The sequence below is a fragment of the Pseudomonas sp. 30_B genome (assembly GCF_017491605.1).
Classification (GTDB): domain Bacteria; phylum Pseudomonadota; class Gammaproteobacteria; order Pseudomonadales; family Pseudomonadaceae; genus Pseudomonas.
Window position 1 is genome coordinate 338,575 of record NZ_JAFGYY010000001.1, and the last position, 56,950, is coordinate 395,524.

The window sequence follows — 56,950 nt, forward strand, 5'->3', positions numbered from 1 at the left end:
GTCACCGCCGAGGACCTGGACAAGGACGGTATCGTCTTCCCCGAAGCCCACGCTCCGGACCCGCTGCTGCCGCGCGGCAAGGTGCCGATGTTCATCGGCCATCCGGTGGCCATCCTGATCTGGAACGACTTCGAACGCTTCCGCAAGGCCAAGCTGAAGATGAAGTTCAACGACAAGGCGATCCGCTACGGCGCGCAGGCCCCGCTGTACCAGGGCGATCCCTACGGCAGCTTCCGCTACGTGCGCGTCGGCGGCGCGACCTCGGCCGATCCGGACGAGTTCTCCAGCCTCAAGGACTCGATCCTCTTCCCGATGATCCGCGAGCGCAAACCGGTGTGGAACCAGCAGCCCAACCAGCACGGCGACCTCACCGAGCAGGGCCTGTTCTACGCGCAGAAGATCAAGGAGCAGATCGACAACCCGCCGGAAAACTGGCTGGTCTTCGACGAACGCTACAAGACCCCGTCCATCGAGCCGGCCGCCATGGAGCCGGACAACGGCAACGGCTGGTACGACCCGGCCAGCAAGACCCTGCACTTCGTGGTCGCCACCCAGTGCCCGTTCGAGGCTGCCTACGAGACGGCGCACATGATCGCCCCGTCGCGCTTCGGCCTGGCCAAGCTGAACATGCACCCCGGCTACACCGTGGGTTACGGCTCCAAGGATCACAACATCTTCGTCTACTACGCGGCCCTGGCTGCGCTGTACGGCAACGGCGTGCCGGTACGCCTGGCCAATGACCGCTACGAGCAGTTCCAGAGCGGCATCAAGCGCCACCCGTTCGACATTCGCTACCAGCTGGCGGTGGACAAGAAGGACATGACCTTCAAGATCTTCCGCACCGAGATGAGCGTGGACGGCGGTGGCCGCATCAACTACAGCCCGTCCGTGGCCGCCGTGGGCGCCACCGCCGCGCAGTCGATCTACTACATGCCGCAGAATGACCTGCAGGTGACCGCCTACCATTCCCGCGCCGTCGAGGCCGGTTCCATGCGTGGCTACGGCACCCTGCAGAGCATGGCCGCCACCGAGATGATGGTGGACGAGATCGCCGGTCGGCTGGGCGTCGACGCCATCGAACTGCGCCGTGTCAACGCGCTGAAGTCGGGCATGAAGAACACCCAGGGCGCGATCCCCGCTGGCGCCCTGCGCCTGCACGAGATTCTCGACAAGGCCGCCGCCCACGAGTGGTGGAAGACCCGCGACGCACGCAAGAAGGAAATGGACGCCAAGGACCCGGACCACTGGTACGGCGTCGGCTTTGCCATCTGCCAGAAGGACTTCGGCACCGGCTCCGAAGCGCCCATGGCGAGCATCGAGTTCGATGCCCAGGGCAAGGTGCACATGCGCCACATCGGCATCGAGATCGGCACCGGCATGTCCACCTCCCAGGCGCTGGTAGTGGCCGACTTCCTCGGCAAACCGGCGGACGAGATGAAGACCGCCGAGACCGAGTGGCCGGAGCTGCAGCTGCTCAGCGGCGAAGACCCCTACACCATGAGCCAGCCCACCCAGGACGAGAAGCTGCGCAACCCGCGCTGGGTCGGCAAGTACGCCTCGGCGTCGTCGGCGACCAATTCGGCCTACTACTTCAGCCACGCCACCCGTGAAGCGGCGCGCGTGCTGTTCAACCACGGCCTGTGGCCGGCGGCCCTGGAAATCTGGCGTCGCGGCCCGTTCAACGGCGCGGCCAACCCGCTGGTAGTGCGCCGGGAAGACGCCCACTGGGTCGACGGCAAGCTCACCGCCAACGGCCTGGAGCCGCTGTCGTTCGCCGAGCTGGCCAAGGTCGCCCACGAGAAGGGCCTGGTCACCGGCGCCACCGTCCACGGCTTCAACCGCTGGAGCTGGGCGGAGTGCGACTTCGTCATCGACGGCGTGCGCGACCGCCTGCCGCTGGACGCCCTGGCCGTGAAATACGGCGACGGCGCCCCGGGCGTGAAGAAGGCACAGATGAACAGCGCCGGCTTCCACCTGCTGGATCGCCAGAACGTGGCCTATCCGCCGGTGCAGCTGAACAACGCCGCGGTGACCTACTACAGCCCGGTGGCGACCATCGTCGAGCTGAAGGTGAACAAGGGCAACGGCGAAGTCACCGTGCTCAATCACCACAGCTGGATCGAGTGTGGCCGCGTGCTGGTGCCTGAACTGGTGAAAGGCCAGATCGAAGGCGGCACCGCCATGGGCATCGGCCATGCGCTGCTGGAAGACATGCCGCTGTACGAGGGTGGCCCGGGCGAGGGCGACTGGAACTTCAACCGCTACCGTCTCCCGAAGGCGAAAGACGTGGCCGTCTGGCAGCAGAGCTCGGAAATCCTTCCGCCGCTCTCGCCCAGCGACCCGTCCAAGGGCATCGCCGAAGTGGTGATGATCCCGGTGGTCGGCGCCATCGGCAACGCCGTGGCCCACGCCATTGGCAAGCGCGTCCGCGACCTGCCCATCACCCCCGCTCGCATCAAGGAGGCCCTCAATGGCTAACCGTCCGCTCAACCTGACCCTGAATGGTCAAACCGTCGGTCCGGTCGAGGTTCCCGAGGACCTGCCGATGATCGACTACCTGCACGAATACCAGAACCTTACCGGCTCGCGCCTGGGCTGCGGCCAGGGCATCTGCCATGCCTGCGTGGTGATCGTCGACAACCCCGACGGCACCAGCGAGGAAGTGCGCACCTGCATCACCGGCGCGCACTACTTCGAAGGCAAGAAGGTGCGCACCATCGAGGGCCACGCCAAACGCGAGGCAGACGGTTCGGTGAAGGAACTGAATCCGATCCAGCAGAAGTTCGTCGACCGTTTCGCCTTCCAGTGCAGCTACTGCGCACCGGGCTTCGTCAACGCCGCCACCGTGCTGGTGGAGAAGGCCCAGCGCCAGCCGCTGAAGAAGAGCGAACTGGAATCGACCATCGAGGCCAGCCTTGGCCACCACATCTGTCGCTGCACAGGGTACGTGCGTTACTACGACGCCACCCGCGAAGTGCTGACCGATCTCGGCCTGGTCAAGGAGGGCTAAGCATGCAGCGCATTCTTTCCGGCCTCGCGCTGGCTGTCGGCCTCGGTCTGGCGGTGAGCGCCCAGGCGGCCGACCAGGAGCTGATCAAGCGCGGCGAGTACGTCTCCCGCGCCGCCGACTGCATGGCCTGCCACACCGCCGAGGGCGGTGCGCCGTTCGCCGGCGGCCTGCCGATCCACTCGCCGTTTGGCACCATCTACGGCAGCAACATCACCCCGGACAAGGACTTCGGCATCGGCAACTACAGCGCCGACGACTTCTTCGCCGCCCTCACCGAGGGCAAGCGCAAGGACGGCGCCAATCTATATCCGGCCATGCCCTACACCTCGTACCACCTCATCAAGCGCGAGGACAGCGATGCCCTCTATGCCTACCTGATGAGCCAGACACCGGTGCACCGCGCTGCGCCCCAGACCAGCCTGAGCTTCCCGTTCAATGTGCGCATGGGCCTGTCGGGCTGGAATATGCTCTACGGCAAGAGCGTCCAGCTGGATAACGCCGAGGGCAAGAGCGACGCCTACAAGCGCGGCCAGTACCTGGTGGAAGTGCTCGGCCACTGCGGCGAGTGCCACACCCCGCGTAACAGCATCGGCGCGTTGCAGCAGGACAAGCGCCTGACCGGCGGCCTGCTTAACGGCTACAGCGCCCCGAGCCTGCTGGCCCAGGACCTGGCCGAGCGTGGCTGGACCAGCGCCGATCTCACCGGCTTCCTCAAGCACGGCATGAGCCCCCAGGGCAGCATGTTCAACGAGATGTTCCCGGTCATGCACCTGAGCACCCAGCACCTGGGTGACGAGGACCTGGCCGCCATGTCCACCTACCTGCTCGGCGATCAGCCGCCGCAGGCCAAGGTGGTGCAGGCGGTGGCCGAGGACCAGCTCAGCGACAGCGCCAAGCGTGGCCGTCAGCAGTACCTCAATGTCTGCGCCGGCTGTCACGGCAACGAAGGCGAGGGCAAGCCGCACATCGCCGTGGCGATGCAGGGCAACACCACCCTGCGCCTGGCCGATTCGCGCAACCTGGCCAAGGTCATTGTCGAGGGCATCCGCGAGCAGCAGTTCACCGGTTTCGAGCGCATGCAGCCGATGCCGGGCTTCGCCGACAAGCTCAGTGACGAGCAGCTCGCCGACCTGATCAACTACCTGCGTCAGGCCTGGGGTGGCTTGCCGGGCGACATGGGCGTACAACAGGTCGCTCAACTCAAGGCGGAGTGAGTCGTGCAGCATCTCGATCTGCAAGTCGTTCGCCAGGCGCTCCAGTGGTCCACTGCCGGGCAACGCGTCTGGCTGTGCAGCGTGCTCTTCACCTACGGCTCGGCGCCTCGCGCGCCGGGCTCGCTGCTGGCGGTCAACGCCAGCGGCCAGTGGGTGGGTTCGCTGTCCGGCGGCTGTGTCGAGGACGACTTCCTCGAGCGCGTCGCCGAGGGTGAGTTCAATGAGCCGGTGGTCGTCGTCCGTTATGGCGACGGCACCGATACCCGCAGCAACATCCGCCTGCCCTGTGGCGGCATCCTCGACGTGCTGGTGGAGAACCTCGCGCCCGATTGCGACGTGCAGGCCCACCTGCGCGAGCTGGAATCGGCGCTGCTCGGCCAGCGCCGCCTGCTGCGCGAAGTGAACCTGCAGGATGGCAGCCGCCGCCTGAGCGACGACCACGAGCACGGCCCGCGCGTCGAGCGTGACGAAGCCCGCGTGCTGTTGCGCGTCGGGGCTGCCCAGCGCTTGCTGCTGGCCGGCTACTCCAGCGTCGCGCATTTCTGCGCGGAGTTCGGCAAGGGCCTGGGCTTCGAGGTGATCCTCTGTGATCCGCGCGAAGAAGCGCTGGAAGGCGTGGTGCTGGACGGCATCGAAATCCGCCGCGAACTGCCGTCGATCTTCATCGCCAACGGCGGCTGCCACGCGGACACCGCCGTGGTCGCCCTGACCCATGACCCGAAGATCGACGACCTGGCGATGCTCGAAGCGGTGCGCACCGAGGCCTTCTACATCGGCGTGATGGGCTCGCGCACCACCTCCGAGAAGCGCCGCGAACGCCTGCACCGTATCGGTGGCCTGAGTGAAGCCGAGCTGGCGCGCATCCATGCGCCGATCGGCCTGAACCTCGGCAGCAAGACCCCGGCGGAAATTGCCCTGGCCGTACTGGCCGACATCCTGCGCACCCGCAGCGGCATCGCCCGCGAGGCGCTGTGACGGTTGTGGCGCTGGTCCTGGCCGCCGGCCAGGGCTCGCGCTTCGGCGCGGACAAGCGCCGCGCGAGCTTGCCCGATGGGCGCAGTCTGCTGGCCCATAGCGTCGAGCGTGCGCTGGCGGTGTTCGATGAAGTGCGCGTGGTGTTGCGTGATGGCGAGCAGGCTGAGGATTTCGGTCTGCCTGCCGGCTGCCGGGTTATCCACAGCCCGGATGCGGCGCTCGGCATGGGCCATAGCCTCGCGGCCGGCGCGGCTTCCCTGGGCGACAGCGATGCCCGGGCCGTCGCCATCCTGCTCGGCGACATGCCGTGGATCGCCCCGGAAACGCTGCGCACGTTAGTCGATGCGGCCAGCGCTTCGACCATTCTCTTTCCGCTTCACGACGGCCAGCGCGGGCATCCCGTGATGTTCGGCCGAGAGTTCTGGCCGGTATTGACGCAGCTCACCGGCGATGAAGGTGCCCGGACGGTGGTGCAGGCGAACCGTGATCGTTGCGTGACCCTGACTGTCACCGATTCCGGCGTACTGCGCGACGTCGATACCCCGGCCGCCCTGAGTATCTGACGTAGGAGCGGACTCCGTCCGCGATAGGTCCGCATCGCGCCGGAAGCCAATCGCGGACAGAGTCCGCTCCTACGCGACGGGAAACGACGCAGTCAGCTTGCACGAACCTCGTAGGGCGGATAACGCGCCAGCGTTATCCGCCGCAAAGGCCAACGGCGGATAACCTGTTCCAGGTTATGCGCCCTACGCTGATCAATGCTGCGCCAGCCACTGAGTAATGCGCGGCCAGATTTCCAGGCTGGCATTGCGCGACAGCAGCAGCCGGTTATGGCTGTAATCCTCCCGCGCCCCCGTCGCCCGCCCGAACAGCTCCAGCTTCGCCTGCGTCCCGCCAAAGGCTTTCACCAGCGCTTCGCACCCCGCGAGCGGCGCGATGAACGTGTCGCCGCTGCCCGCGACGCCCAGTACCGGCAACTCGACGCTGCCCAGCCCGGCCAGATAGTCGAAACCGTCGAGCGAATCGAACCGCCGGCGGAAATTCCACTGGCACCACTGCCGCATCAGTCGCGCACTCTCCGCCTCGGGGCCGACGCTCTTCGCGCGGCTGGGCGCGATACGTCGCCAGCGTAGCATCCAGTCGAAGGCCTGGATCGCCAGCCAGTGCCGCAGGCTGGCACCGGCCGCCGTTGCCTGGGAGCCGATCAGGACCACCGAGCGCAGCCGCCGTCGAGCCAGTTCGGGATTGCGCGCCGCCCACATCGAAACGATCAACCCGCCGCCTGAGTGCCCGATCCAGTGCAGTGCCGTCTGCCCGGTGCGCTGGCTCACCGCGTCGAGAATCGCCGGCACGTCCTGCTCGGCGACGTCGTCGAAGCTGTGGAGGAAGTCGTTGCGTCCGCTGTCGCCATGTCCGCGCCAGTCGAACAGCCAGCAGGCGAAGCCCTGGCTGCCCAGGTAATTGGCCAGCCCGAGACAGCTGCGGTGGTTGGAGAAGGTGCCATGGGTCAGCACTACCGGCACGCCGTCCGCCGGGCCTACGCGGCGCAGGGCGAGATCGACGCCGTCGGCGGTGCGGATCAATTCAGGGAGGGCGGCTTCTTGTGCGGTCATGGCGCGCGTCCGGGGTGGGGGCGGTCCATGCTGCTACCGGAAGCGGTGCAAGGCAATCCGCTTCGATGGGTCAGTCGGCCCAGTCTTCCAGCATGAGGCCTTCGATACGCTCGAACTCGCGAGTGTTGTGCGTTACCAACGTTGCACCCAGAGCCAGGGCGTGACAGGCGATCCACAGGTCGTTGGCACCGATCGGCGTACCGGCCAGTTTCAGCCGCGTGAAGTGCGCGGCGTAGTGTTCGCAAAGGCTGGGAGTGCCGTCGTAGATCACCGGTACCTGGCGTGTCAGGCGGTCCAGCTGGCGCAGGACGTCGGCCTTGCGCGAACTGCGCTCGGCACCCTTGAGCAGCTCGGCATAGGTGAAGAACGACATATTCAGCGAAGCCTCGGCAGGAAGGGCGCTGACGCGCTGCGCGACTGACTCCGGCCGGTTCTTCAACAGATAGATCAGGATGTTGGTATCGAGCAGATACTTCACAGCTCGTCCCGGTCCTGGGCTGGCGGCTGGTCGCGCTGGTCTGCTTCCAGGGCTTCGATGAAGTCGTCATCGAAGCCCTGCAGCGCTTCCATCAGCGCGGCGCCGCGATCCTGCGCAATGGGGTGGATGACCAGGTCGCCGTTGTCCTTGCGGGTAATCTCCACGCTGCTGACATCCAGGCGGAATTCCTGGGGAATCCGCACTGCTTGGCTGTTGCCGTTCATGAACACGCGGGTGGTAAGGGTGGAAGTCGGCATGGGTACGCGCCTCCGCTGTGTGTACGTATGCGTGTGTATTCTGCCGCCTGCTCAAGATTTGAGCAAATGCCCCTGGCTATTTGGTCGCTTTCAACACCACGAATTTCGGATTCGCCGCCACCTGCTCGACACCGCGGAACAGCCGCTTGAGCTTGGCGTGGTAGCCCAGGTGGCGGTTGCCGACGATCCACAGCTCGCCGCCGGTGACCAGCGCAGCGCGGGCCTGCTGGAACATGCGCCAGGCGAGGAAGTCGCCGACCACCTGCTGCTGGTGGAAGGGCGGGTTGCACAGGATCAGGTCCAGGGAGTCGGCGGCCTGGCTGGCGAGGCCGTCGTCCGGGTGGATATCCACAGGGCGGTCGCCGAAGGCCGCTTGCCAGTTTTCCCGCGCGGACTGCACCGCCATGTACGACTCGTCCACCAGCGTCAGTTCGGCTTGCGGGTTCAGCAGGGCGAAGGCGATGCCCAGCACGCCGTTGCCGCAGCCCAGGTCCGCCGCGCGTACGGCGTGGTGCACTTGCGGCAGGTGCGGGAGGAAGGCGCGGGTACCGATGTCCAGGCCTTCGCGGCAGAACACGTTGGCGTGGTTCAGCAGCGTCAGCGCCGGTTTGTCCAGTCGGTAGCGGGTGGGGTAGGGCGACTTCGGCGCTGGGCGCTGCTCGGCGGTGGCCACGAGCAGGCGGGCCTTTTTCACCGCCAGCGAGGCCTGCATCGGGCCAATGTACTTTTCCAGCAGGTCGCCGGCGGCGCGCGGCAGGTGCTTGATCATGCCGGCGGCGACCACCTTCGCCCCCGGCGCGAGCTGGTCGTGCAGGCGGATCAACTGTTCCTCCAGCAGTGCCAGGGTCTTGGGCACGCGCACCAGTACGTGGTCGAACGGGCCTTGCGGGAGGTCGCTGGCGGGCACGAAGGTCAGCGGCGCTTCGGTGAGGCCGTTGCGTTCGAGGTTGCGCTGCAGGGCGATGAAGCCCAGGTGCGAGTCGCCGCTGCTGGTCAGGCGCACATGGGGCGCGAGACTGGCGGCGAGGGCGCCGAAGCTGTCGTTGAGCACCAGCACCCGGCTCTCCGCGCTGACATCCTGCTCGTGGAGATGGCTGAGCAGGTACTCATCGGCCGCATCGAAGGCCTGCAGCGGGTCTTCGCGCTGTTCGGGGTGACGGACCAGATCGAGCTGGGCGAAGGGGCTGGCGAGGACAGGCATGGGACTCTCGAACGGGCGTTTCGGGTGAATGGCTCCGACGACCGCCGTCGGTCGGCCGGAAAGCGCAAATTATCGCCTATCCACGTGGCTTTCGTCTGCGTTGTGCCCCGGCGAGCGATGACCACAAGCCTTGCGGGTGTTTCTTGCGCCGCCAATACGGGAAAATGGGCGGGTTCTTGAGAAAGGAGCGGACGATGACCGCCAGCGAAGAGAAGTTCACCCGCCAGACCCTGCTGGACGTGCAGACGCTCACCCCGAGCCTGTTCACCCTGCGCACCACCCGCGACAGTGGCTACCGCTTCCGCGCCGGGCAGTTCGCCCGCCTGGGCGTGTACAAGCCCAGCGGCAGCATCGTCTGGCGCGCCTACTCGATGGTTTCGGCGCCCCACGATGAATTCCTCGAATTCTTCTCCATTGTGGTGCCGGACGGGGAGTTCACCAGCGAACTCAGCCGCCTGAGTGTCGGCGAGCAGTTGCTGGTGGACCGCCAGGCCTTCGGCTTCCTCACCCTGGATCGCTTCCCCGACGGCCGCGATCTCTGGCTGCTGGCTACCGGCACCGGGCTGGCGCCGTTCCTGTCGATCCTGCAAGACTTCGAGGCGTGGGAGCGCTTCGAGACCATCAAGCTGGTCTACAGCGCCCGCGAGGAAAAGGAGCTGGCCTACCGCGAACTGATCGCCAGTTTCGCCGGGATGGAGCATCTGGCGGAGCACATCCACAAGCTGCAGTTCATCCCCGTGGTCACCCGCGAGAGCGTCCCCGGCTGCCTGAATGCGCGGATCACCACGCTGATCGAGAACGGCGAGCTGGAGCGTGCCGCCGGTCTGGAGCTCAGCCCGGAGCATTCGCGCGTGATGCTCTGCGGCAACCCGCAGATGATCGAGGACACCCGCGCCGTGCTGAAGGCGCGCGGCATGAGCCTGGCGCTGACGCGCAAGCCCGGGCAGATCGCCGTGGAGAATTACTGGTAGGAAGGATCGGGTTGCTCACCCCGCCGTCGCGACGGGGTGAGCCGGGCATATCAGGGGGCGCGGTTGCGCTGTTCCTTGAGCAGGTCGCGGATTTCGCTGAGCAGTTCCTGGTCCTTGGTCGGGGCTGCCGGTGCGGCTTCTTCCTCACGCTTGAAGCGGTTGATGGCCTTCACGCCCATGAAGATGGCGAAGGCGACGATCACGAAGTCCAGGCAGGTCTGGATGAACTTGCCGTAGGCCATCACGACCGCAGGCGTATTGCCTTCGGCGGCCTTGAGCGTGATCGCCAGGTCGGAGAAGTCCACGCCCCCGATCAGCAGGCCGATGGGCGGCATGATCACGTCGCCGACGAACGATGTGACGATCTTGCCGAAGGCGGCGCCGATGATGATACCGACGGCCATGTCGACCACGTTGCCCTTGACGGCGAAAGCCTTGAACTCGCTAAGCAGACTCATGCAGGAACTCCTTGTAACAGAGGGGGACAGGTGGGCAGTTTAGCGGCCCGCCGCGACCTGATCATCCCGAATCGTTGCATGACCGGCGGTGCTGGGCGCTTTTGCCGGGTGGTCTAGGCTTATCGGGCAACCCATCCATTTAAGGAGGTCCGCCATGCCGCTCGAGCATCATCCGTTGTCCCGCGAATTTCCCGACCAGAAGGCACTGATGACCCGGTTGCACGGGAAGGACGCCACCTTCACCCGCTTGGCTGCCAGCTACGAGGAGCTGGACAGGAAGATCTACGACATCGAGGACGGCCGCCAGGCGATGGACGACCTCGCTCTCAACTCCCTCAAACTGCAACGCGTGACACTGAAGGACGAAATCGCCGATCTGCTCAAGCGATCCAGTTGAGCTTGATCGGTATCAAGGGTGTGGGGCGGAGCGAGGCGTAGGCTCCTGTCATCCATTTCCAACCGGTGCCACCGCCATGCGCAAAGCCATTTCGTCCTCTGGCAAGTCCGTCACCAAATCCAATCAACGTAACGTCGAAGCCCTCCGCGCCCAGGAGCGCCTGGTTCGCCTGAAGCTGCAATATGAGCTGCTGGACCAGCGCATCGGTCGGGTGGAGGAGGGCGTCGAGCGCCCCGACGGTACCCTGGCCTCGCTGCTCATGCGCCGCGAAAGCCTCAAGTACGATATGGAGTGCCAGTATCGCCGCCTGGCGAGCTGAACCGCTCCGCCCGATTGGCTATGATGCGGGCTTTGTCTTCGACGGAGTCCGCTCATGGCCAAGGCCAAGCGCATGTACGGCTGCACCGAGTGCGGCGCCACCTACCCCAAATGGGCCGGGCAGTGTCCTGATTGCGGCGCCTGGAACACTCTGGTCGAGACCGTCGTCGACACCACGCCCACCGGCGGCTCCGGCGGCACTTCCGGTCGCGGCGGCTGGGCCGGCCAACAGGCCAACATCAAGACCCTCGCCGAAGTCAGCGTCGAAGAAATGCCGCGCTTCACCACCGCCTCGGCGGAACTGGATCGCGTGCTCGGCGGCGGCCTGGTCGACGGCTCGGTGGTGCTGATCGGCGGCGACCCCGGCATCGGCAAGTCCACCATCCTCCTGCAGACCCTCTGCAACATCGCCGCGCGCCTGCCGGCGCTCTATGTCACCGGTGAGGAATCCCAGCAGCAGGTTGCCATGCGCGCCCGGCGCCTGGGCCTTCCGGAGGACAAGCTCAAGGTCATGACCGAGACCTGCATCGAGAGCATCATTGCTACCGCGCGCCACGAGCAGCCCAAGGTGATGGTGATCGACTCGATCCAGACCATCTTCACGGAGCAACTGCAATCGGCCCCCGGTGGCGTCGCCCAGGTGCGCGAGAGCGCGGCGCTGCTGGTGCGCTTCGCCAAGCAGAGTGGCACGGCGATCTTCCTGGTTGGCCACGTCACCAAGGAAGGCGCACTGGCCGGTCCGCGCGTGCTGGAGCACATGGTCGATACCGTGCTGTATTTCGAGGGCGAGTCCGATGGCCGCCTGCGTCTGTTGCGGGCGGTGAAGAACCGCTTCGGTGCGATCAACGAACTGGGCGTGTTCGCCATGACCGATCGTGGTCTGAAGGAAGTTTCCAACCCCTCGGCGATCTTCCTGACCCGCGCCCAGGAGTCGGTGCCGGGCAGCGTGGTCATGGCCACCTGGGAAGGCTCGCGGCCGATGCTGGTGGAGGTTCAGGCGCTGGTGGACACCAGCCATCTGGCCAACCCGCGCCGCGTCACCCTGGGCCTCGACCAGAACCGCCTGGCCATGCTGCTGGCGGTGCTGCACCGCCACGGCGGTATCCCGACTTACGACCAGGACGTGTTCCTCAACGTGGTGGGCGGGGTGAAGGTGCTGGAAACCGCATCGGACCTGGCGCTGATGGCGGCGGTGATGTCCAGCCTGCGCAACCGGCCGCTGGATCACCAGTTGCTGGTGTTCGGCGAGGTCGGCCTGTCCGGCGAGGTACGTCCGGTGCCCAGCGGCCAGGAGCGTCTGAAGGAAGCGGCCAAGCACGGCTTCAAGCGCGCCATCGTGCCGAAGGGCAACGCGCCGAAAGAGGCGCCGGCAGGCTTGCAAGTGATCGCAGTAACGCGCCTGGAGCAGGCGCTGGATGCGTTGTTCGAGTAGGTCCGCTTCAGCGTTGGTGATGAGCAATCGCGGATGGAGTCCGCTCCTACGCCCAGGTTGGCATTTTCGTAGGAGCGGACTCCGTCCGCGATCGGGTGATGGCGGCTCGCGATCTCAATGCTCGCTGAGCAGCGTCAGTTCCCGCTCCAGCAGTGATTCGTCGCCCAGGTTGAGCTCCACCAGCCGCCGCAGGTGGCTGATGGATTCCAGGTCGATGTGCTTGCAGTTGAAGCCCAGCAGGCCCTCGCGCTCCCAGGCCAGGTCGGCTTCCATGTAGACGTTGACGTCGAAGCCCAGGTAGATGCGCACCTGCACCGGCTCGCCGGCTACCACTTCCCAGTGCTCGGGGCGTTCCACCAGCACACCCTGCAGCGACAGGTCGAGCAGGGTGACCTTCCAACGGTGGTCGCCCTGGCTGATTTCCGTGCCGGCATCGAAGGCGATGCGCTGGAAGCGCCGGCGCTCGGCGTGATCGTCAGTCATTGTCGTGGCTCTCCGGCCGTTTCTGCTTTGCCTCACTATAGACCTCCCCATAGAGAAAGCCTCGGTAATGCGTCGTACGCCATTTTCCGAGCTTTCGTCCGTCAGCCACGTCCGCTGCGGGTTTGACAGTCCGCGGTCACTCGCCAAAGCTCTTGGGGCGTCAATCCAATACCTATTGTGGAGTGCAGAACATGGATAAGAAGTTCGTATGCAAGGGGCTGATTCTCGGGGTGCTGAGCGCTGCCAGTCTGCTGGCGCATGCCGATGAGGCAGGGCAGAGCGGCCACGGCTGCGGCTGGGGCAACATGGTCTTCGAAGGTCAGCGCGGCCTGTTCCCGCACCTGCTGGCCACCACCACCAACGGCACCTCGGGCAATGCCACCTTCGGCCTGACCTCGGGCACCAACGGCTGCGATGCCAACCAGCGCATCGGCTACGGCGGTCGCTCGATCTTTGCCATGAACGGCATGCTCGACAACATCGCCGAGAACATGGCCCAGGGCCATGGTGATGCACTGGATGCCTATGCCGTACTGCTCGGCATCCCCACCCAGGACCGCGCGCACTTCGCCCAGGTCACCCAGCAGCACTTCGGTGAGATCTTCACTTCGCAGAACGCCACCGGCGAAGAGGTGTTGAACAACACCCTGGCGGTGATGAGTCGCGACCAGGTGCTGGCGCAGTACGCCAAGCAACCGGCCTGATCCTTTGGCTCGACCCGGAAGCCCGCCGCCTGGCGGGCTTTTCATTGGTGCGACGCGCCGCCGGACGGTATTTGACTTCGGGCAATAAGCGCGTAACCGCTCTAGACTAAGGTCGTATGAATAGGTCGCGGGAAAGGACTAGAATTTTTCTGCGAATTCTCGCCTTCAAACTGTCGGAAGCCTCGCTATGAACAATAACAACAGCCTGCTACGTCACCTCGCCTGGCTGGCGGTGGCGATAGTCGGTGCCTTTGCCTTGGGAGTCGTGGCACTGCGTCGCGGCGAAGCCATCAACGCACTGTGGATCGTCGTCGCGGCGGTCGCCATCTATCTGGTCGCCTACCGCTACTACAGCCTGTTCATCGCCACCAAGGTGATGCAGCTGGATCCCAATCGAGCGACCCCCGCGGTCCTCAACAACGACGGCCTGGACTACGTCCCGACCAACAAGCACATCCTCTTCGGTCACCACTTCGCCGCCATCGCCGGCGCCGGCCCGCTGGTCGGACCCGTGCTCGCCGCGCAGATGGGCTACCTGCCCGGTACGCTCTGGCTGATCGCCGGCGTGGTACTGGCCGGGGCCGTGCAGGACTTCATGATTCTGTTCATCTCCAGCCGCCGCAACGGCCGCTCGCTGGGTGAACTGGTGCGCGAGGAAATGGGGCAGGTGGCGGGGACCATCGCTCTGTTCGGCGCGTTCCTGATCATGATCATCATCCTCGCGGTGCTCGCGCTCATCGTGGTGAAGGCCCTGGCCGACAGCCCGTGGGGCATGTTCACCGTGCTGGCGACCATCCCGATCGCGATCTTCATGGGCGTGTACATGCGCTACATCCGCCCGGGCCGCATCGGCGAGATTTCCGTGGTCGGCGTGGCCCTGCTGCTGGGCTCCATCTGGATGGGCGGGCAGGTTGCCGCCAGCCCCGAATGGGCACCGGTCTTCACCTTCCACGGCGTGCAGATCGTCTGGATGCTGATCGCCTACGGCGCCATCGCCTCGGTGCTGCCGGTATGGCTGCTGCTGGCCCCGCGTGACTACCTGTCGACCTTCCTCAAGATCGGCACCATCGTCGCCCTGGCCATCGGCATCCTGATCGTCTCGCCGGATCTGAAAATGCCGGCCCTGACCCAGTTCACCGACGGCACCGGCCCGGTGTGGAAGGGCGGCCTGTTCCCGTTCCTGTTCATCACCATCGCCTGTGGCGCGGTGTCCGGCTTCCACGCGCTGATCTCCTCGGGCACCACGCCCAAGCTGCTCAACCGCGAGCCCGACGCCCGCTACATCGGCTACGGCGGCATGCTGATGGAGTCCTTCGTGGCCATCATGGCGATGGTCGCCGCCTCGGTGATCGAACCGGGCATCTACTTCGCCATGAACAGCCCGCCGGCCGTGGTCGGTGCCGACGTCAACGCGGTGGCCGCGACCGTCAGCAGCTGGGGCTTCGCCATCACGCCGGACGTGCTGGCGCAGACCGCCAAGGACATCGGCGAAACCACCATCCTGGCCCGTGCCGGTGGTGCGCCGACTCTCGCCGTGGGCATCGCGCACATCCTTCACCAGGTACTGCCGGGTGAGAACACCATGGCCTTCTGGTACCACTTCGCGATCCTCTTCGAGGCGCTGTTCATCCTCACCGCGGTGGACGCCGGTACCCGTGCCGGTCGCTTCATGCTGCAGGACCTGCTGGGCAACTTCGTCCCGGCCATGAAGAAGACCGACTCCTGGGGCGCCAACATCGTCGGTACCGGCGGTTGCGTCGCGCTGTGGGGCTGGCTGCTGTACCAGGGCGTGGTCGACCCGCTGGGCGGCATCAACACCCTGTGGCCGCTGTTCGGCATCTCCAACCAGATGCTTGCCGGTATCGCGCTGATGCTCGCCACCGTCGTGCTGATCAAGATGAAGCGCCAGCAGTACGTCTGGGTGACTGCCTTCCCGGCTGCCTGGCTGCTGATCTGCACCAGCACCGCCGGCCTGATCAAGCTGTTCGACAGCAATCCGGCCGTCGGCTTCATCGCCCTGGGCAAGAAGTACGCCGCGGGTCTGGACGCCGGGCAGATCATCGCCCCGGCCAAGGATATCGGCCAGATGCAGGCCGTGATGATGAACGCCTACATCAACGCCGGCCTCACCGTGCTGTTCCTGCTGGTGGTGCTCAGCGTGCTGGTGTACTCCATCAAGGTCGGCGCCAGCGCCTGGACCAAGAAGGAGCGCACCGACAAGGAAGCCCCCTTCCAGCCGATTCCGGACGCTTGATGGAGGTTCAGTATGTTCAATGACCTCAGCCGCATGGGTAAGTATCTCGGGCAGGCCGCGCGCATGCTGGTCGGCATGCCCGATTACGACACCTACGTTCAGCACATGCAGAACAAACACCCGGACAAGACTCCGATGACCTACGAGGAGTTCTTCCGCGAGCGCCAGGAAGCGCGCTACGGTGGCGGCAAGGGACGACCGATCCGCTGCTGTTGACGCAATGAAACTGGCTGCGTGGCCGATGCTGTGTTGCCAGCGGCCGGAAAAATGCTCATCTACTGCAGTAGACTCCGCTTTTTCCGACCGCTGGCGCCTTGCCTCGGCTGCCTCGCCGACGTTTCATTAATCGTTGGACGGGCCGCGAGCGATCGCGGCCCGTTTTCATTTCTGCCTGTTTTCAATTCTGATTGCCTGGATGTTCCCATGACCGATTCCGCAAGCACACCGCAGATTCCGGTGACCGTCCTCACCGGCTTCCTCGGGGCGGGCAAGACCACCCTGCTCAAGCACATTCTCAAGGCCGAGCATGGCCTGAAGATCGCCGTGATCGAGAACGAATTCAGCGACACGCCCATCGACGGCCAATTGCTGGGCGATGACGCGGTGCAGGTGATGACGCTGTCCAACGGCTGCGTCTGCTGCACCATCAATACGGACCTCGAGCGTGCGCTGTACGTGCTGCTGGAGCGCCGCGACAACGGCGAGCTGGACTTCGACCGCGTGGTGATCGAGTGCACCGGCCTGGCCGACCCTGCGCCGGTGGCGCAGACCTTCTTCGTTGACGAGACGCTACGCGAGCGCTACCTGCTCGACGGCATCATTACGCTGGTGGACGCGGCCAACGCCGATCGTCACCTGCAGGAGGCCATCGCCCAGGCCCAGGTCGGCTTCGGCGACCGCGTCCTGGTGAGCAAGGGCGACCTGGTGTCGCCGGAGCAGTACGACGCGCTGGTGGAGCGCCTGCAGCGCATCAACCGCCGCGCCGAGATCCATCCGGTGAAGCACGGCGCCATCCAGCTTGCGCGCCTGTTCGACGTTCGCGGTTTCAATCTCAATGCCGACGTCGGCCTGCGCCCGCTGCTGCGTCCGCTACGTCCGGCGGCGGACACCACCGACCGCATCACCACGCTGGTGCTGCGCAGCGAGCGTGCGCTGGACATCGAGCGCCTGAGCGCCTTCATGGACGATCTGCTGCAATGGCACGGCAACTCGCTGCTGCGCTACAAGGGCGTGCTGAACATCGCCGGCGAGGCGCGGCGCCTGGTGTTCCAGGGCGTGTTGCGGCTCTATGGCTTCGACTGGGATACCGAGTGGAAGAGCGACGAGACGCGCGAGAGCGTGATCGTCTTCATCGGTGACAACCTGCCGGAAGAGCAGATCCGCCAGGGCTTCGAAGCCATCACCGGCGGACCTGCCGCCTGAACGAAAACGCCCGGCCAGTGCCGGGCGTTTTTAAGCTCTTCGTAGGAGCGAGGGGGACGCCCAGTTCTTGCTCGCGAACAAGGGCTGTCCAACTGACGCTGAAGGTCAGAGTCGCCCCGGATAGCTCCCTCTCCCTTCAGGGGCAGGGGACTGTACGGAGCGGGCGCCCACGATGGCGTTAGCCGGGAGCTGCGGTTCGCGAGCAAGCTCGCTCCTACAGAAAATCTTCAGCCGCCGATCAGATGCTTGAGCGGGTGGTAATCCGCCTTCAGGTTCCCCGCCGCCTTGATGATCGCCTGCTCGATGGCATTCAGGTGCATGCAGGTCAATTCAATGGCCGCTGCCTGGTTGCCCGCCTCGATGAACTCGATCAGCCGAAGGTGCTCGTTGCCCCGGCAGGTCTCGTGGTGCCCATCGTCCAGGGTCGTGGCGTAGAGGGAGGCACGCTCGATCAGCTTGCGGAAGAAGTCGAGCAGCACCGGATTGCCCAGCGCCGCCGCCAGCTTCAAGTGGAACTCGCCGAGCAGGTGGACGAACTGCGCGTGGTCATGGTCGTGGGCCGCGTCTTCGAGCGCCACATGGTCGCGTAGGTCCTGGAAGATCGCGCTGTCGGCGCGCCGGCAGAGTTCGCTGACGATGCCGATCTCGATCAACCGCCGCGTTTCGAACAGCGAGCGGATCTCCTCGTCGCTGGGTAGCGATACCCATGCCCCCTTGTTGAGCGCGGTAGACACCAGTCCGTCCGCCTCCAGTTGCTTGAGCGCCGCGCGCACCGAAGTGCGGCTGACCTTGAACAATTCCGCCAGCGCCGCCTCGCCCAGCTTCATGCCGGGGCGCAGGCTGCGCTTGCTGATTGCCTCGTAAACCCCTTGGTAGACGCGTTCCACCGTGGACTCGGGGTGTTTCTCCGTCATGAGCGACTCCGCCTCTTGCTTGACCCTGGAAAGGATGCCGCAAAACCGTCCGTGCAAAACCAGTTGCAGAAGAAAAATACATCAGTTATTTCTAGGTTGCATTCAAATATTGCATACAAAAACAAGAGGAATGCACCAAAATGAATCACTCGTCTTCCGTTGAGGTGCGTCGGGTCAGCAAGCGCTATACCGACGATCCGAACGTCGCTCCCGCCCTCAACGAGGTCTCGGTCGACATCGCCCATAACGAGTTCTTCACCTTGCTGGGGCCGTCCGGCTGCGGCAAGACCACGCTGCTGCGCAGCATCGCCGGCTTCGAGAACGTCACCTCCGGCGACATCCTCGTCGGCGGCGAGCGGGTCAACGACCTGCCTCCGTACCGCCGCCGCATCAACACCGTCTTCCAGAGCTACGCGCTGTTCCCGCACATGTCGGTCAGCGAGAACATCGCCTTCGGCCTGGAAATGCAGGGCCTGTCCCGCGCTGAAATCCCGACGCGCGTGAAGGAAATGCTGGCCCTGGTGCAGATGGAGCACCTGGCGCGGCGCAAGCCGGCGGAGCTTTCCGGCGGCCAGCAGCAGCGTGTGGCCCTGGCCCGTGCGCTGGCGCCCAAGCCCTCGGTGCTGCTGCTGGACGAACCGCTTTCCGCGCTGGACCTCAAGCTGCGCAAGGAGATGCAGGTCGAGCTCAAGCGCGTGCAGGAAGAGGCGGGCATCACCTTCATCTTCGTCACTCACGACCAGGAAGAAGCGCTGACCCTGTCCGACCGCATCGCCGTGATGTCCCATGGCAACATCATGCAGATCGGTACGCCCAACGAGATCTACGAGCGTCCGCGCCATCGCTTCGTCGCGCAGTTCATCGGCGACATCAACTTCCTCCCCGGCCAGATGCGCCAGGGCGCCTTCCACCCCAACGCGATGCCGGCGGAAATCCCCTGCCAGGTGCCCGACGGGCTGGACCAGAACAGCGTGCAGCTGGCTTTCCGCCCGGAGCGCTCGAAGCTGGTCGATCCGTCGCAGCCGCACCACCTGCGCGCGGTGATCGAGACGGTGATGTATGTCGGCACCGCCACGCTGTACCGCTGCCGCCTGCCCGATGCCTCGCAGATCACCCTGCGCGAGAGCAACGAAGGCGGGCGTGCCCGTGATGTCGGCGAGGCCGTGGCGGTGCACCTGCCGCCCCAGGCCTGCCTGCTGATGGAGGCCTGAGCATGACGGAGTCGCCCACCACCCGCCGCCTGTTGCTGCTCAGCCCGGTGGCGCTGACCTTGCTCGGGCTGATCGCCATCCCGCTGGCGATCATGGGTTACATCAGCCTGCTGCCGCGCAACCTCTACGGCGGCGTCGACTGGCACGCGGACTGGCAGATCCAGAGCTACGTGCAACTGTTCTTCCAGGAGGACTTCGACGGCAACCTGGAGCTCAACTGGGTCTACGCCCAGGCGCTGCTGCGCTCGCTGTTCCAGGCAGGCGGCACCACGGTGCTGTGCTTCCTGTTCGGCTTCCCGGTGGCGCTGTGGATGACCAGCCTCAGCGAGCGTTCGCGCAACCTGATGGTGCTGCTGATCACCATTCCGTTCTGGACCAACCTGCTGATCCGCAACTACGCCTGGCTGATCATCCTGCGCGAGCACGGCTGGATCGCCCAGACACTCAACGCGCTGTTCCCCCAGGCCGGCGGCATCACCCTGCTGTACAACGACTTCGCTGTCTGTGTGGGCCTGGTGTACAGCTTCCTGCCGTTCATGATCCTGCCGATCTACTCGACCCTGGAGAAGCTCGACTGGCGCCTGGTCGAGGCCGCCTATGACCTCGGTGCGAATCGCTGGAAGGCCCTGCGCCGGGTGATCCTGCCGCTGTCCATGCCCGGTGTGATCGCCGGTGCCCTGCTGGTGTTCGTGCCGAGCCTGGGCGCCTTCATCACGCCCGCCATCCTCGGCGGCGGCAAGACGCTGATGATCGGCAACCTGATCCAGCAACAGTTCGGCACCGCGCGCAACTGGCCCCTGGGCGGCTCGCTGTCGTTCCTGCTGCTGGCGATCATGCTGCTCGCGCTGATTGCGTTCGCCCTGTATAGCCGCCGCGCCGCCAAGGCCGTCCACCTGGGAGGAGCCAACGCATGATCGCCCAGCACCTGAAGAAACTCCCCGGCACCCGCGAGACCAGCCTGTTGGTGCTGGCCTACCTGTACCTGCCGATCTTGGTGTTGATCGCCTACAGCTTCAACGCCAACCGCTCGGCCACGGTGTGGACCGAATTCTCCTTCGCCTGGTACGGCAGGATCGTCGCCAACCCGTCGATCCAGGCGGCCGCGTTCAACTCGCTGGTGGTGGCGGGCTTCGCTACCGTGCTGTCCACGGCGATCGCGCTGGCAGCGGCACTCGCCACCTCGCGGCCGTTCTACGGCCGGCGGCTGGTGGAAGGCGGCATCAACCTGCCGTTGATCCTGCCGGAGATCGTCATAGCCGTCGCCACGTTGCTGCTGTTCATGTCACTGGGGATCAAGCTGGGTCTGATGACGGTGATCGTCGCTCACGTCGGATTCTGCATTCCGTTCGCCTACCTGCCGATCCGCGCGCGCCTGAACGACCTGGACAAGAGCCTGCTGGAAGCCGCCGGCGACCTGTACGCCAGCCCTTATCAGGTATTCCGCCGGGTGACCCTGCCGCTGCTGTGGCCGGCGGTGCTGTCCGGTGCGGTGCTGGCGTTCGTGGTCAGCCTCGACGATTTCATCATGACCTTCTTCGTCGCCGGCCCCGGCTCGACGACGCTGCCGGTCTACATCTTCTCGGCCATCAAGGCCGGGGTAACGCCCGAGATCAATGCGATCTCGACCCTCATGCTGGTGATTTCCATCGTCCTCGTGGTGCTGTCGTACTGGCTCGGCCAGCGCGGCAAACCGGACGCCTGATCAAGACTGCCGACCTTTCGCTCTTTCTGGAGAAAACGATGAAGTTGAATGCCCTGCGTCACGGCCTTGCCGGTTTGTCCCTCGCTCTGCTGGCCACTGGCGTCGCCCAGGCCGAGGAGCCCAAGCAGCTGTTCTTCTACAACTGGACCGACTACTACCCGGTGGAGCTGCTGGCCAAGTTCGAGAAGGAGACCGGCATCAAGGTCACCATGGACGGCTACGACAGCAACGAAACGCTGCTGGCCAAGCTGCAGGCCGGCGGTGCGGCGTACGACGTGATCGTGCCGTCGCACTCGATCATGCAGACGCTGATCAAGCAGGACCTGCTGCTGGAAATCGACACGCCCAAGCTTCCCAACTTCCAGTACGTGAAGCCGGCCTTCCGCGACCCGGCCTTCGACCCGGGCCGCAAGTATTCGGCGCCCTACCTGTGGGGCAGCACCGGTTTCTCCTACGACAGCGCGCGGGTGCCGGGCGGCAAGCTGGATGATTCCTGGAAGGAATTCTTCGAGCCGCGTCCGGAGCTGCAAGGCCAGGTCGCCGCGCTGGATACCCCGAGCAGCCTGATCAACGCCGCCGCGCACTACCTGAACGTCGACGAGTGCACCGAGAGCCCGCAGGACGCCAAGAAGATTCTCGAACTGCTGCAGAAGCAGAAGCCCTTCCTGAAGATGTACAGCTCGGACAACACCGTGGACCGCATGGCCTCCGGCGAAGTGGTGCTGATGCAGAACTGGAACGGCTCCACCGCCCGCGCAACCTTGCAGAAGAGCACCATCAAGTACGTCTATCCGAAAGAGGGCGTGGCGTCCTTCCAGGACAACTTCGCCGTGCCCAAGAGCGCGCCGCACCCGGAGAACGCCAAGGTCTTCATCAACTGGATGATGAAGCCGGAGAACGCCGCCGCGGTGACCAACGCCATCGCCTACTCCAACGGCATCGAGACCGACAAGCTGCTCGACGCCAAGTGGAAGGTGATGGACGCCATCAACATGCCGCCGGAGTACGCCGAGCGCCTGCGCCTGGAAAAGGAATGCAGCAACAAGTCCCGCGAGCTGCAGGATCGCATCTGGTCCAAGCTCAAGGGCTGATACAGCGCTCTTTGTAGGATGGGTGGAGCGGAGCGATACCCATGCCGCTCGCGGATCGATGGGTATCGCAAGCTCCACCCATCCTACGGTTCGATCAGTGCCCCCGTCCGGGGCACCGCTTTTAATCCGCTTTCGAGGTCCCCATGACCGACAGCTACTGGCTGCGCAACATCCGTCCGCTGGGTAATGCAGCGGAAGACTTTCTCATTCGTGACGGCCACATCGCCGAGCGCCGCCCGGCCAGCAACACCGCGCCGCAGGCCGGCGATATCGACGGCGCCGGTCAACTGCTGCTGCCGCCGCTGGTGGAAAGCCACTGCCACCTGGACAAGACCCTCTGGGGCCAGCCCTGGCGTCCCAACAGCGCCGGCCCCACGCTCAAGGACTACATCGCCAACGAGCGTCGCGTGCTGCGCGAGATCGACGCGCCCATCGCCGCCCGCGCCGGTGCGCTGCTGGAGCAATGCATCGCCTGTGGTTCGCTGACCTTCCGCTGCCACGTCGACATCGACCCCGAGCTGGGCCTGCGCCATGTTGAAGCCATGGTGGCGCTGCGCGAACGCTATGCCGACCTGATCGACATGGAGTTCGTGGTCTTCCCGCAGACCGGCCTGGTCAGCCGCCCCGGCACCGCCGAGCTGATGCGCGACGCGTTGGAACTGGGCGTGGAGAACGTCGGCGGCCTCGATCCCTGCGGCATCGACGACGACCCCATCGCCCAGCTGGATATCGTCTTCGGCCTGGCCGTGGAGTTCGGCCGTGGCGTCGATATCCACCTGCACGACAAGGGCGAGCTAGGCCTCTGGCAGATCGCCCGCATCGCCGACTACACCGAGCGCCACGGCCTGCAGGGCAAGGTGATGATCAGCCACGCCTACTGCCTGGGCATGGCGCCCTGGGGGCAGGTCAAACCGCTGGCCGAGCGTCTGGCCAAACTGAAGATTTCGCTGATGAGCTCGGCACCGGCCGATACCCCGGTGCCGCCGTTCCTCGCCCTGCGCGATGCGGGCGTGAACCTGTGCCTGGGCAGCGACGGCATCCGCGATGCCTGGTCGCCCATGGGCAACGGCGACATGCTCGAACGCGCCATGTTCCTCGCCTTCCGCTTCGACCTGTGCAAGGACGATGACCTCGTTGCAGCCTTCGACGCCGCCAGCGCCAGTGGCGCCCGGGCACTGGGCCGCGAGCAGGCTCGCATCGACGTCGGCGCGGCGGCGGACTTCCTCCTGCTGCCGGCGCAGACCGTCGGCGAGGCCGTGGTCGCACGTCCGGCGCAGCGCCAGGTATTCAAGGCCGGCAAGCTGATCGCTGAAAATGGTCGCCTCGTGGAGTCGCGCCTGTGAGTACTCCGCGCATTGGCCTCAAAGCCAGCTTCGTCGTCGGCTTCGATGGCCGCCAGCACGTGCTCTGGCGCCACGGCGAAGTGGTGTTCGAGGGCGGGAAGATCCTCTTCGTCGGGCGCGGTTTCCCCGGCGAAGTCAGCCAGTGGATCGACTACGGCCATGCGCTGATCGGCCCCGGCTTCATTGACCTGGACGCCCTGGGCGATCTCGACTCCACCGTCCTCACCCTGGACAACAGCGCCGAGTGGAACATGGGCCGCGTCTGGTCCGAGGACTACCTGCGCGCCGGGCCCACCGAGTGCTACAGCCCGGACGAGGAACTGTTCAAGTACCGCTACGCCTTCACCCAGCTGATCCGCAACGGCATCACCACCGCCATGCCCATCACTTCCATGTACTACCGGCGCTGGGCCGAGCACTACGACGAATTCGCCGGGGTCGCCGCGCTGTCCGGCGAACTCGGCCTGCGCACCTATCTCGGCCCCTGCTACATGAGTGGCATGACCTACGCCCGCGCCGACGGCAGCCCCGCACAGTACTGGGACGAAGCCGCCGGCCTTGCCGGACTGAAGGAAGCCGAGCGCTTCTTCCATGACTTCGACGGCGCCCGCGACGGACTCGTACGTGGCGCATTGCTGCCGGACCGCATCGAAACCTGCACCCCGGCGCTGCTGGAGCGTACCGCCGCCGTTCAGCGCGAACTGAACGCACCGCTGCGTCTGCACTGCTGCCAGTCGCGCTACGAAGTGGAACTGGTGCGCCGCCTGCGCGACACCTCGTCGCTGCAGTGGCTCGACAGCTACGGCCTGCTCAACCCGCGCAGCGTGCTGCCCCACGGCATCCTGCACAGCGGCGAGCACGAGTTGCAGCGCCTTGCGGATACCGGCGCGAGCCTGGTGCATTGCCCGGTGGTGTTCGCCCGCGAAGGCGACGCGCTGGATTCCTTCGGCAGCTACCGCGCGCGCGGCATCAACCTGGCCATGGGCACCGACACCTTCCCGGCGGACATGCTCGACAACCTGCGCCAGGGCCTGAACATTGCGCGGGTGAAGGAGGGGGATCCGGAGCACACACGCATGCTCGACCTGTACAACGCCGCGACCCTCGGGGGCGCCCAGGCGCTGGGCCGCGATGACCTCGGCCGTCTCGCCCCCGGCGCCCGCGCGGACATCACCGTGTTCCGCCTCGGCGCCTTCCACCAGGGCCCGTTCTTCGACCCGCTGAAGAACCTGTTCACCGCCGGGCGTGGCGACGACTGCATCGCCAGCTTCATCGACGGCCGCAGCGTGATGCAGGACGGCCAGGTGATCGGAGTCGACCATGCCGACCTGCAGAGCCGCGCCGATGCGCTGTTCCAGAAGCAGATGCAGCACCATGCCGAGCGTGCCTTCGGTAATCCGCCGTGGCGCACGCTGTTCCAGTCCGCGATTCCCTTTGCCGATGCCTACAGCGCCGAGGCGCCGATGCTGGACGTTCGCTGAAGCAATGGACGCGGGAGAGCGCCACCGGGCTCAGCGCGAGGAACTGGCGTAACCGGCGTGCGCAAGACCCTGTAGGAGCGAGCTTGCTCGCGAACCACCCTGCGAAGTAGCCGGTGAGTCCGTTCGCGAGCAAGGGCTAGGCGTCCCCCTCGGTCCTGCAAGGAACTCCCCGCGCAAAAAGCAAAAACGCCCAGCAGAATGCCGGGCGTTTTCGTTTCCCTCGAACGTTTACTGCTGATGCAGTTTCCACGCATCCCCATGGGGAGCGGTGCCCTTGTCGTAGGGGCGGAACAGCGTCATGTAGACCAGGCCCAGCGCGATCACGATGCCACCCACCAGGATGATCCCGTAGTTCAGGTACCAGGGCGCATCCGGCGTGCGCGGCCAGGACATGTTGACGATCGCGAGGACACCATAGATCTGGGCGGCGATATTTACCGGCCAGCCCCATTTACCCAGGGTGAACGCGCCGCTCGGCTGCCAGCCACGGGCACGGGCGAACAGAGCGCCGGCGACGATCATCTGGAACGACAGATAGATACCGATGGCGGCGAAGCTCACCACCATGGCGATGGCGTTCTGCAGGTAGAAGCCGGCGCAGACGATCACGCTGGGAATCACGCCGCAGGCGATCAGCGCGGCGACCGGTACGTGGGTGTTGGGCGACAGGCGCTTGAGCAGGCCGCTGCCCATCACCATCTCGTCGCGGGCATAGGAGTACAGCAGGCGGCTGGCGGCGGCCTGCAGGCTGAGTACGCAGGAGACGAATGAGACGATGATCACCGCCATCACCAGGCGCGCGCCGGTCACACCGAAGGCGTTGTCGAGGATGGTGGTCATCGGGTCCTTATCCGCACCGGAGATCACCGCCTGCATGTCCGGCACCGCGAGAATCAGCGCCAGCGCGGCGAACATCGACGCGGCGCCGCCGATCCAGATGGTCATGCGCATGGCCTTGGGGATGCGCCGGCTGGGGTTCGGGGTTTCCTCGGCGACATCGCCGCAGGCTTCGAAGCCGTAGTAGAGGAACATGCCCGCCAGTGCGGCGGTGAGGAAGGCCGGCCAGTAGCTGCCGTCGATGCGGATGTCGAAGGTGTTGAACAGCACCGACAGCGGCTGGTGACGCTCGAAGACCAGCAGGTAGCCGCCGATCACCAGTGCGCCGATCAGCTCGCAGAGGAAGCCGAACATGGCCACGCGGGCCAGCAGCTTGGTGCCGGAGAGGTTGAGTACGGTGGCGATCAGGGTCAAAGCCAGCGCCACCAGGGTGTTGGTGACCGGGCTGGAATCGAAACCGAGCAGGGTGGCGATGTACGGACCGGCGCCCAGGGCCACGGCGGCGATGGTCACGCACAGCGAGATCGAATAGATCCAGCCGACCATCCAGGCCCAGCGCTTGCCCACCAGGCGTCGCGCCCAAGGGTAGACGCCGCCGGAAATCGGGAACTGCGAAACCACTTCGCAGAAGATCAGGCACACCAGCATCTGCCCGATGCCCACCAGCAGGTAGGACCAGAACATCGGCGGGCCGCCGGCGGCCAGGCACAGGCCGAACAGGGTGTACACGCCGACAACCGGCGAGAGGTAGGTGAAGCCCAGGGCGAAGTTCTGCCACAGGGTCATGCTGCGTTCGAAATTGGAGGTGTAGCCCAGCGCGCGGAGTTGTTCCGCGTCGCGGTCCAGGGGCTGGATCGAGCTGTTCATCGTGGGTTTCCTGTTTGAGGTTTTCGCGTCGGCAGCCAATCGGGTGCAACGGAAAGCGTTGTTGTTATTGTTCGGCGCGCGGATCTGGCCGCGCGCCGTCTTCCTTCAAACCTCAGGCTCTGGCCGGTTACAGCTTGATCCAGGTGGCTTTGAGCTCGGTGTACTTGTCGAAGGCGTGCAGCGACTTGTCGCGACCGTTGCCCGACTGCTTGAAGCCGCCGAAGGGCGCGGTCATGTCGCCGCCGTCGTACATGTTCACCCACACACTGCCAGCACGCAGGGCGCGGGCGGTGAGGTGGGCCTTGGAGATGTCGCTGGTCCAGACGGCCGCAGCCAGACCGTACGGAGTGTCGTTGGCGATGCGCACGGCCTCCTCCGCATCCTCGAATTCGATGACGGAGAGCACCGGGCCGAAGATTTCCTCGCGGGCGATCTTCATCGCGTTGCTCACGCCGTCGAACAGGGTCGGCTCGACGTAGGTGCCGCCGGTTTCTTCCAGCACGCGCTTGCCGCCAGTGAGAATCTTCGCGCCTTCGTCCTGGCCTGCCTGGATGTAGCCCAGCACCTGCTCCAGTTGGCGGCCGTCGACCAGGGCGCCGACGTTGGTTTCCGGGTCCAGCGGGTGGCCCGCCTTCCAGCCTTTGAGCGCCTCGACCACCAGCGGCACGAACTTCGCCTTGATCGACTTCTGTACCAGCAGGCGTGAGCCGGCGGTGCACACTTCGCCCTGGTTGAAGGCAATGGCAGCGGCAGCGGACTCGGCGGCGGCCTGCAGGTCCGGGGCATCCTCGAAGACGATATTCGGGCTCTTGCCGCCGGCTTCCAGCCAGACACGCTTCATGTTCGATTCGCCGGCGTAGACCATCAGCTGCTTGGCGATCTTGGTGGAGCCGGTGAATACCACGGTGTCCACATCCATGTGCAGCGACAGGGCCTTGCCGACGGTATGGCCATAACCCGGCAGCACGTTCAGCACGCCGGCCGGCAGGCCCGCGTCGATGGCCAGCTGGGCGATGCGGATGGCGGTCAGCGGCGAGCGCTCCGACGGCTTGAGAATCACCGAGTTGCCGGTGGCCAGCGCCGGGCCGAGTTTCCAGGCGGCCATCATCAGCGGGAAGTTCCACGGCACGATGGCGGCGACCACGCCGACCGGCTCGCGGGTGACCAGGCCGAGCTGGTCATGGGAGGTGGCGGCCACTTCGTCGTAGACCTTGTCGATGGCCTCGCCGCTCCAGCGGATGGAGTCGGCGGCGCCCGGCAGGTCGACATTCAGCGAGTCGCCGATGGGCTTGCCCATGTCCAGGGTTTCCAGCAGCGCCAGCTCCTCGGCGTGTTCCTCCAGCAGCGCGGCGAAGCGGATCATCACGGCCTTGCGCGCGGCCGGCGCTTGTCGCGACCAGACGCCGGAGTCGAAGGTGGCGCGGGCGCTCTGCACAGCGCGTTCGGCGTCGGCGGCGTCGCAGCTGGCGACCTTGGCCAGCAGGCGGCCGTCTACCGGGCTGATGCAATCGAAGGTGTCGCCGGAGGCGGCGGCAAGGTACTCACCCTGGATGAAGGCGCGGCCTTCGATCTTCAGGGCCTTGGCGCGGGCTTCCCATTCGGCGCGGGTTGGCTGGCTCATCTGTATCGCTCCTCGTACTTGCTGTTGTTGGCGGGGACGGTTTGCAGACCGTCTCTGGCTAATACATTTAAAACCATATCTTATGATTTGGTGGTTGCCAATACAGATCGAAAAATGAGCGTTTGAACGGGGTTATCGTGCGGAAATACCTTGCTGAAAGTCCGTAAACCGTTTTAAAAATATGGAGACATAGTTTTGAGCGAAGCCGCAGCCAGGGTTGCCGGTAGACTTCGCCATCGACGCCAGAACAGGAATATTTCGCGCAGGAAGCGTTCGCGCCCCTCGCACTGCTGCCTATGAACGAATTCAGGAAAGTCCGCCCCGCCAGTTTCATGCGCCTGCGCCAGGAAGGGCGTACCGAGGAAGTCGCGCGCCGGCTGGTGGAAATGGTCGATCTCGGCCTCTACGCCGAGGGCGAGCAACTGCCCAGCGAAAGCGAGCTGGCGATGCAGTTCGGCGTCGCCACCGTGACCCTGCGCGATGCGTTGGCGGAGTTGCGTGAACGGGGTGTGATCGAGACCCGGCGCGGGCGCAATGGCGGCAGCTTCGTCTGCTCGCCGCAGCGCACATCCGAGGATGCGCTACTGGGCCAGTTGCGCCAGATGAGTGCGCTGGAATTGCGCGACCTGGGTGATGAACATGTCGCCATCGCCGGTGCTGCCGCACGACTGGCGGCCCAGCGCTCCACCTCCGATGAACAGGCGCGCATTGCCCAGTACCTGGCCGCTCTGGCGAGCGCTACCACGCGCCAGGAGCAGCGCCGCGCCGACGCACGCTTCCACATCGAGATCGCCGTCGCCGCCCAGTCCGTTCGTCTCACCCACGCAGAGACGCGCCTGCAGGCGGAAATCGGCGAATGGCTGTGGCTGCCGGTGGACGGCTTCCCCGGTGCGGCGGCTATCGAACAGGAGCACCGCGCCATTCTCGAAGCGATCAGCGCGGGAGATTCCAATCTGGCTGGTGCTCTGGCCGAAGCCCACGTCACCCGTGGCATCAAGCGGCTGATCAACCTGCGCCTGAGCCTGTTCGCCGACGACGGCTGAATGGCACAGCGCTTGCTGTTTTCCCGGCGCGTCCGGGAGGGCGCGCACGATGACTCATCGAACAGACTCAGCGGGCCTCTCTGGCCCGTCCGATAACAAGAACAGCGAGGCCTCTGGTCATGTCCAGCGAACAAACCACGGATGAACTCCAGCGCTGTGCCCAGCGCATCGACGCTTCCATCCGTAACGTTTTCCAGCGCCTCGACGAGCTGGCCGGCGAGGTCGTGGCGATCTGGCGTGCGCTGGCGCAGGAGGGCAGGCGCCCTTCCTCGAAGGACCTCGGCGCCCTGCGCGCGCGCATCCAGCATGACCTCACCGATGACGGCACGCGCCTGCACGGCACTGGCGTCGTGATCGAACCGGGCGAGCTGGCCGACCAGGACATGTATCTGGAGTGGTGGTACCACGGTCGCGGCGACAAGGTCGTGCCCATGAGCCTGAACTTCAACCGCCGCAGCGAGAACTTCTACAACTACCTCAACATGCCCTGGTTCTCCCGCCCGCGTGCCAGCGGCAGGCCCTCGGTGGTCGGGCCTTTCATCGACCTCTACGGCACCGACCTGTACATCCTTGCCTTCTCCGTGCCGATCCTGGTGGATGGCCGCTTCATTGGCGTCGCAGCAGCCGATATCGCCCTGCATGAGTTCGAGGGTGTGCTACTGGGCAGTCTGATGCGGATGGGCCATGAAGCCCTGGTGGTCAATGGCGAGGGCAGGGTGGTGGCGGCCAATACCGCCAACTGGTTCGCCGGCGACCTCGCTCGCCGTACGCTGGGCCGCGACGGGCAGGGGCGCGAGCAGGAGCTGGCCGAATCCTTCTCCCACTGGGCCGTGATCGAGCGACCGCTGACCCGCCGCCTGGCCGGTGCGGCCTGAAGCTGTCAAACGCAGCACAATTGGCTAGGCTAGGGCGGTTCTTCCATTGACGGATACCGCCATGAGCCAGTCGCCCGACACCCTCTCCGACTTCGAACCGCTCAGCGCAGTGGATGCCCGCGTCCTCGGATGCCTGATCGAAAAGCAGGTCACCACGCCGGAAACCTACCCGCTGACTCTCAATGCCCTGGTCACCGCCTGTAACCAGAAAACCAGCCGCGACCCGGTGATGAACCTCACGCCTGGCCAGGTCGGCCAGTCGCTGCGCCATCTCGAAGGTCGCGAGATGACCCGTCTGGTCATGGGCAGCCGTGCGGACCGCTGGGAGCAGCGACTGGACAAGGCGCTTGAACTGGTCAAGCCGCAGGTCATCCTGCTCGGCCTGCTATTTCTGCGCGGCCCCCAGACCCTCAACGAACTGCTCACCCGCAGCCAGCGCATGCATGACTTCGACGACACCGAAGAGGTCCGTCACCAGCTCGAACGTCTCGCCGGCCGCGGCATGGCCGTGCAACTGGAGCGCCAGAGCGGCCAGCGCGAGGACCGCTACATGCACCTGCTGGGGACCGAGGAAGACCGTGCGGCCGCCATCGCCGCCAGTGGCAGCCGCGCCTCCAGCGAGCGCAGTGACGGCGGCAGCCATGACGAAGGCCGCCTGGTCGAACTGGAGGCCCGCATCGCCGCCCTGGAGGAACGCCTCGCCCTCCTGGAGCTGGGCGTCGCGCGGGACTGAATCAGGTATTTCCCACTGGCCGACCGACTTTGGTCGGCCTGCCGCTCCGCTAATCAAGCGTTAACATCCGGTGTCGATAGTCACCGTTTACCCGCATTGATCCGGAGTTCACCATGAGTCGTCCTTTCTCCCGGGCACAGCTGACCGCCGTGCTCAGCCAGCTTTCGGAAACCGACGTGAAGACCGTGAGCGAGCTGAGTGGCAACCGTGAGCGGAACCTGTTGGTCATTCGTGAACTGTTCCGACAGGGGCTGATCAGCGGCGTGCTGATCGATGATCCTTTTGGCGCCGCAGACGATGATGGTCCCCTGCTTTACAGCGCCGAACGTTTGCGGGTTCGCCGCAGGCAAGGGGCGGCCGCTGTCGAGGAGGTGATCGACGCCCAGCCGGCCGTCTGGGCAGCTTTGGTCGTCTAGCCTTCTCTCCTCGCGCAGCTTTCCTGCCCCCCGGTATGCCGGCCCTTTCTACGGCGGACCGATACACCCGCAAGCGAACTCGTAGCTTTGCCTCGGAGGCGCTGGCGGCATACCTTTCACGACCTGCATCGGTCCGTGCCTTGGCGGTTTCTTCGCCGCTCAAGCCTGTCGATCCCCCTCGGAATCAGCGTCGTCGCCCTACGATCTTCCTGTCGTTTTTCCAGCACCTCTCATCAGGTCATGTCAGAAAATTCTGCTGCGATCTGACGATTAATGAGCTGATTGGTGAGGTATCCGCCGGCAGTTCTTCGAGTCGAAAAATCTGACACTGCGCACCTCGTTTGCATGCCCGCCTCGCGCGGGCATGCCTGGCTCTGCGAGCGCTCTTCCCTTCCGTTTTCACCGCACTGCTTCGCATCGGAGTCCGTGCTGATAGGAGGGCGATCAGCGTTACGTGAGCCGGAAGTCTCGATCAATTGACTGGGTGGAAGGTGCGTTCAATGCCGATCAAGGTTCTCAGCGTCTTTGGAACTCGGCCAGAGGCCATCAAGATGGCGCCGCTGGTCCAGGCATTGTCGGCAGACCCCCGTTTCGATGCGCGTGTCTGCGTGACCGGACAGCACCGCCAGATGCTCGATCAGGTACTCGATCTGTTCGAACTGGTCCCCGATTACGACCTTTCCATCATGAAGGCCAACCAGGACCTGAATGACGTCACGGCTGCCATCCTGCAGGGGCTAGGGCCGGTGCTCAGGGATTTCAAACCGGAAGTGCTGCTGGTGCATGGCGACACCGCGACGACCTTCGCTGCCAGTCTTGCCGCGTATTACCAGCAGATTCCGGTAGGGCACGTGGAAGCCGGTCTGCGAACCAGCAACCTGTATTCCCCATGGCCCGAAGAGGGAAACCGTCGCCTGACGGGAACGCTGGCGGCCATACATTTCGCGCCTACCGACGTCTCCCGCGACAACCTTCTGCGTGAGGGCGTGCCCTCCGCTCGGATCCATGTCACTGGCAACACGGTCATCGACGCATTGCTGGACGTGGTGAAAAAGCTCGACTGCGGTATGTCGGGGGGGCGGGAGTGGCTACAGGAGCAGTTTGCATTCCTGCGGCCACAGCGTCGCATCGTTCTGGTCACGGGGCACCGCCGCGAGAACTTCGGCCGCGGTTTCGAGGAAATCTGCAAGGCGCTGGTGACGACGGCTACAAGGTTCCCGGACCTGGAAATCGTCTATCCGGTGCACCTGAATCCGAACGTGCGGGGCCCCGTCAATCGGCTATTGGCGGGTATCGACAACATCCACCTGATCGAGCCTCTGGATTATCTGCCGTTCGTGTACTTGATGAGTCGCTCGCATCTGATCCTCACCGACTCGGGCGGCATTCAGGAAGAAGCGCCCTCGCTGGGCAAGCCGGTTCTGGTCATGCGAGACACCACCGAGCGGCCCGAAGCGGTAGCCGCCGGCACCGTCAGACTGGTGGGTGCCGATGCCCGAAGCATCTCCGAAAACCTCCATCAACTGCTGACGGATGACGCGGCCTATTGCGCCATGAGTTTTGCCCACAACCCCTACGGTGATGGCCACGCCTGCGAAAGGATCCTCGACGCGTTGGCCGGTCTGCGTAACGACAATCTGAAAGGTGCTGCATGAGTTTCACAAGGATTTCGGTGATCGGCCTTGGCTACATTGGCCTTCCCACGGCAGCGGTATTCGCTGCGCGCAAGAAGACGGTGATCGGGGTGGATGTCAACCAGCACGCCGTGGAGACGATCAACCGGGGAGGCATCCATATCGTCGAGCCCGAGCTCGATATGGTTGTGCATGCGGCTGTCTCCGAGGGCTACCTTCGCGCCACGACGACGCCGGAGCCCGCCGACGCATTCCTGATTGCGGTTCCGACGCCGTTCAAGGAAGACCACGAGCCCGATCTTCGTTACATCGAGAGTGCGAGCAAGGCCATCGCCCCGGTACTGAAAGCCGGCGATCTGGTGGTGCTCGAATCCACCTCGCCGGTGGGCGCTACCGAACAGATGGCGCAGTGGTTGGCCGAGGCGCGTCCGGACCTGACCTTCCCGGCTACCCACGGCGAGCATTCGGACATCCGCATCGCCCATTGCCCCGAACGAGTCCTACCGGGGCATGTACTGCGCGAGCTGGTCGAGAATGACCGCATTATCGGCGGCTTGACGCAGAAGTGCTCGGCAGCGGCGGTGCGGCTGTACAAGACCTTCGTCGAGGGCGAGTGCATCGTGACTGACGCGCGCACTGCCGAAATGTGCAAGCTCACGGAGAACAGCTTCCGGGACGTGAATATCGCCTTTGCCAATGAGCTGTCGATCATTTGCGACAAGCTGGGCATCGATGTGTGGGAGTTGATTCGTTTGGCCAACCATCACCCTCGGGTGAACATTCTCCGCCCGGGGCCGGGTGTGGGTGGTCACTGCATCGCGGTCGACCCTTGGTTCATCGTCAGCAAGACACCGGACGAGGCACGACTGATCCGCTGTGCCCGCAACGTCAATGACCACAAGCCGGAGCTTGTCGTCAGCCAACTGAAAGCCGCGGCCGAGGCTCGTGACAGTCAGGAAATCTACTGCCTGGGGGCTGCCTTCAAGGCCGACATCGACGACCTGCGCGAAAGCCCTGCGTTGGGGGTCGTCCAGCGTCTGCTGGAGGACGGCTTCGAAGTCAGGCTGGTTGAGCCGAACATCGAGGCGTTGCCCGGTTCGCTGCGCCATGACCGCTGCGAGTTGGTGAGTTTCGACCAGTTGCTCGCGAAAGGCCGGAGCGCGCTGATCGCCGTGCTGGTTCCGCACAAGGAGTTCAGAGGTTCGGAAGCGTTGCGCGATCTGCAGCCGCTGGACTTCTGTGGCGCCCTCAACTGACCGGGCGGCCACGATGTACGCCGAAGCAGCCATCCGTCTCGTACACGACCCAGTCCGTAAAGTGGCCGCCCTGATTGTGGGTGAGCACCGATACAGCCTGTTCCTGCCTCACTGCGAGACGGATTACATCCAGAGGAAGATCGTTACCGAGCAGCGTCCGTACGAGCTATCGATGCTGGAGGACATGGGCCGGCGCGTGCGCGCGGATGACCTTGTTCTGGATATCGGTGCGAACGTCGGAAATCACACGCTGTATCTGGCGGCCGTTGCGGGGTGCCAGGTCATCGCGTTCGAGCCCAATCAGGAGCTGGTTGGCGCCCTGTCGGCCGGTATCGAAATGAACGGGCTCTCCGAGCGTGTGGCCGTCAGGGGCCTCGCAGTGGGCGAGACCGAAGCACAAGGACATTTCGAGCGGGCGATTCCGGAGAACCTCGGTGCGCAGCGCATCGTGCTGGGGGACGGCGACATCGAAATCGTTGCCCTGGATGAACTGCACTTCGATCACGCGGTGAAGCTGCTGAAGATCGATGTCGAAGGCATGGAAATGTCCGTACTGCGCGGGGCCGAGCAACTGCTGCATAGGGACCGTCCGCTGATCTATGTCGAGTGCCTCTCCAAGGATGAATTCCTTGCGGTTGCGGACTGGTTGCAGGCTCGGGGGTACAGCTACCTGGAGACGTTCAACGCCAGCCCCACGCACCTGTTCCTGCCCAGTGAGCAGGTTGCTGGCGGGCAGCGTCTCGCTCGTTCGCGGCGCAAGAAGGTGCTGGATGCCTATCGTGCTGCCGAGCAGCGGCAAGCGGCCCGGCGCTCTTCTGAAAAGACTCCAACCTTGTCGCGAGCTGCGAAGAGAGAGACTGGTCCGTCGAGTCGGCGAATTGTCGAGGAGGGGTTGCCTGTCGAGGCGATCCAACCGGAAACCAAGGCATTGCCGTCTGACTGTCTGGCGGTCAACGACAACGAGCCTCAGCTGATTAAGGAAAGGATTTCGCAATTGGATTCGAAGCTTGCGATAGCCGAAGTGGTGGTGCCCGCCGTCAAGCCGAGCTTGGCTGCAACCCAGGAAGATGCGTGGGGTACCAACGACCTCACGGCGGCTCTACATGGGGAAATCGTCTCCCTTCAGGCTGAACTGCAGGTACGGCAGCAGGCCGAGCAGATGCTGACCAGGCAACTTTCCGCCGCGCAGCAACAAATCATTCTTGAGCAGAGCCGCCGCCGCGAGGCGGAAGACGTCTTGTCGTCTGCTCAGCAGGAGGCAGAGCAAGATCTACAACGACTGGCTCTCGAGAACCGCGAGCTTCAGCAGAAGTGCACCTCGCTATTGGCGCGGAACGAAGAACTTGAGCAGAACAGCGACGTTCAGATAGCACTCCTCCAGGAACAGCTGGAGCGACAGCATCACGCCCGTCTTTCCGCAGAAGAAGACCTGTACATCACCCAGCGGCAGGCACGCGAAGCGAGCATCCTGAACGAGACGTTGCAGGAGCAGCTTTCCGAGGAGCGAGCCCGACGGGAAGCAACCGAGATGCTGCTGGAGAGTACCCGCGAGGACTGGCAGGCGTCGTTGCAACAGGTGGACCGCGAACTGGCGTCCACGCGCGCCCTGCTGGATGCCACGAACCAGAAGTATCGTAGTGTCACCGGGGAGCAGATCCCTCAACTGAAGGCGAACTTGGACAGTCTCCTCGACTGTTCCTCCAGACAGAAGCAAAAAATCGAGGAGCTGGCCGAGGACCTGCAGCGGGCCAATGCACGGCGCCACCAGGCCGAGCAGCGGCTGATCAAGACAAGGGCCAGCCTGACCTACCAACTGGGTTATCAGCTGAAGGCGGGTGCTTCTTCCCTGGACGGGCTGGCGCGCCTACCCGGCTCGTTGCTAAATCTCTATCGACAGGCCAGCAAACAACGCAAGGCACTTCGACAGAAAGGTGTCGGGCACGATGCCATCCCCAAGGCCTTGCCGGCCCCGAAACAGTTTGCCCAGAGCGGTGACAGCGAGCGCCCGATACGGCTCGATAACGCAGAGCAGGCGCGCCAGCTCATGCTTGGGGGCAGCGACGATACGAAACAGGTCAGAGTGGCCTGCGTCATGGATGAGTTCTCCCACGGTTCCTATCGTCTCGAATGCGACCTCAAGCAGCTCACACCGGGGCATTGGCAGGAAGAGTTGCAGGCATTCCAACCGGAGTTGCTGTTCATCGAGTCCGCCTGGCGTGGCAAGGATGATCTCTGGGGCAGCAAGGTGGGGCACAACAGCCAGGAGCTGCAGGGCATCGTGTCCTGGTGCAAGGCCAATGGCGTGCCAACTGCCTTCTGGAACAAGGAAGACCCGATTCACTTCGAGACTTTCCTGACCACCGCCAAGCAATTCGACTTCGTCTTCACCACGGACATCGATTGCATCCATCGCTACAAGGCGGGACTCGGGCACGACAGGGTCTATCTGTTGCCGTTCGCCTGCCAGCCGGCTGTGCATAATCCCATTGAGCTGTATCAGCGCAAGGATGCATTCTGCTTCGCGGGGGCCTACTACGTACGCTATCCCGAGCGCACCCGTGACCTGGGCAATTTCGTCGCCGATCTCCCCAAGTTCCGACCGCTGGAAATCTTCGATCGCAACTTCGGCAAGGACGACCCCAACTACCAGTTCCCCGAGGAATATCGGCCTTACATAGTCGGCACTCTTGCGTTCGACCAGATCGATACGGCCTACAAGGGGTATCGCTACTCGATCAATCTCAATTCGATCAAGCAGTCGCAGTCGATGTTCGCGCGTCGAGTCTTCGAGTTGCTGGGTTCCAACACGGTCACCGTTAGCAATTTCTCCCGTGGCTTGCGCCTGCTCTTTGGTGAGCTGGTCATCTGTACCGATAGCGGCGCGGAAATGTTGCGTCGCCTGAGCCGCCTGGCAGGTAACGAGGAGGATTGCGGCAAACTGCGCCTGGCGGCATTGCGCAAGGTGATGCAGGAGCACACCTACAGTCGCCGCCTCGACTACGTACTGAGCAAGGTATTCGACAGACCGGCGACCTCGCTCCTACCGCAGATTGCTGTCTTTGCCCTGGCCACGGATGCCGTAGCGCTCAATCGGCTCATCGAGCAGTTGCAGCAACAGCGTTACGAGCCAATGCGAGCCTTCATCCTGACAAGCAGGAAGTTGGCCGAGACCGTCAAGCTGGACGATCCGCGTATCACGTTGTTGCCCGAACGACAGTTCAGGAAGTACGGCGTGGGCGAGCTCGCCGGAGATGCCCGATGGGTTTGCGGCATGCATGCCGACGATTACTACGGTCCCAATTATCTGCTGGATATTGCCCTGGCTTCCCGGTACAGCCGGGCGGGTGTGATCGGCAAGGTCGCGCATTACGCGTCGGATGGCCAGGATATTCAGCTACTGGCGCTGGAACATGCATACCGACCTGTGGCCGTGCTGCCGGCGCGTGCTTCGGCCATTGAAGCGCATCGGCTGGCTGAACAGAGGGTGCTGCACTGGTTGAAGTCTCTTGGTGAATGGCAATACCAGGCGCAGGACGCCCTGGCGATCGATCCGTACAACTACTGCCGGGATGGTGCTGGATCGAATGCGAGTGCCCGGGTCGATGACCTTGTGCTGGATGTCGGGCTGAGCATCGAAGAGGTGCAGGCACGCGCTGAAGCCATTCCTCCTGCACGCGTTGATCCAAGCGATACGCCACGCATGGGAGCGCGTGCTCTTGAGGCCGTATTCGGCACCTTGCGCAGCAAGCTGGTGACACTGGAGTTGGATGAGGATGAATGGCGGATCGATTCCTCGCTTGCCGACGGCAAGCACGAGTACCTCTATGCGGCACATGAGCTTACGCCCGCGGAGCTTGGGGAAAACGGTCAGCTCAAGCTGTTCCTCGACACCAGCCCGGGTCTGAACCTGCAACTGGTCCTGCTGATGCTCGACGGGCAAAAGCAGCGCATCAGTCACGTCATGGTGTATGCCAACCGTAACACGACGGTGGACGTCCCTCCGGAGACCGCGTTCATTCGAATGGGCTGGCGTGTGTATGCAAGCGGAAGTGCAAAGGTAAGCGGTCTGCTGCTGGGGCATCGAGATCTTCAGCCGTCAACGATGCTGGAGCGCTCCAGGCATATGCTGCTGACCAATCACTATCCCAGCTATGGCGATCTGTATCGCAATGGCTTTGTTCACAGCCGTGTCCGCGCCTACCGTGAGCACGGGGTGAGGGCGGATGTATTCCGCCTGCGCAAGGACCAGACGGTGAGCTACGACGAGTTCGAGGATATCGACGTCATCACCGGCTCACAGGAGACCCTGGATCGCATGTTGGCGAGTGGGCGCTTCGATTCGGTCCTGGTGCATTTCCTCGATCCAGACATGTGGGAAGTGCTACGCAAGCACATGCATCAGGTGAAGGTCGTGGTTTGGGTTCACGGTGCCGAGATTCAGCCTTGGTGGCGCCGTGAGTACAACTACAGCACTGACGAGCAACTGGCCCTGGGTAAGTTGGAGAGCGAGAAGCGCCTGGCGTTCTGGAGAAACCTGCTACAGCCGATGCCTGCGAATCTCAGGCTGGTTTTCGTCTCTCGCTATTTTGCGGAAACCGTCATGGAGGACCTAGGTTTCCGGATTCCGGAGAACCTGTACGCGATCATCCATAACCCGATCAATACCGATCTCTTCTGTTATCAGGAGAAGGGCTCGGAGTTACGAAAGAAGATTCTTTCGATTCGCCCCTATAGCTCCAGAACCTATGCCAATGACCTCAGCGTACAGGCCATTCAGGCATTGAGTGATAAACCCTGGTTCAGGGAGTTGGAGTTTCGGATGGTCGGAGACGGTCCGCTATTCGAGCAGACACTGGAGCCGCTGCGCCAATACTCCAATGTGCATATCCAGCGAGGGTTTCTGAAACAGACAGAAATCGCTGCATTGCACAAGGAATATGGAGTCTTCCTTTGCCCCAGCCGAATGGATACCCAAGGCGTTTCTCGAGATGAGGCTATGTCTTCCGGGTTGGTGCCTATAACCAACGCGGTTGCTGCCATTCCAGAGTTTGCGGATTCGGACTGTGCTTACCTGGATGAGCCTGAGTCATTCCTTGGCCTGAGCAAGGGGATTGAGGAGATGTATATGAGCCCGGAGTTGTTCTCTCGGAAGTCCATTGCTGCCGCCCGGCGCGTGGTTGAACAAAGCTCAATCAAAAAGACGGTTTTGTTGGAGATTGGGCTGTTTGAGTGAGAGGGGGAATGGGTTATTAAAGTCAGTTGTTCGGGTTTTTGATATCGATATCAAGGTGAAGTCTGACTTCTTCGCAGGATTGAGGCATCCTTAATAATGCACTTCGATTCTTGCGAGGTTGTCGGTTGCGTCTACTGTTTTCGTATTTGGAAAGGAAGTGCTTTGTCATGATCAAGCCGATTTTGGTTGTTGTTACCCTTGCTGCTCTTGCTGGTTGTGATGATGGGGCTAAGTCTCCATCCAAAGAGCAACCTGTTGCTGCGGCTACCGTGACACCTGCGGAAAAAGTTGTTGCTGCCAAGCAGCTCCAGCTTCCGGATGGCAGTGTATTGCCGTTGAACGGGGAGCTTCTCAAACAGATGAACAAACCGAGCGATAAAGGAAAGTCGATTATCAATGTGGTTTCGTTCGATGCCTCCAGTCATAAGGCAGAGGGTGAAATATCTTCTGAGTTGGAGAAGCTTGGTTACTCCCGCAGGGTCGTCGAAGAGCGCGAAGGGTTCCTGAAGGTTCACTACTATAAGGCGAAGTCTCCGGTAATAGGTGGAATCTATACGGATCAGGACAAGGAGTCTAATGGTCAGGAGAAAACTCTGACGCGCTTATATTGGCAGGAGTCCTAAAATAATTGCCCTTGCTTTGCCCTGTAAGTATCTCGCGCAGGGCAAAGCATTCAGGTTCCAGTGATTTCTTAATTAATTAGATTTGCATTGCCATGATGCTGCTGATACGAGAGGTCAGATCGACCGTCGGATGGTCGTATTCTCTGGGAAAAAAATTCTTCCGGATTGTGCCACTCACTACTGCCCTGATTCAGGCGCTCACACTGACTTCGCAGTTCCTGCTGCTCATCGCATTCTTTCTTCCGCTGAAAGTTATGGTGCTGCTGGGTGCGTCGACCATTCCAGGCCAGTTTCCAGTTTATTTGCGAAGCGTTGATCGTGAATGGTTGATTGTTTTTATAAGCTGTATGGCTCTGCTTTGCTATATCCTGCATGTCGTTCTGGAGCTTTCGATCAGGCTGTTGTCGATAAAGGGTGCACGGCTTCTTCTAGCGCACAGTAAAAAGATCGATCTGTTTGAAAATCAGGTGAAGCTTGCCACGTCCAGCTATTCGAAGTATGTGCGTGGTTTGGCGGCAGCCACATTCGTAGTTATATCGTTTTTGCTGCTGCTCTATCTCTACCCTTCGCTATTCTTGGTCATCACCCTTTATATTCTGGTCGCTTTCTTTTCAGTACTCGCCATCTGCAGTTACAGCGAGCATGTTCAGAAGGCTCTGCGGGCGAAGTTGGGGGGAGGCATGAATGCATTGGCCTCCATTGGCTTCATGCTGGCCTTCTTCTTCATGGTGGCCAATTTCCTGAGTGACCACCACCCGTCTGTCTGGATAGCGGTTATTTCGCTTCTGCTCATACGGCAAGGGCTTCAGCGGATAGCCGGGATGATCCAGGACATCGCCTCGCTTCGTGGGCAACGTAGGCAGATCGGCGCACTGTTCTTTCACTCCCTGCCACTGATGATCCAGAGCCGCTTTGAGGATCTGCTGGAACACTCCTCGCTGGATCAGTCTGCCCGCCATGCCTGGATTTCCAAGGTGCTCTGCGAAGTCGAGCGGATTTCGCCAGGCGAGTTGGACGTCGTTTGGCATCAAATGGGAGTGGCAGGGGTGCATGCCTTTGACGTGACCTGCTCCGACGAGAACTCAGGTCAACAACATCGCTATCTCTTGAAATTATTCAGTGAGGATGTCAGCGCTCTTGCGGCACAGGAGTTGACGCTGCTGACTTCATCCACTGCTCTGCCAAGCCCTCGTTTCATAGACGCTCGCTCGGTACGAGGATTGCGTTGCCATGTGTTTGCATGGCAGGGCGAGAGCAAAGTGCTTCGCCGCCAGGTTGGCCCTGGCGTTCTGGCGGTAATGACTCGCCTGATGGTCATCGAGCCATCGAAGGATTTGCTCCAGCGCTTCATGCGGTCGCGCCAGCCCCTTGAGTGGCGTCTGGACCTCAGGCAGATAGAAAGCCTCGGCGTTGCTGCGTCCTTGCCAGAACACGCCGAGTGTCTGCAGCGATTTCTGAAAGGGTTCGAACGAGCGCGTGCGCTTTTGTCGGCACTGCCCCGGCAAATTACGCCCTTGGACATGACGTTGGAAACCCTGCTGGTCAACGATTCGGGCGAGTTCCTGCTCAGCCACTGGGCGAACTGGCGAATCGAACCTTTGGGGGCCGGCTGGCCGGTGGATGAGCGAGAGAAGCTGGCAGACGCATTGGCGGCCGCGAAGACTCTGCGCCCTGGCCTGATGGCTGTCTCCTTGTCGGCAGTCATGCTCGCCGCGTTGCTGTATGCGTTCGAACGCTTCTGTAATCAGCGCAACTATGCGTCTGCATTGACGCTACTGGCTGATGTGCTGTCGTTGCTGAACGGCGAGGTGGCGCACGAGGAGGTCCGGCATGGATAGCGGACCTCGTATCGCCATGATCGTCTGGAACGAGTTCCGTAACGACGCCCGGGTCCTGAAGGAGGCGCAAACGCTTCGGGCTGCCGGTCATCAGGTGACTGTCTTCGCTCTTCATACGCCTGGCGTCACCGCTGAGAGGGAGAGACTTGAGAGCGGGATCGAGATCGTACGCGTGGCGAGAAGCCCACTGTGGATGCTACGCAAACGTCGGACCATGGGCAGTGACTGCACAGAGCAGGGAGGACGCACGGTCACAGGAACCATTGGGCAACTGGGCGTCCGGCACCGAGCACTGCGTATCGTGGCGCGCCTATGGACGCACGCCGGCCTGCTGTGGCGAGTGGTCCGGCACCGGGCAGCTGTCGTCCATGCGCACGATGTGAACACCCTCCCCACTGCCTGGTTGGCTGCCTGCCTGTCCGGAGCGCGTATCGTCTATGACGCGCATGAGATCAGTACCAGTCGCGAAGGCTACGCCAGCTATCGCAATCTGGTTGGCTTCGTCGAACGCCTGCTCATGCCGCGTGTACACGGAACGATCACCACTACCGATGCGCGGGCCAAGTTCTTTGCCAGGGCCTACGGTATTCCCCGGCCTCTGGTTCTGCAGAATCGTCCTCGCCGCACGGTGATGAGCTCATCTCGTATTCGCGATGAGCTAGGGCTCACTCATGACTGGCCTGTGGTTCTCTATCAGGGTGGTCTCCAGCAGGGGCGGGGGCTGGAGCATCTGCTCCGCGCGGCGGTCATGGTGACCAATACCTACTTCGTTTTCATCGGAGGTGGACGCCTCGCGGCTGAGCTGCAACAGCTCAGTGAAGTCTCGGGTGTGCAGGAGCGCGTGCACTTCATCCCGACGGTATCGCTAGTCCAATTGCCGTCCTACACCGCCTCTGCGGATGTCGGTGTGCAGCCGATCGAGAATACCTGTCTGAATCACTTCACCACGGACTCGAACAAGCTCTTCGAATACCTGATGGCAGGGCTGCCCGTCGTAGCCTCAAGCCTCCCGGAAATTCGTCGAGTCGTGCAGTCGCACGACGTTGGCATCCTGATCCCGCCTGGCGATGTTCAGGCGTTGGTGGGTGCGCTGAGGATGATGGTCGATGATCCGCAGCTACGGGCCCGGATGCGCCACAACGCGCTGCAGGCAGGGGAGCTGCTCAATTGGGAAGAGCAGGAGTCTGCATTGCTCACCCTATATCGGCAAGTGCTCAAAGGCCGGTAGTCAGCATCATGAGGCGACGCATCCTGCTGTTGAGCTACTACTTCGAGCCGGACCTCTCGGCTGGGTCGTTCCGTGCCGAGGCGTTGGTCAAGGCGTTGCTGGAAGAGGGCGGTGATGACATTCAGATTGATGTCGTCACCACCCTGCCCAACCGTTATCGGAGCTTCACGGCCCGTACATCACGCTTTGAAAAACGAGGTGCACTGCGCATCCGTCGCATTGCCGTGCCGAATCATCAGAGCGGTGTCGCCGATCAGGCTAGGAGCTTCCTGGCCTATGCGCGGGAAGTGCTGCGCATCACACGGCGAGAGCGCTATGACCTAGTGGTTGCCACATCTTCGCGCCTGATGACCGCTACACTCGGTGCTTTGGTGGCTCGACGGCAAAGGGCCGCACTTTATCTCGACATCCGGGATATTCTTGTCGACGCATTGCCGGAATTATTGCCGACAACGTTCGGACGTTTGGCGACGCTGCTTTTTTCCCGAATCGAACGCTGGACCATCCAGAAGGCAACCCGGGTCAATCTGATTTCGCCCGGCTTCCTGAGTTACTTCAGCACACGTTATCCCGCCAGAACCTTTTCGGTGCATACCAATGGCGTCGATGATCTCTTCGTACCCATGGCATCTAGCGAGGCGCCCAGCGCACGGCCAGGCCTGGTACAAGTCCTCTATGCCGGTAATGTCGGCGAGGGCCAGGGGTTGCACCATGTTCTGCCAGCCTTGGCCAAGCGGCTGGAGGGGGAGGTCTACTTCCGGGTAGTAGGGGCGGGCAGCGCCCATGGCCGCTTGGCCAAGGCTCTGTCCAGGCTGAAGATCCGCAATGTGGAGCTGCTTCCTCCCATCAAGCGCTCCGACCTGGTGAGCTTGTACCAGAGCGCGGATGTGCTGTTTCTTCACCTGAACCGCAACCGTGCATTTCGGCGGGTGCTGCCTTCCAAATTGTTTGAGTATGCCGCAACGGGAAAGCCCATCTGGGCTGGTCTGCCTGGATTTGCAGCCAGCTTCGTGCGCGAGAAGATTTCGAATGTTGCGCTGTTCGAGCCCTGCGATGTGGGAAATGCGATGTCTGCGTTCAGAAGGCTCAATCTGGGCTCGATCTCGCGTTCTGAGTTTGTCGCGGACTACTCGCGGGCCTCTATCCAGAAACTCATGGCGATCGATGTACTCAACACCGCATGGAAACCAGGCAATTCGAGTGAGAGATGAGCGAGTGGCTGTCGAGAAAACAAAAAGCCCCTGATAGATATCAGGGGCTTTTTGCTGGATTTGGTGGAGCCGGGGGGAACGGTGACCAATCTCTTTTCCCCTTCTGAAAGCCCCGGAATCCGTGGGCCTGCTCCAACCTACCTATTCTGCGATGTCACACCCTGATGGGGGCGGTTGATGTTTCATCAGTACGATAGCTAACGATCTCATAGGGCTGCAAGATGGACGGGAATTGAACCTGCGTACCTGAGGTGCGGCATGAATGAGCATTTGATGACTCAGTACACCTATGACCGGTTGTGGGATGTCGATCTAGATACGGCAGCGCACTCCGTTCGTTTGATCAAGGCGGCCCCGAGCGATGCGTTCCGCTACCCACTGCTGAGAGATCTGATTGTCACCTACTGCCGGCCTTTCACTAAATCCAGTGAAGGCCATCGGCTCAGTGAAAAGCTCGTTCCTCCGGAGTCTCGGGAGCTCCATGCGGTCATGATCCGGCTCAGAAACCGCCAGTACGCTCACACTGACCGCCAACTGCATCAGCCGAAATTCAGCTGGCTCAATCTTGGGGAAGGTTCGCGGCTAGCGATGACTTTTAAATCTACAGATCACGAAGGCCTTCTCGCTCGCTTGGAGGACGTTGATACATTGATCTGCGCTCTTCAGGTCAAGCTTCGGGAGCGGATGCGAAAGGCACAATGGAAGCTCGAAATGTCTGGTGCGCTTGCCGCTCCAGAAATCGACGCCACGACACTCAGGCATGACTGATGCTTTGGCGCCGCCTACCGACCTGTTACAAGCGAAGCTTATGAGGTCTCAGGGGTAGTCAACAGCAATGCAGGTTCGTCCTGCTAGGACAGTTTGAGCTCTTCGATCCATGACATTAGCTCTTTTTGTGAACTGAAATCATTAAGTTTTCTAATGGTCTCAAGAATGGTGTCTATCGTGACAATTGTTAGTGTTGCTATGTCTCCGTCAGAGATGGTCTTTTGGCCTCCATGGGCGACGCCGCTTCTCTTGGAATAGCCGTCTCTAACTATTTTTATTGTTTGCCGCCTGTGTTCGATTTTGTCGGAGGTGATTAGAGCTACAGATTCCGCTACTGTGCCGCCAATAGAGTTTCCCGGCTCAGCCTTAAATAATGCCTCAAGCGCAATGATTAAGCAGAGCAGTTTATTTTCGTTTTCATCTTGCATTTTTGCAGAAGAAAACCAATGTATGCTTTGTATGAGTTTTTCTTCTAGGTTGTTTGCTTGAGACTTCTGCAGTGCCTCTGATATTTTTGAGGCTCCAATGGTGTTCATGTGCTCGATAGTTTGCCTATTAAGCTCGAGCGGTCTTACTGAACCAATGCTGTCGCTTTCAGACTGGAAACTACCCTCTGAGAATATGAAGCCAGTTCTCTGCGCTCTTGGGTGGTCGCCCTTCAGCCCTATTCGAATATCCTCAAGGATAGGGTGAAGTGTTGCGGATACCAAACGCAGAAGGTCCAGTGCCCGATTGGCCTCCTGTTTCGCAATTTCGAAAGCGCGTATAGGCTCTGCATCTACCTCAACTGCTACTACACATCCTCCGAGCAGTTCTTCTTGCGTGACCTTGGATATTAACTGTGCGTAATGAACTCTGTCTTCGCTGGAGGTTAGAGTGGTCTTGAGTACGTCGCATGCGTTGATATATATCTTGTCAACTTGTTCTTTGTCGCCTGGGAAGAAGGTTGCATTTCCTATTTTGAACTCGCATCGTGCAGCAATTCCATCGACTTTAAGGTAGGTGGTGCTTTTTCTAGAATAATTAGAAAGCTCTTCGAATAGATTGAAGAGATTGCCTTCTGTGTCGTGTTTGTCTCCATTTTCTTTGGCTTTTAAGATGTCGGCGAATATCTTTTTTACTTTCTTTCCTATGAATTTCGAAGAGAATTTTTTTGAGTTATTGTTCTGCTTTAGTATGGTATTTATAATTTCGTTGAAATTTATAAATTCTTCGGTGGGTAAACAGTACATGACCTCGTCATGCATTATGAAATTAAGGCCGTCTTCGTCAGTTGGAGCCGTAGCCTTTTCTGCTATGCAAGTGAGATTTTCAGAAAGAATCTTAAGTAACTGTTGATTAACTGCCATTTGGCTGTATTCCCTACGCTTAGAAGGAACCACCGGCGATCGCGATCATGAAGGTGAGGGTGGCCATGGCATTTTCGACATTTCTTCGACCCTTTGCAGCAGAAACAAAAAGCCAATTAAATTCGCTAGAAAAATCATGGGCTTATCTTTTGCTTGGTGGAAAGGCGATCAATTCCATTCCCTTCTGAAAGCCCTGAATTCATGGGCTTGCTCCGCCTTCCTTTTCTTCGATGTCGCATCCTGATAGCGCGGCTTATGTTTCCCCAGAACTTACAGCGGCTCATCGCAACGCAACACCGGGATCTGAACCCGCGAACGGATTGCGGAGCCGCTGCGTGCGATCCAGGCATGCCAACTGCTCCGGTTCTCGTCTCGATTCGCTTGTCGAGCAGATTGGGCGGGCACGCTCTGCTTGTGCCTCGAAACGCCCTGGAGACTTACTGCTTTTGGAGCAGCACGAAGGGTTCAACACCGAGAGCGCCAGCAACCTTCTCGATGTTGTAGATGGTGGTGTTCTTCTCTCCGCGCTCCAGCATCCCCACATACGTTCTATGGACGCCTGCACGCTCTGCCAGCTCTTCCTGAGAGAGATTGAGCTCAAGGCGTAGCCGTCTCACGTTTGCGGCGAAAACGGCTACTAGGGGGCATTGGGCGGGTTTTGTCGGCATCCGGCCAATGTCGTTCGTTGCATACTATCGATCTACAGACTATGGTTAGCAATCTGGGGTAATCGTCTGATCAAAAAACGAACAATAAAAGGATGTTCTGATGTACAAAATCGCTGCGCTCGCTGTCTCCTCCATGCTTCTGGCGTCGGTCGCTCAGGCCGAAGTTAAGGAAGATTGCAGCGCGAAAATGAACGGAGAAATCCGTTGTGAGTTCACCAACACCGGCAAGAAGAAGGACAGCGCGTGCGTGGTTGTGGAGGTCGTCCGTCTGTATGACTCGGATGTGTACAGTCGCTCTAGCTTTGGGGGAAAGGGGGCAGCGCTGCGCTCCGATAAGGTCTGTTCGGGACTCATTGAGCCTCAAGACGTCCGGGAGCGTGCACCTTCCTCGTCCTGGGCGGTGAACGGCACCCCAATGACCCCGTACGAGTTCTGTGATTCGGATAACCCGTGGTTCAAGGCGCCAGAGAACTGCCTGATGAAAACCTCAGTGGTTCCGAACTGATCAGCATCGCATCGAAGCCGGGTTCGAGTTTTCTCGAACTCGACTCCACAAAACGTCCCTAGATCATCGCCCTCTTGTGCCCCCCTCATTCATCAAGGGTCACACCACCTCAGTTGCTGATAGCAGCTAAGTCGAACGGTGCGGCCACCACTCCGCCCACACGCAATTGCATTCGCTCTGACCACGGTTTGCATCCGACCTAGCCAGCGAGTTGTAGATAGATCAGGGCAGAGGTTGACCCAGCCGGTGAGGGATAAGAGAGGTCGTTTGCATTGCGGCTTGCGCTAGTTGATCCCAGACTCTATATCTGCTCGGGAATTCTTCAAGGAAGTAAGAAAAGCATGCGACTACACAAATGGCTGCAATACAACAGAATCAGAAGGCTGGAGCTATCTTTGCTAGGGGGCTGCGATGGAGAGTAGAGAGCAGCTGTGTGAGCAAGCCCTCATTCGTATTCTTGATAGTCTCTATCCCGACGGGGATCAACAGCTAAGTTCATTTATAGTTCGCATGCCGGGTAGGCCCGTAACGAGTTTCGGGCTAGTTGCCAATGTCTTCGTCAGGGAACGTCAATATATCGAAGCCCTGATCTTTCTTAGACGAAATGGGGCGCGTCACCTCCGAGATATATCAATCAGCTCGTTATGGTCGATCGTTACCAGCTTTGTGACCGAGTATTACTACTACATATCAAATGGACGTCTGAATCTAGAGTCAGGCGTTTCATTGGCTCAGCAAACCTCCCCCGAAGGGATCGCAGCACTATCTGAAGCGTTGCTTCGCTCTTCGCTTTTTAGCCCAGTTAACGAAGTCACGCTCTACCCGCTAGTGACAGTGAAGGTCGAAAATGGGTTTCAATCTCGCCACTTCGCGCTTGTAGGGTCGGATGGATTGGCCGCATCGCTTGAGGGCTTTGGGACTCGTCACTCGTCGTTGATCCCTACACAGTTTCCGCCGTTTGCGCACTTTCAAACGCCTGGAGTGCCAACTGGGAGCTGGCTGTGTATCAGCTCTCCTGATTCGTTAATTGCCCGCAAGATCGCATGTGCGACTTTAGGTGCTCTCGCACTTACACCTATTAGGAGAGAGCGATATCTGCAAACTGGGCGATCAGTTCACGGCGGCTATTGCACGGTAGCGAACGGGGTAGCCTCGTATACTGCGGGAACCGCGCCGATGACGCCGCGGATATCTAGCGACATTATCCTCACTCTGACGGATTACGCCTGGTTAGAGATTCTCAGTACGTTATTCGATCGTGAGGAACATGCGCAAAGGTCGCATGTACGGGCCCTCGAATATTTTCACCGCGCTTGGTTCGAGGAATCTAGGGAGCGGTTTCCCACCTTATGTATGGCGTTGGACTCCTTAGTCGGGGCACAGACTGGTCACACTAAGGCAGCAGTGGATTTTGTCGTATCTACACTCGGCGAGCCAGTTGACCACGATAGACTGCGCATGCTTCTGAAACTTCGCGGCGCAGTCGTCCATGGCGCTGCCCCTGACGTCTATGAGTCGCAATTCTATGACGCCTACTACGCCCAGTATCTAATGGATCCGATTTGTGACTTAGAACTAGTTGTAGCAAGGTGCCTAAGGCAAGAGATTTTTCAGGGGAAGCTGCAGACGCATCCGGATCCGCATGCTGAGATAATTAAGCGTGCGCAGGAGTCAGGCCGCCTTCCTCGCAACATGCGTGGAAGGTCGATCATTGAAGACGAGTGATTGAATTGCTCGATAGGTGAGCACGGTCAAGAACTCCGTCAGCGCGGAGGCAGCTCATTGAAGCGAAGCCTGGGATAGATCCTGCGTTCCAACGCACATTCGGAGATCTGCCAGAATGCAGATAGAAGCTCCTGCTCAGAAGGGCAATGCCGAGTCATTACCTCGAACTCGTTATAATCGAATGCCAGTGCGCGAATACCAACATCATCCATGAACTCCAAGATCATGGACCCGTACTCATCATAGGAATCGATAAATAGCTCTTTGACCACCACGACACCCACTAGTGGGCGCGCTGCAAGGTCTATCTCAAGGGGAGCGCCACTAACAAGCCTCAGGGGTGGATTACCCTCGCGCCTAATCGTTGAGACCGCGCCACGCAGCTGCGACAGTCCTTCCTTCAACTGGCTAATAGCTTTTTTCCGTTTTCGTTCGAGTTTTGTGTCCAGTATCGCAGCGGTGTTAGGGCTGTCCTTAGCCTGCAGCAGTATGGTCACCTCGCTGCCTAAAATCACAGCGTCAACGAGCTCTTCGCCATCAGCGATTTTCAAAGGCCCATGGATAATCTGCTCTGCCGAATAGGCACGCTGGAGCAGATATATGATATCCAGCTCCTGAAGGTAGCCGGGCTCTGGCCGTTCCAACTGAGTGTTCGAGAACCCAGTGGAGCCTTGAAAGTCTTGGCGAGTAAAATCGGCGATCAAGAAGTCGCTGGGAAATAGGTCGTCCAAGAGCTTCACCGTCATGGCGCGAACATCGTCTTCAGGCGTAGTAAAACTGAACCAGATGTCCGCTTGCTCCATCATCGGATGCCAGTGTTCACTTTTCAAAGGGCTGACCAAGCCGACATGCTCTCGAAGCTCATCTAACCGGGCCTGGGCTGAGCAGCTGAGGAGCTCGCGGTTGTGCTCATCGAAGAAACAGATGCTGAACTCATCCGGAAAGCTTTGTAGCGCCTGCGTAAGAGGATCCCCGCCGAGAAGTGGCGTCTTAATCATCAACGGGCTACATGGGTCATCGAAGCATGCTGTCAACAGCGTGAGGCCGGTGACATCGCCTGATTCATAAGGCGCTAAATAGAGCCTCAGCTCACGCCTCTCGCGTGCAGCCAGAATGAACTCTTTCCCAGTCTTAACTACCAGCACCGGGCCGTCAGGCCCCTCAACAACCCAAAGGCCACGACCAAGCACGGCAACTTCCCGAAGAGCGTCAGGCCTCATGATCGATAGGTACATTGGATTTCCTTTCTTGAGCGTCCGCTCTTGGGCGTTCTCTGCCGATCATGGTTTCAAACCGTTGCTGGTCAAATCCGATGCAATCGGTGGCAAGGGCAATGCAATTCCGCAACCAACACAGTGAACTCTTCACCAGCAGCGCCCTAAGAGCTTCTAGTCGAGCCAATCGCTTACGCGATCATAGATCAACTTCCCGCCTCGCCTGGCTGCACGACTTGCATAGTCCGGGTCGGTTTCCCGGTTCCTGATGGCGCTGAGCTGGCCTGCCGTGATGTCGTGCTCCTTGATGCAGTAAGCAGCCCACCAGCGCTCGTTCTGGATGCTTTCGATGTGAACGGCTAGGTTACCGAAGCGTTGCCGGTACTCCTTCGCTAGCGCGATTCTAAGGGCCTTGCTGACCTCCTCAGTTTGATCAGCCGGGATACAGAAAATCCCATGCGCATGCAGCGGGTGATTTTCCTTGCTGGCGCCGTGAGCAAATTCAAGATTGAAGGCTTGCTCAGTGGTTATCCCGAGCTTGGTAAGCGTCCGCTGGATGATTCCGGCGAGATGATTGGCCGAGCTTCGCTTCGCTGCCAATGCTGCCGTAGCTGTATCGTGATCAAGCCGGATCGTAAAAGCCTTGGCGTCGGGTTGCCGAGCTAACCAAAGCAACCGGAAGAACTGCTTGATGTGGGGAGGCACATGCTTCGACCAGTCAGCCAGCTTGCCGGTGCCTTTGTATGACTTGGCTAACTTACTGATGGAGCTGTTGATAGAAAGGAGCTTGGTTACTTGTTCGTTGTCTAGCTCTGGATGTAGATCACTAATAGCTGCTACACGCTGCTCATGGCTTGCATGAAAGTTAGCTATAAGCCCCGCCTGCTGTGGGGTTGTGAGGATTTTGCGAGGCGTCCTGCGGCTGCTGTTTTTTGCATTTACTCCACGACCACCGGCGTGTTGCTGCGGTTTGTCGGTGGCAAAAAGCCCGACCTCTTCCGGGAGGATTGGCCGCTGCTGTACCGACTGAAGCGGTTGCTCTGCTGCGGTGCTGGTGCTGTTTGTCATGGTCTGTCTCGTGCCCACCTTGCTTGCCGATTTTCAAAAATCGGTTCCGCTCATCGTGGCCAGTGGATTGAAGGCGTCGCGTGATTTCTAAGGGTTTGACACCTGGCTAGTCATCGCATGGTCATGGAGAGTTCAGTTCTCGATGACCACGATGTCGTCACTCTCATAACGAGGTGTCTTCTTCTGCGCGATCCATTGAAGGTTTTCGAGCTCTTCATTGATCCCTTCTGGGTCGCCTCTCAGTTCGGCCTCATCGAGCCGCTGCTGGGCCCGCATCTCTTCGACATCCCAAGGTGTCATTACGTGAATCTGAAGCTCCGGAAGCTCTTCAACGGCCTGTGCTTGCTCCAGCTTGTCTAGAGGGAGCGCGCGCCGGCCTACATCCTGCGTCAGTTTGAGTGCCGTTGCGCTCGCAGCGAGTGACCTGAAGACAATGGGGCTGTCTGGTTCGAGTACATCCAGCGCGCTGAAGAGTTTCTGTCTGATCCTCTGGCTGAGGGCTAAATCATCCAGCACCAGCGAAGCAGCGGTCTGCTGAATGCTTTCCAGAGAGAAGGCAGAGGCCAGCATCTCGTCCCGAGCCTTCTCAATCAGCGCGTGTGTCGTAGCGCCAGCAACTGCCTTGTGCTTCTTCAGCAAGCGCTGGACCGTGCTAAGGCTGATTTCTAGGCGTTGGGCTATCGCCGGCAAGGTGTAGCCGGCCTCTCTCAGAATCACTGCCTGAGCGCCCTGATCTGGTGTTGCATGCTTGCCCGCCATCATCACACCTCGTCGTCGATGATGTGGAGCACGACCGGCTTGGGTGGCAGCTTGGCGAGTTCAAGTAACTCAGATTCCAGGCGATGCCAGTTGCTTGCAACAGTGGCGAATTGAAAGCCGGACAGCCGCGCGATGGTGCCGATTTGAAACGGGGCCAGGGAGGCAAGGCTTGTGCCGGTGCGCAGAAGCGCTTCAGTCAGGGCTTTTACGATGGCTTGGCGGCTGCGCTTGCGTTTCGAAATGCTGGCAGCAGGCTGACAACGGCAGCGACGCTGGGAAGCTATACCGTGAGTGCGGCAGAAGTGATAGGCAGCGTCCTTCGTCCAGAGGGTTCCGTCTGCACGAGGATGAGAGTTGTTCAGGTACTCAGCGAGGCGCCGGTACGAGTTGATGGGGTTACTGAGAAATTCGCGGGCGTGTTTTTCCAGGGTGCTCATAGTTTCTTTTCCGATGCAGGTGATGTGATTTCGTGTTCATGCGTTGATCTCTCTCGTCGTGTTTATGGTTTGTCCGCCACTTCGGGCGGTGACTTCATATTAGGGGTTTAGAGCGTCTAGTGTCTACGGGTTAATTCACATAAATTATTGATTTGCAAGAGTTTTTTATACTTTATTCCAGTGGCGCTTCACTGTCGCAATACCAAGTCCCAGGTCGGCGGCAACCTCGCTTTGTGACATCCCCTTCGCCTTGCCTGCCTGCACGGAAGCAGTCGTGTTCGTGGCGATAGGACGACCGAGCTTCTTGCCTTCAGCTTGGGCGCGCTTCAAGCCTTCCTTGGTGCGTTCCTTGATGCGGTCACGTTCAAAGGCTGCAACGGCTGCCAGCACTGTTAGTTGAAGCTTCCCGGCAGCGCTGGTGAGGTCTACGCCATCCAGATCGAGGCTTTTCACATGGATGCCACGAGCGGCAAGAGCTTCGATAGTGGCAAGAACGTCTTGCACGTCACGACCAAGGCGATCCAGCTTTAGCACTACCAATACGTCTCCGGCTTCCATGCGCTCTGCCATCTTGGCGAACTGAGGGCGTTGAAGGGCTGGAGCGCCACCAGAGACTTGCTCTGCAAACCAGCGCAGCGGCTGGATGTCGTATCCCTTCTGCTGGAGGGCAAGCAATTGGTTGTCGGTGGATTGTTCCAGTGTGGAAACGCGACCATATGCAAAGGTGCGGCTCATGAGGATGATCCAGGGTATCAATTAAGGTGGGATCATTATATTTTGGTATCAACAACATGTAAACCCTAGTTTGATGATCCCAATTCTCCTACCCGATGGGCGGTATCAATAAACGGTCGTTTTATGAGCCCAGGCAATTCCCCTTGATATCGCTTCGCTAGCATCTGTTAACGTGAGATGCATGCGGCATTGAGATGCTGTGAGGTTGATGACCGGAGGGGCAGGGAATGGCCAACCTTTACGCGGACAAGAAGTGGGCGGTGTTCAGGGAGCAGGTGATAGAGCTGGACGGAGGTGAATGTGTGAGCTGCGGTCGGTCGAGGGCAGACGGCGTTGTATTGCAGGTTCACCATAAGCTGTATGTCCGAGGACGGAAGCCGTGGGAGTACGATCCTTCTGACTGCGAAACGCTCTGTCGAGGATGTCATGCCCGAGAGCATGGTGAGATCAGGCCTGATACCGGCTGGGAGTACGTGGGTGAAGATGATCTAGGAGACCTCTTCGGAAGCTGTGAGCTCTGCGATACCTCCATTCGATACGTGCATTACGTGCAGCACGAGCACTGGGAGCAAATGGGGGTGGGCAGTGACTGCTGCGATAACCTGACGGGCACTCAAGAGGCGGCGGAGTATCGTAGGCGATTGGGTCGGCGTAGACGGTTCGTCGCTTCTTCAAGATGGAAGTCTGACGGTGACCAACATCTGATCAAGCAAGATGGGTTGAGGATTGCCATCGTCCAGGGGCAGGGCGGCTACAAGCTCGTAATTGACGAGGTTCAGGGGAGGAAAGAATTTGAGCACCTGCTCCATGCGCAGGAGTTTGTGTTCGATTTGATTGATAGTGGGGAGGCTGCTGATTTCATCCAACGGAGGAAGCTCAGGAGCTAGACCCCTGAGCTTCTCTGAGTCAGGCCGTTCTGGAGTGATTGTGTCGATGGCTCGCAATGCTCTTGGTTAGCACCGCTCCAAACCGCTCAACGAAGTCAACTTGATAGCCAGTGAGTCGTTGGATGGCTGCCGGGATCGGTAGAAGCATAAGGGCGGCCAGCATTTGCTCAATTGTGGCCCCTTCGTCATAGTGCCTTCCCGCCATATCTTCTGGAGTGTGGCCCACAATTGCTTGGATAATAGTTTTATCCAACGACTCGCCGTTGCGCTTCACGTGACCCAATCTAGTGATCAGGGTATGTCGGAACGAGTAGATACTCTTCCCGTCGTTTGGTTTATGAACACCAATGGCGACGAGATACCCCCTGGGCTTCTCATTGAAGAACTTACCGGCACTCTTCGCCCAGCCTTCCTTGTTGTGCTTGGTCTCGTTGTCTCGTGGGGACAGGTAGGTTAGTCCGTCGCCAAACAGTTTTTTCTGTCTTGCTTGTCGCTGGCTGTCCACATAATCAAGAAACCCCAGCTCGACCAGTCGAGGGTGAATAGGTACTTGCCGAGCTTCGCCGGTCTTGATTCGCTTTGCCTCCGGTGCATCGACAGCATCAGCACAGAAATCGAAGCAGGGATGTCCGTCTACGACCCGAATGTCAGCGGTATCGAGTTGCGCTATTTCGTTCGTTCGAGCACCGGTGAAATAGCCTACCAAGGGGAGCCAGTACCAAAACGGATATGCCTTGGTTCGCCCATCCGCGATTGGTCCCTTGTATATGTAGCCGGAGAAGATTGCCTCTATGTCATCGTCCTCAAAGGCAACACCATCACGGCTTCGCTTGTTCTTCCTTTCCTCGACAGGCTTGATGATCACGTCATCTGGTCTGAATGTGGTCAAATCCAGGTAGCGAGCATGTGCTTGGATTTGCTTCATGAAAGCTATGAGGGCGCGAACACGCTCATGACCAGTCAGTTCCTCCGGGTCATTGGTCAGGATTTCATCCAATTGCGTCGGCGGGTCAATTGATGCGTCGGCGTTAGCCTTCGTCCTGCGGGCGTTGTCGTACGCGGCCTGCCAGTCTTTTTTGGTCAATTGGCAAACGGGTTTGTGTTGCGTCAGGACGGTCATCACCCGGGCGAGGCGCTCTCTTTCTGCAAGAGTACCGCCGTGGTTTGCCTGTCCGCCTTTTGACGAGGTATCAGCCCTGTCGCGTTCCAGTTGGTGCTCCCATACCTGATAGAGCGCCCAATCGGCCATTGCTGGATCGTAGCTCGGACCTGCTTGGGGCGTTTCTATAGCGCCAGCGCTGTCATGGACTGGACGGAGGCTCCTAAGTACCAACTCATCCCGCAGCTTCGGTAATACGGTCCGTAGCTCGGTTGGTTGATAGTGCTGGGAGAGCTCCAGCAGTTGCTCAGCCAAAGCCTCTTGTTCACTCGGGATCGGCCGGCCATGGGCGCCAGTGAGCAGCCGTGCCACTTCTTGGCGACGTTGACGAGCCTCGATTTCCTCATTCGAAAGGATGGGCTCAGCAGGTTGACTGTCATCTTTGGGGCTGGAGAAGTCTGGGAACAGGCCCTCCATCTCTTGCTCCATCATCTCTAAGTATTCGGCATCAGAAAAGCCAAGCTCGTCGTGCTTTGTCACGCTCATTACCTTGTCGCAGGCGGCTTCAAACCGGGCAGCATACTGGCGGGCTCGTTTTCGGGCCAAGCGTTGGCTGTCGGTTTTCAGGGTGCGCCTGATTTCTCGCTGCCCGTTGAAAAGGCTACGCAGTGGACGAGGAATGACCGCGCGGAAGTAATACGTACCGTGCCGACTGATGGTCAGATAGGAGGGGGATGGTTTCATGCTGGGCACCAGATGATGCCCCACAGGAATGTCACATCTCAGTGTCGCACCGGCCTGGGGTGGCCGGTGGACCTGAGCACAGAAGCCCGAAATCAGGCCACTGTGTAAGGATGTGGTGGAGCCGGGGGGATTTGAACCCCCGTCCGCCAGTTCTCCGCTGTCGGTTCTACATGCTTAGCCATCTCTACTGAGTTAACTCCGCGCCGCCCGAGTGGCAGGGTGCTTGGAGCGAGCTGTATGAGTTTTAGCCGTTACGTCTACAGCGAACTTGGCGGCGATCCTGTTCTATATGACAGACCTAATCGTCGGGTTTACAGGCATCCCCTAGGGTCTGCTAGCGGCACTTAGGCTGCTAGGGCGTAGTTGTCGTCGTTGGCAACTATAAAGTTGTGGCAGCTGATTTACGAGAACTGTCACCTACTCGGCATGCCCCTCGAGTTTTGTTACCGGCGTCGAATCCTAATCGGCCCCAAAACCTTTGAAGGTCGTAACCATTCTACGGGAAAGCCGCCCCAAGGTCCAACCGGGGCGGCGCAACTCATTGTCAGGTCAGGAATTTCAGCACGGCCTCGGCCACGGCCTCGGAAGACGCGGGGTTCTGGCCGGTGATCAGGCCGCGGTCGACTTCCACGTGGCTCTGCCAATCCG

The 56,950-nt window shown here is 61.1% G+C and carries 51 protein-coding genes and 1 other RNA gene (2 of these 52 running past the window's edge); 33 read left to right on the forward strand and 19 right to left on the reverse strand.

The annotated features are described in order from the left end of the window. The 5 genes in view from J5M67_RS01495 to J5M67_RS01515 are tightly spaced (at most 3 nt apart) and all read left to right on the forward strand, a layout consistent with a single transcriptional unit that may run on beyond the window. On the forward strand, window positions 1-2,478 hold the 3' portion of the coding sequence (locus tag J5M67_RS01495) for a xanthine dehydrogenase family protein molybdopterin-binding subunit (protein WP_207882573.1). Its footprint begins 354 nt before the window's first position; only the last 2,478 of its 2,832 coding nucleotides appear in the window; its start codon lies off the left edge, out of view; it ends in the stop codon at window positions 2,476-2,478. Then, on the forward strand, window positions 2,471-3,010 hold the full coding sequence (locus J5M67_RS01500; protein ID WP_017520662.1) for a (2Fe-2S)-binding protein: 540 nt from the start codon (window positions 2,471-2,473) through the stop codon (window positions 3,008-3,010). Before J5M67_RS01495 ends, J5M67_RS01500 begins: the two co-directional genes overlap by 8 nt. Window positions 3,011-3,012: 2 nt before the next feature. Next, a complete protein-coding gene (locus J5M67_RS01505; RefSeq protein WP_207882575.1) occupies window positions 3,013-4,224 on the forward strand; it encodes a cytochrome c in 1,212 nt (403 codons plus the stop codon). A 3-nt stretch (window positions 4,225-4,227) separates the two neighbouring features. Continuing rightward, on the forward strand, window positions 4,228-5,199 hold the full coding sequence (locus tag J5M67_RS01510; RefSeq protein ID WP_207882577.1) for an XdhC family protein: 972 nt from the start codon (window positions 4,228-4,230) through the stop codon (window positions 5,197-5,199). Beyond that, the gene (locus tag J5M67_RS01515) at window positions 5,196-5,762 is read left to right on the forward strand and encodes a nucleotidyltransferase family protein (RefSeq protein WP_207882579.1); all 567 of its coding nucleotides are present in this window, start codon (window positions 5,196-5,198) and stop codon (window positions 5,760-5,762) included. Before J5M67_RS01510 ends, J5M67_RS01515 begins: the two co-directional genes overlap by 4 nt. A gap of 192 nt (window positions 5,763-5,954) precedes the next feature. On the opposite strand, the gene J5M67_RS01520 is transcribed toward J5M67_RS01515, so the two are convergent. From J5M67_RS01520 to J5M67_RS01535, 4 genes are all read right to left on the reverse strand, one after another. Then, a complete protein-coding gene (locus J5M67_RS01520) occupies window positions 5,955-6,812 on the reverse strand; it encodes an alpha/beta fold hydrolase (protein WP_207882580.1) in 858 nt (285 codons plus the stop codon). 70 nt (window positions 6,813-6,882) lie between these two features. Further along, window positions 6,883-7,290: a type II toxin-antitoxin system VapC family toxin gene (locus tag J5M67_RS01525; RefSeq protein WP_207882583.1), complete on the reverse strand. Its 408-nt coding sequence runs from the start codon at window positions 7,288-7,290 to the stop codon at window positions 6,883-6,885. Continuing rightward, a complete protein-coding gene (locus J5M67_RS01530; protein ID WP_207882585.1) occupies window positions 7,287-7,547 on the reverse strand; it encodes an antitoxin in 261 nt (86 codons plus the stop codon). Before J5M67_RS01530 ends, J5M67_RS01525 begins: the two co-directional genes overlap by 4 nt. 76 nt (window positions 7,548-7,623) lie before the next feature. Then, window positions 7,624-8,748, reverse strand: coding sequence for a class I SAM-dependent methyltransferase (locus tag J5M67_RS01535; protein WP_207882587.1), 1,125 nt, complete (start codon window positions 8,746-8,748; stop codon window positions 7,624-7,626). A gap of 194 nt (window positions 8,749-8,942) precedes the next feature. Between J5M67_RS01535 and J5M67_RS01540 the strand changes: the two genes are divergently transcribed. After that, on the forward strand, window positions 8,943-9,719 hold the full coding sequence (locus J5M67_RS01540; RefSeq protein WP_207882589.1) for a ferredoxin--NADP reductase: 777 nt from the start codon (window positions 8,943-8,945) through the stop codon (window positions 9,717-9,719). 50 nt (window positions 9,720-9,769) lie between these two features. Here the strand turns inward: J5M67_RS01540 and mscL are convergent, their stop codons facing one another. Next, window positions 9,770-10,177 (reverse strand): large-conductance mechanosensitive channel protein MscL, encoded by a 408-nt coding sequence (gene mscL, locus J5M67_RS01545; RefSeq protein ID WP_207882591.1) that lies wholly within the window; start codon window positions 10,175-10,177, stop codon window positions 9,770-9,772. A 154-nt stretch (window positions 10,178-10,331) separates the two neighbouring features. On the opposite strand from mscL, the gene J5M67_RS01550 reads away from it, so the two are divergent. The 3 genes from J5M67_RS01550 to radA all read left to right on the forward strand — a co-directional run bounded on the left by J5M67_RS01550 (window position 10,332) and on the right by radA (window position 12,324). Further along, on the forward strand, window positions 10,332-10,574 hold the full coding sequence (locus tag J5M67_RS01550; RefSeq protein ID WP_207882593.1) for a YdcH family protein: 243 nt from the start codon (window positions 10,332-10,334) through the stop codon (window positions 10,572-10,574). A gap of 76 nt (window positions 10,575-10,650) precedes the next feature. After that, complete coding sequence (locus tag J5M67_RS01555; protein ID WP_207882595.1) at window positions 10,651-10,893, forward strand: hypothetical protein; 243 nt, start codon at window positions 10,651-10,653, stop codon at window positions 10,891-10,893. Window positions 10,894-10,947: 54 nt separating this feature from the next. Beyond that, window positions 10,948-12,324, forward strand: a complete 1,377-nt coding sequence (gene radA, locus J5M67_RS01560) for a DNA repair protein RadA (RefSeq protein ID WP_207882598.1) — start codon at window positions 10,948-10,950, stop codon at window positions 12,322-12,324. Between the two features lie 114 nt (window positions 12,325-12,438). Here radA and J5M67_RS01565 read toward each other — a convergent pair whose 3' ends face one another. Further along, window positions 12,439-12,807 carry a PilZ domain-containing protein gene (locus J5M67_RS01565; RefSeq protein WP_207882600.1) on the reverse strand — a complete coding sequence of 123 codons (369 nt, stop codon included), beginning with the start codon at window positions 12,805-12,807 and terminating at the stop codon, window positions 12,439-12,441. 191 nt (window positions 12,808-12,998) lie between these two features. Here J5M67_RS01565 and J5M67_RS01570 point away from each other — a divergent pair, with 191 nt between their 5' ends. The 4 genes from J5M67_RS01570 to yjiA all read left to right on the forward strand — a co-directional run bounded on the left by J5M67_RS01570 (window position 12,999) and on the right by yjiA (window position 17,187). Next, window positions 12,999-13,511: a DUF3015 domain-containing protein gene (locus J5M67_RS01570; RefSeq protein WP_207882602.1), complete on the forward strand. Its 513-nt coding sequence runs from the start codon at window positions 12,999-13,001 to the stop codon at window positions 13,509-13,511. A 187-nt stretch (window positions 13,512-13,698) separates the two neighbouring features. Further along, entirely contained in the window at window positions 13,699-15,765 is a 2,067-nt protein-coding gene (locus J5M67_RS01575) for a carbon starvation CstA family protein (RefSeq protein WP_207882604.1), read from the forward strand. A gap of 12 nt (window positions 15,766-15,777) precedes the next feature. After that, window positions 15,778-15,981 (forward strand): YbdD/YjiX family protein, encoded by a 204-nt coding sequence (locus tag J5M67_RS01580; protein WP_015478970.1) that lies wholly within the window; start codon window positions 15,778-15,780, stop codon window positions 15,979-15,981. 207 nt (window positions 15,982-16,188) lie between these two features. Further along, window positions 16,189-17,187, forward strand: a complete 999-nt coding sequence (yjiA, locus tag J5M67_RS01585; RefSeq protein ID WP_207882608.1) for a GTPase — start codon at window positions 16,189-16,191, stop codon at window positions 17,185-17,187. A gap of 227 nt (window positions 17,188-17,414) precedes the next feature. On the opposite strand, the gene J5M67_RS01590 is transcribed toward yjiA, so the two are convergent. Continuing rightward, on the reverse strand, window positions 17,415-18,101 hold the full coding sequence (locus tag J5M67_RS01590) for a GntR family transcriptional regulator (RefSeq protein WP_207882610.1): 687 nt from the start codon (window positions 18,099-18,101) through the stop codon (window positions 17,415-17,417). Between the two features lie 140 nt (window positions 18,102-18,241). Here J5M67_RS01590 and J5M67_RS01595 point away from each other — a divergent pair, with 140 nt between their 5' ends. The 6 genes from J5M67_RS01595 to J5M67_RS01620 all read left to right on the forward strand — a co-directional run bounded on the left by J5M67_RS01595 (window position 18,242) and on the right by J5M67_RS01620 (window position 24,929). Then, window positions 18,242-19,312, forward strand: coding sequence for an ABC transporter ATP-binding protein (locus J5M67_RS01595; RefSeq protein WP_207882612.1), 1,071 nt, complete (start codon window positions 18,242-18,244; stop codon window positions 19,310-19,312). Further along, entirely contained in the window at window positions 19,309-20,226 is a 918-nt protein-coding gene (locus tag J5M67_RS01600) for an ABC transporter permease (protein WP_207882844.1), read from the forward strand. The genes J5M67_RS01595 and J5M67_RS01600 overlap by 4 nt, the downstream gene beginning before the upstream one ends. Beyond that, window positions 20,223-21,014, forward strand: a complete 792-nt coding sequence (locus J5M67_RS01605; protein ID WP_207882614.1) for an ABC transporter permease — start codon at window positions 20,223-20,225, stop codon at window positions 21,012-21,014. Before J5M67_RS01600 ends, J5M67_RS01605 begins: the two co-directional genes overlap by 4 nt. A gap of 38 nt (window positions 21,015-21,052) precedes the next feature. Further along, complete coding sequence (locus tag J5M67_RS01610; protein ID WP_207882616.1) at window positions 21,053-22,105, forward strand: extracellular solute-binding protein; 1,053 nt, start codon at window positions 21,053-21,055, stop codon at window positions 22,103-22,105. Between the two features lie 143 nt (window positions 22,106-22,248). Beyond that, a complete protein-coding gene (locus J5M67_RS01615) occupies window positions 22,249-23,448 on the forward strand; it encodes an amidohydrolase family protein (RefSeq protein WP_207882618.1) in 1,200 nt (399 codons plus the stop codon). Beyond that, window positions 23,445-24,929, forward strand: a complete 1,485-nt coding sequence (locus tag J5M67_RS01620; RefSeq protein WP_207882620.1) for an amidohydrolase family protein — start codon at window positions 23,445-23,447, stop codon at window positions 24,927-24,929. Before J5M67_RS01615 ends, J5M67_RS01620 begins: the two co-directional genes overlap by 4 nt. Before the next feature lie 228 nt (window positions 24,930-25,157). On the opposite strand, the gene J5M67_RS01625 is transcribed toward J5M67_RS01620, so the two are convergent. Continuing rightward, window positions 25,158-26,633 (reverse strand): APC family permease, encoded by a 1,476-nt coding sequence (locus tag J5M67_RS01625; RefSeq protein ID WP_207882622.1) that lies wholly within the window; start codon window positions 26,631-26,633, stop codon window positions 25,158-25,160. 127 nt (window positions 26,634-26,760) lie between these two features. Beyond that, on the reverse strand, window positions 26,761-28,254 hold the full coding sequence (locus tag J5M67_RS01630; RefSeq protein WP_207882624.1) for an aldehyde dehydrogenase: 1,494 nt from the start codon (window positions 28,252-28,254) through the stop codon (window positions 26,761-26,763). A 296-nt stretch (window positions 28,255-28,550) separates the two neighbouring features. On the opposite strand from J5M67_RS01630, the gene J5M67_RS01635 reads away from it, so the two are divergent. From J5M67_RS01635 to J5M67_RS01690, 12 genes are all read left to right on the forward strand, one after another. Next, on the forward strand, window positions 28,551-29,297 hold the full coding sequence (locus J5M67_RS01635) for a FadR/GntR family transcriptional regulator (protein WP_243434419.1): 747 nt from the start codon (window positions 28,551-28,553) through the stop codon (window positions 29,295-29,297). Window positions 29,298-29,416: 119 nt separating this feature from the next. Beyond that, window positions 29,417-30,172 carry a cache domain-containing protein gene (locus tag J5M67_RS01640; RefSeq protein WP_207882626.1) on the forward strand — a complete coding sequence of 252 codons (756 nt, stop codon included), beginning with the start codon at window positions 29,417-29,419 and terminating at the stop codon, window positions 30,170-30,172. A gap of 61 nt (window positions 30,173-30,233) precedes the next feature. After that, a complete protein-coding gene (locus J5M67_RS01645; protein WP_207882628.1) occupies window positions 30,234-30,905 on the forward strand; it encodes a YceH family protein in 672 nt (223 codons plus the stop codon). A gap of 113 nt (window positions 30,906-31,018) precedes the next feature. Further along, window positions 31,019-31,321 carry a hypothetical protein gene (locus J5M67_RS01650; protein ID WP_207882630.1) on the forward strand — a complete coding sequence of 101 codons (303 nt, stop codon included), beginning with the start codon at window positions 31,019-31,021 and terminating at the stop codon, window positions 31,319-31,321. A gap of 500 nt (window positions 31,322-31,821) precedes the next feature. Next, window positions 31,822-32,976 (forward strand): non-hydrolyzing UDP-N-acetylglucosamine 2-epimerase, encoded by a 1,155-nt coding sequence (gene wecB, locus J5M67_RS01655; protein WP_207882633.1) that lies wholly within the window; start codon window positions 31,822-31,824, stop codon window positions 32,974-32,976. Continuing rightward, window positions 32,973-34,211: a UDP-N-acetyl-D-mannosamine dehydrogenase gene (gene wecC / locus J5M67_RS01660; RefSeq protein WP_207882635.1), complete on the forward strand. Its 1,239-nt coding sequence runs from the start codon at window positions 32,973-32,975 to the stop codon at window positions 34,209-34,211. Before wecB ends, wecC begins: the two co-directional genes overlap by 4 nt. Window positions 34,212-34,224: 13 nt before the next feature. Further along, window positions 34,225-39,444 (forward strand): FkbM family methyltransferase, encoded by a 5,220-nt coding sequence (locus tag J5M67_RS01665; RefSeq protein WP_207882637.1) that lies wholly within the window; start codon window positions 34,225-34,227, stop codon window positions 39,442-39,444. Between the two features lie 167 nt (window positions 39,445-39,611). Further along, on the forward strand, window positions 39,612-40,067 hold the full coding sequence (locus J5M67_RS01670) for a hypothetical protein (RefSeq protein WP_207882639.1): 456 nt from the start codon (window positions 39,612-39,614) through the stop codon (window positions 40,065-40,067). A 92-nt stretch (window positions 40,068-40,159) separates the two neighbouring features. Then, window positions 40,160-41,905 carry a hypothetical protein gene (locus J5M67_RS01675; protein WP_207882641.1) on the forward strand — a complete coding sequence of 582 codons (1,746 nt, stop codon included), beginning with the start codon at window positions 40,160-40,162 and terminating at the stop codon, window positions 41,903-41,905. Beyond that, window positions 41,898-43,133, forward strand: a complete 1,236-nt coding sequence (locus J5M67_RS01680) for a glycosyltransferase family 4 protein (RefSeq protein ID WP_243434420.1) — start codon at window positions 41,898-41,900, stop codon at window positions 43,131-43,133. The genes J5M67_RS01675 and J5M67_RS01680 overlap by 8 nt, the downstream gene beginning before the upstream one ends. 8 nt (window positions 43,134-43,141) lie before the next feature. Then, window positions 43,142-44,344 carry a glycosyltransferase family 4 protein gene (locus tag J5M67_RS01685; RefSeq protein WP_207882643.1) on the forward strand — a complete coding sequence of 401 codons (1,203 nt, stop codon included), beginning with the start codon at window positions 43,142-43,144 and terminating at the stop codon, window positions 44,342-44,344. A 273-nt stretch (window positions 44,345-44,617) separates the two neighbouring features. After that, the gene (locus tag J5M67_RS01690; protein ID WP_207882645.1) at window positions 44,618-45,112 is read left to right on the forward strand and encodes a hypothetical protein; all 495 of its coding nucleotides are present in this window, start codon (window positions 44,618-44,620) and stop codon (window positions 45,110-45,112) included. Between the two features lie 83 nt (window positions 45,113-45,195). Here J5M67_RS01690 and J5M67_RS01695 read toward each other — a convergent pair whose 3' ends face one another. Both J5M67_RS01695 and J5M67_RS01700 read right to left on the reverse strand, forming a co-directional pair. Continuing rightward, window positions 45,196-46,461 carry a HEPN domain-containing protein gene (locus J5M67_RS01695; RefSeq protein ID WP_207882647.1) on the reverse strand — a complete coding sequence of 422 codons (1,266 nt, stop codon included), beginning with the start codon at window positions 46,459-46,461 and terminating at the stop codon, window positions 45,196-45,198. Between the two features lie 437 nt (window positions 46,462-46,898). Next, on the reverse strand, window positions 46,899-47,129 hold the full coding sequence (locus J5M67_RS01700; RefSeq protein ID WP_031688560.1) for a helix-turn-helix domain-containing protein: 231 nt from the start codon (window positions 47,127-47,129) through the stop codon (window positions 46,899-46,901). Window positions 47,130-47,229: 100 nt separating this feature from the next. Between J5M67_RS01700 and J5M67_RS01705 the strand changes: the two genes are divergently transcribed. Continuing rightward, a complete protein-coding gene (locus J5M67_RS01705; protein WP_207882649.1) occupies window positions 47,230-47,634 on the forward strand; it encodes a hypothetical protein in 405 nt (134 codons plus the stop codon). A gap of 1,763 nt (window positions 47,635-49,397) precedes the next feature. Here the strand turns inward: J5M67_RS01705 and J5M67_RS29530 are convergent. From J5M67_RS29530 to J5M67_RS01730, 5 genes are all read right to left on the reverse strand, one after another. Further along, a complete protein-coding gene (locus tag J5M67_RS29530) occupies window positions 49,398-50,594 on the reverse strand; it encodes a hypothetical protein (RefSeq protein WP_243434421.1) in 1,197 nt (398 codons plus the stop codon). 153 nt (window positions 50,595-50,747) lie between these two features. After that, a complete protein-coding gene (locus tag J5M67_RS01715; RefSeq protein ID WP_207882651.1) occupies window positions 50,748-51,641 on the reverse strand; it encodes a hypothetical protein in 894 nt (297 codons plus the stop codon). Window positions 51,642-51,773: 132 nt separating this feature from the next. Next, the gene (locus J5M67_RS01720) at window positions 51,774-52,400 is read right to left on the reverse strand and encodes a helix-turn-helix domain-containing protein (RefSeq protein WP_207882653.1); all 627 of its coding nucleotides are present in this window, start codon (window positions 52,398-52,400) and stop codon (window positions 51,774-51,776) included. 2 nt (window positions 52,401-52,402) lie between these two features. Then, window positions 52,403-52,837 (reverse strand): hypothetical protein, encoded by a 435-nt coding sequence (locus J5M67_RS01725; RefSeq protein WP_084312579.1) that lies wholly within the window; start codon window positions 52,835-52,837, stop codon window positions 52,403-52,405. Window positions 52,838-53,002: 165 nt separating this feature from the next. Beyond that, window positions 53,003-53,572: a recombinase family protein gene (locus J5M67_RS01730; RefSeq protein WP_207882657.1), complete on the reverse strand. Its 570-nt coding sequence runs from the start codon at window positions 53,570-53,572 to the stop codon at window positions 53,003-53,005. Window positions 53,573-53,799: 227 nt separating this feature from the next. Between J5M67_RS01730 and J5M67_RS01735 the strand changes: the two genes are divergently transcribed. Beyond that, a complete protein-coding gene (locus tag J5M67_RS01735; RefSeq protein WP_207882659.1) occupies window positions 53,800-54,459 on the forward strand; it encodes an HNH endonuclease in 660 nt (219 codons plus the stop codon). 19 nt (window positions 54,460-54,478) lie between these two features. On the opposite strand, the gene J5M67_RS01740 is transcribed toward J5M67_RS01735, so the two are convergent. The 3 genes from J5M67_RS01740 to J5M67_RS01750 all read right to left on the reverse strand — a co-directional run. Beyond that, window positions 54,479-56,302, reverse strand: coding sequence for a site-specific integrase (locus J5M67_RS01740; protein WP_207882661.1), 1,824 nt, complete (start codon window positions 56,300-56,302; stop codon window positions 54,479-54,481). A 113-nt stretch (window positions 56,303-56,415) separates the two neighbouring features. Then, window positions 56,416-56,773: a transfer-messenger RNA gene (gene ssrA / locus J5M67_RS01745) on the reverse strand. A gap of 73 nt (window positions 56,774-56,846) precedes the next feature. Continuing rightward, on the reverse strand, window positions 56,847-56,950 hold the final stretch of the coding sequence (locus tag J5M67_RS01750; RefSeq protein WP_207882663.1) for a type 1 glutamine amidotransferase domain-containing protein. Its footprint extends 574 nt past the window's final position; the window shows 104 of its 678 coding nt (coding positions 575-678); the start codon falls outside the window, past its right edge; it ends in the stop codon at window positions 56,847-56,849.

Excerpts from the sequence above, each read along its gene's own strand:
- J5M67_RS01500 (WP_017520662.1), top strand. The coding sequence starts at position 2,471 with ATGGCTAACCGTCCGCTCAACCTGACCCTGAATGGTCAAACCGTCGGT.
- J5M67_RS01505 (WP_207882575.1), top strand. The coding sequence starts at position 3,013 with ATGCAGCGCATTCTTTCCGGCCTCGCGCTGGCTGTCGGCCTCGGTCTG.
- J5M67_RS01520 (WP_207882580.1), bottom strand. The coding sequence starts at position 6,812 with ATGACCGCACAAGAAGCCGCCCTCCCTGAATTGATCCGCACCGCCGAC.
- J5M67_RS01530 (WP_207882585.1), bottom strand. The coding sequence starts at position 7,547 with ATGCCGACTTCCACCCTTACCACCCGCGTGTTCATGAACGGCAACAGC.
- J5M67_RS01535 (WP_207882587.1), bottom strand. The coding sequence starts at position 8,748 with ATGCCTGTCCTCGCCAGCCCCTTCGCCCAGCTCGATCTGGTCCGTCAC.
- J5M67_RS01540 (WP_207882589.1), top strand. The coding sequence starts at position 8,943 with ATGACCGCCAGCGAAGAGAAGTTCACCCGCCAGACCCTGCTGGACGTG.
- mscL (WP_207882591.1), bottom strand. The coding sequence starts at position 10,177 with ATGAGTCTGCTTAGCGAGTTCAAGGCTTTCGCCGTCAAGGGCAACGTG.
- J5M67_RS01550 (WP_207882593.1), top strand. The coding sequence starts at position 10,332 with ATGCCGCTCGAGCATCATCCGTTGTCCCGCGAATTTCCCGACCAGAAG.
- J5M67_RS01555 (WP_207882595.1), top strand. The coding sequence starts at position 10,651 with ATGCGCAAAGCCATTTCGTCCTCTGGCAAGTCCGTCACCAAATCCAAT.
- radA (WP_207882598.1), top strand. The coding sequence starts at position 10,948 with ATGGCCAAGGCCAAGCGCATGTACGGCTGCACCGAGTGCGGCGCCACC.
- J5M67_RS01565 (WP_207882600.1), bottom strand. The coding sequence starts at position 12,807 with ATGACTGACGATCACGCCGAGCGCCGGCGCTTCCAGCGCATCGCCTTC.
- J5M67_RS01570 (WP_207882602.1), top strand. The coding sequence starts at position 12,999 with ATGGATAAGAAGTTCGTATGCAAGGGGCTGATTCTCGGGGTGCTGAGC.
- J5M67_RS01575 (WP_207882604.1), top strand. The coding sequence starts at position 13,699 with ATGAACAATAACAACAGCCTGCTACGTCACCTCGCCTGGCTGGCGGTG.
- J5M67_RS01580 (WP_015478970.1), top strand. The coding sequence starts at position 15,778 with ATGTTCAATGACCTCAGCCGCATGGGTAAGTATCTCGGGCAGGCCGCG.
- yjiA (WP_207882608.1), top strand. The coding sequence starts at position 16,189 with ATGACCGATTCCGCAAGCACACCGCAGATTCCGGTGACCGTCCTCACC.
- J5M67_RS01590 (WP_207882610.1), bottom strand. The coding sequence starts at position 18,101 with ATGACGGAGAAACACCCCGAGTCCACGGTGGAACGCGTCTACCAAGGG.
- J5M67_RS01595 (WP_207882612.1), top strand. The coding sequence starts at position 18,242 with ATGAATCACTCGTCTTCCGTTGAGGTGCGTCGGGTCAGCAAGCGCTAT.
- J5M67_RS01605 (WP_207882614.1), top strand. The coding sequence starts at position 20,223 with ATGATCGCCCAGCACCTGAAGAAACTCCCCGGCACCCGCGAGACCAGC.
- J5M67_RS01610 (WP_207882616.1), top strand. The coding sequence starts at position 21,053 with ATGAAGTTGAATGCCCTGCGTCACGGCCTTGCCGGTTTGTCCCTCGCT.
- J5M67_RS01615 (WP_207882618.1), top strand. The coding sequence starts at position 22,249 with ATGACCGACAGCTACTGGCTGCGCAACATCCGTCCGCTGGGTAATGCA.
- J5M67_RS01625 (WP_207882622.1), bottom strand. The coding sequence starts at position 26,633 with ATGAACAGCTCGATCCAGCCCCTGGACCGCGACGCGGAACAACTCCGC.
- J5M67_RS01630 (WP_207882624.1), bottom strand. The coding sequence starts at position 28,254 with ATGAGCCAGCCAACCCGCGCCGAATGGGAAGCCCGCGCCAAGGCCCTG.
- J5M67_RS01635 (WP_243434419.1), top strand. The coding sequence starts at position 28,551 with ATGAACGAATTCAGGAAAGTCCGCCCCGCCAGTTTCATGCGCCTGCGC.
- J5M67_RS01640 (WP_207882626.1), top strand. The coding sequence starts at position 29,417 with ATGTCCAGCGAACAAACCACGGATGAACTCCAGCGCTGTGCCCAGCGC.
- J5M67_RS01645 (WP_207882628.1), top strand. The coding sequence starts at position 30,234 with ATGAGCCAGTCGCCCGACACCCTCTCCGACTTCGAACCGCTCAGCGCA.
- J5M67_RS01650 (WP_207882630.1), top strand. The coding sequence starts at position 31,019 with ATGAGTCGTCCTTTCTCCCGGGCACAGCTGACCGCCGTGCTCAGCCAG.
- wecB (WP_207882633.1), top strand. The coding sequence starts at position 31,822 with ATGCCGATCAAGGTTCTCAGCGTCTTTGGAACTCGGCCAGAGGCCATC.
- wecC (WP_207882635.1), top strand. The coding sequence starts at position 32,973 with ATGAGTTTCACAAGGATTTCGGTGATCGGCCTTGGCTACATTGGCCTT.
- J5M67_RS01665 (WP_207882637.1), top strand. The coding sequence starts at position 34,225 with ATGTACGCCGAAGCAGCCATCCGTCTCGTACACGACCCAGTCCGTAAA.
- J5M67_RS01670 (WP_207882639.1), top strand. The coding sequence starts at position 39,612 with ATGATCAAGCCGATTTTGGTTGTTGTTACCCTTGCTGCTCTTGCTGGT.
- J5M67_RS01675 (WP_207882641.1), top strand. The coding sequence starts at position 40,160 with ATGATGCTGCTGATACGAGAGGTCAGATCGACCGTCGGATGGTCGTAT.
- J5M67_RS01680 (WP_243434420.1), top strand. The coding sequence starts at position 41,898 with ATGGATAGCGGACCTCGTATCGCCATGATCGTCTGGAACGAGTTCCGT.
- J5M67_RS01685 (WP_207882643.1), top strand. The coding sequence starts at position 43,142 with ATGAGGCGACGCATCCTGCTGTTGAGCTACTACTTCGAGCCGGACCTC.
- J5M67_RS01690 (WP_207882645.1), top strand. The coding sequence starts at position 44,618 with ATGACTCAGTACACCTATGACCGGTTGTGGGATGTCGATCTAGATACG.
- J5M67_RS01695 (WP_207882647.1), bottom strand. The coding sequence starts at position 46,461 with ATGGCAGTTAATCAACAGTTACTTAAGATTCTTTCTGAAAATCTCACT.
- J5M67_RS01700 (WP_031688560.1), bottom strand. The coding sequence starts at position 47,129 with ATGCCGACAAAACCCGCCCAATGCCCCCTAGTAGCCGTTTTCGCCGCA.
- J5M67_RS01705 (WP_207882649.1), top strand. The coding sequence starts at position 47,230 with ATGTACAAAATCGCTGCGCTCGCTGTCTCCTCCATGCTTCTGGCGTCG.
- J5M67_RS29530 (WP_243434421.1), bottom strand. The coding sequence starts at position 50,594 with ATGTACCTATCGATCATGAGGCCTGACGCTCTTCGGGAAGTTGCCGTG.
- J5M67_RS01715 (WP_207882651.1), bottom strand. The coding sequence starts at position 51,641 with ATGACAAACAGCACCAGCACCGCAGCAGAGCAACCGCTTCAGTCGGTA.
- J5M67_RS01720 (WP_207882653.1), bottom strand. The coding sequence starts at position 52,400 with ATGGCGGGCAAGCATGCAACACCAGATCAGGGCGCTCAGGCAGTGATT.
- J5M67_RS01725 (WP_084312579.1), bottom strand. The coding sequence starts at position 52,837 with ATGAGCACCCTGGAAAAACACGCCCGCGAATTTCTCAGTAACCCCATC.
- J5M67_RS01730 (WP_207882657.1), bottom strand. The coding sequence starts at position 53,572 with ATGAGCCGCACCTTTGCATATGGTCGCGTTTCCACACTGGAACAATCC.
- J5M67_RS01735 (WP_207882659.1), top strand. The coding sequence starts at position 53,800 with ATGGCCAACCTTTACGCGGACAAGAAGTGGGCGGTGTTCAGGGAGCAG.
- J5M67_RS01740 (WP_207882661.1), bottom strand. The coding sequence starts at position 56,302 with ATGAAACCATCCCCCTCCTATCTGACCATCAGTCGGCACGGTACGTAT.